At 70.0% G+C, this 56,060-nt stretch carries 49 protein-coding genes, 1 tRNA gene and 1 other RNA gene (1 of these 51 running past the window's edge); 28 read left to right on the top strand and 23 right to left on the bottom strand.

Going from position 1 to position 56,060, the window contains the following annotated elements; all coding sequences use genetic code 11:
* Window positions 1–669, top strand: the 3' portion of a protein-coding gene (locus tag ACFQ7C_RS16720) for a cation diffusion facilitator family transporter (protein ID WP_378903701.1). Its footprint begins 243 nt before the window's first position; 669 of the gene's 912 nt are visible here — the last part of the coding sequence; its start codon lies beyond the left edge, outside the window; the stop codon is at window positions 667–669.
* 7 nt (window positions 670–676) lie between these two features.
* Here the strand turns inward: ACFQ7C_RS16720 and ACFQ7C_RS16715 are convergent, their stop codons facing one another.
* On the bottom strand, window positions 677–3,268 hold the full coding sequence (locus tag ACFQ7C_RS16715) for an ATP-dependent DNA ligase (protein WP_378903698.1): 2,592 nt from the start codon (window positions 3,266–3,268) through the stop codon (window positions 677–679).
* Window positions 3,269–3,339: 71 nt separating this feature from the next.
* On the opposite strand from ACFQ7C_RS16715, the gene ACFQ7C_RS16710 reads away from it, so the two are divergent.
* Window positions 3,340–4,242 (top strand): Ku protein, encoded by a 903-nt coding sequence (locus ACFQ7C_RS16710; protein WP_378903695.1) that lies wholly within the window; start codon window positions 3,340–3,342, stop codon window positions 4,240–4,242.
* A 20-nt stretch (window positions 4,243–4,262) separates the two neighbouring features.
* On the opposite strand, the gene ACFQ7C_RS16705 is transcribed toward ACFQ7C_RS16710, so the two are convergent.
* From ACFQ7C_RS16705 to ACFQ7C_RS16690, 4 genes are all read right to left on the bottom strand, one after another.
* A complete protein-coding gene (locus tag ACFQ7C_RS16705) occupies window positions 4,263–5,027 on the bottom strand; it encodes a DedA family protein (protein ID WP_378903692.1) in 765 nt (254 codons plus the stop codon).
* Window positions 5,028–5,072: 45 nt separating this feature from the next.
* Window positions 5,073–5,154 (bottom strand) — tRNA-Leu (locus tag ACFQ7C_RS16700).
* Between the two features lie 70 nt (window positions 5,155–5,224).
* Entirely contained in the window at window positions 5,225–5,440 is a 216-nt protein-coding gene (locus ACFQ7C_RS16695) for a PLDc N-terminal domain-containing protein (protein WP_378903689.1), read from the bottom strand.
* Window positions 5,441–5,546: 106 nt separating this feature from the next.
* Complete coding sequence (locus tag ACFQ7C_RS16690; RefSeq protein WP_378903686.1) at window positions 5,547–8,168, bottom strand: metallophosphoesterase; 2,622 nt, start codon at window positions 8,166–8,168, stop codon at window positions 5,547–5,549.
* 180 nt (window positions 8,169–8,348) lie between these two features.
* Here ACFQ7C_RS16690 and ACFQ7C_RS16685 point away from each other — a divergent pair, with 180 nt between their 5' ends.
* Genes ACFQ7C_RS16685 through ACFQ7C_RS16655 form a run of 7 tightly spaced genes read left to right on the top strand, consistent with a single transcriptional unit; the run spans window position 8,349 to window position 12,835 of the window.
* Window positions 8,349–9,497, top strand: a complete 1,149-nt coding sequence (locus tag ACFQ7C_RS16685) for a CpaF family protein (RefSeq protein WP_378903683.1) — start codon at window positions 8,349–8,351, stop codon at window positions 9,495–9,497.
* Window positions 9,494–10,357: a type II secretion system F family protein gene (locus ACFQ7C_RS16680; protein WP_378903680.1), complete on the top strand. Its 864-nt coding sequence runs from the start codon at window positions 9,494–9,496 to the stop codon at window positions 10,355–10,357. Before ACFQ7C_RS16685 ends, ACFQ7C_RS16680 begins: the two co-directional genes overlap by 4 nt.
* Window positions 10,354–11,286: a type II secretion system F family protein gene (locus tag ACFQ7C_RS16675; RefSeq protein ID WP_378903677.1), complete on the top strand. Its 933-nt coding sequence runs from the start codon at window positions 10,354–10,356 to the stop codon at window positions 11,284–11,286. Before ACFQ7C_RS16680 ends, ACFQ7C_RS16675 begins: the two co-directional genes overlap by 4 nt.
* 18 nt (window positions 11,287–11,304) lie before the next feature.
* On the top strand, window positions 11,305–11,505 hold the full coding sequence (locus ACFQ7C_RS16670; RefSeq protein WP_378903674.1) for a hypothetical protein: 201 nt from the start codon (window positions 11,305–11,307) through the stop codon (window positions 11,503–11,505).
* Window positions 11,506–11,509: 4 nt separating this feature from the next.
* A complete protein-coding gene (locus tag ACFQ7C_RS16665; protein ID WP_378903671.1) occupies window positions 11,510–11,944 on the top strand; it encodes a TadE/TadG family type IV pilus assembly protein in 435 nt (144 codons plus the stop codon).
* On the top strand, window positions 11,919–12,389 hold the full coding sequence (locus ACFQ7C_RS16660; protein WP_378903668.1) for a TadE family protein: 471 nt from the start codon (window positions 11,919–11,921) through the stop codon (window positions 12,387–12,389). Before ACFQ7C_RS16665 ends, ACFQ7C_RS16660 begins: the two co-directional genes overlap by 26 nt.
* A complete protein-coding gene (locus ACFQ7C_RS16655) occupies window positions 12,386–12,835 on the top strand; it encodes a pilus assembly protein TadG-related protein (protein ID WP_378903665.1) in 450 nt (149 codons plus the stop codon). The genes ACFQ7C_RS16660 and ACFQ7C_RS16655 overlap by 4 nt, the downstream gene beginning before the upstream one ends.
* A gap of 25 nt (window positions 12,836–12,860) precedes the next feature.
* On the opposite strand, the gene ACFQ7C_RS16650 is transcribed toward ACFQ7C_RS16655, so the two are convergent.
* Window positions 12,861–13,463, bottom strand: a complete 603-nt coding sequence (locus ACFQ7C_RS16650) for a LuxR C-terminal-related transcriptional regulator (RefSeq protein WP_378903662.1) — start codon at window positions 13,461–13,463, stop codon at window positions 12,861–12,863.
* A 145-nt stretch (window positions 13,464–13,608) separates the two neighbouring features.
* Here ACFQ7C_RS16650 and ACFQ7C_RS16645 point away from each other — a divergent pair, with 145 nt between their 5' ends.
* Complete coding sequence (locus ACFQ7C_RS16645) at window positions 13,609–15,549, top strand: hemagglutinin (protein WP_378903659.1); 1,941 nt, start codon at window positions 13,609–13,611, stop codon at window positions 15,547–15,549.
* A gap of 298 nt (window positions 15,550–15,847) precedes the next feature.
* Complete coding sequence (locus ACFQ7C_RS16640) at window positions 15,848–16,672, top strand: serine protein kinase RIO (protein ID WP_378903656.1); 825 nt, start codon at window positions 15,848–15,850, stop codon at window positions 16,670–16,672.
* 10 nt (window positions 16,673–16,682) lie between these two features.
* Here ACFQ7C_RS16640 and ACFQ7C_RS16635 read toward each other — a convergent pair whose 3' ends face one another.
* The 3 genes from ACFQ7C_RS16635 to ACFQ7C_RS16625 form a co-directional block, all read right to left on the bottom strand.
* Window positions 16,683–17,756, bottom strand: a complete 1,074-nt coding sequence (locus ACFQ7C_RS16635) for a substrate-binding domain-containing protein (RefSeq protein WP_378903653.1) — start codon at window positions 17,754–17,756, stop codon at window positions 16,683–16,685.
* 107 nt (window positions 17,757–17,863) lie between these two features.
* Complete coding sequence (locus ACFQ7C_RS16630; protein WP_378903650.1) at window positions 17,864–20,971, bottom strand: NPCBM/NEW2 domain-containing protein; 3,108 nt, start codon at window positions 20,969–20,971, stop codon at window positions 17,864–17,866.
* 181 nt (window positions 20,972–21,152) lie between these two features.
* A complete protein-coding gene (locus ACFQ7C_RS16625) occupies window positions 21,153–25,010 on the bottom strand; it encodes a S8 family serine peptidase (protein ID WP_378903647.1) in 3,858 nt (1,285 codons plus the stop codon).
* A 123-nt stretch (window positions 25,011–25,133) separates the two neighbouring features.
* On the opposite strand from ACFQ7C_RS16625, the gene ACFQ7C_RS16620 reads away from it, so the two are divergent.
* Window positions 25,134–26,108, top strand: coding sequence for a transcriptional regulator TrmB (locus tag ACFQ7C_RS16620; RefSeq protein WP_378903644.1), 975 nt, complete (start codon window positions 25,134–25,136; stop codon window positions 26,106–26,108).
* Window positions 26,109–26,116: 8 nt separating this feature from the next.
* Here the strand turns inward: ACFQ7C_RS16620 and ACFQ7C_RS16615 are convergent, their stop codons facing one another.
* Entirely contained in the window at window positions 26,117–26,446 is a 330-nt protein-coding gene (locus tag ACFQ7C_RS16615) for a hypothetical protein (protein WP_378903641.1), read from the bottom strand.
* Window positions 26,443–27,762, bottom strand: coding sequence for an MFS transporter (locus ACFQ7C_RS16610; RefSeq protein ID WP_378903639.1), 1,320 nt, complete (start codon window positions 27,760–27,762; stop codon window positions 26,443–26,445). The genes ACFQ7C_RS16615 and ACFQ7C_RS16610 overlap by 4 nt, the downstream gene beginning before the upstream one ends.
* A 26-nt stretch (window positions 27,763–27,788) precedes the next feature.
* Between ACFQ7C_RS16610 and prfB the strand changes: the two genes are divergently transcribed.
* From prfB to smpB, 4 genes are all read left to right on the top strand, one after another.
* Window positions 27,789–28,901 (top strand): peptide chain release factor 2, encoded by a 1,113-nt coding sequence (gene prfB / locus ACFQ7C_RS16605; protein ID WP_378903636.1) that lies wholly within the window; start codon window positions 27,789–27,791, stop codon window positions 28,899–28,901.
* 79 nt (window positions 28,902–28,980) lie between these two features.
* Entirely contained in the window at window positions 28,981–30,129 is a 1,149-nt protein-coding gene (gene ftsE / locus ACFQ7C_RS16600) for a cell division ATP-binding protein FtsE (RefSeq protein ID WP_378903633.1), read from the top strand.
* Window positions 30,126–31,040, top strand: a complete 915-nt coding sequence (gene ftsX / locus ACFQ7C_RS16595; RefSeq protein WP_378903630.1) for a permease-like cell division protein FtsX — start codon at window positions 30,126–30,128, stop codon at window positions 31,038–31,040. Before ftsE ends, ftsX begins: the two co-directional genes overlap by 4 nt.
* 71 nt (window positions 31,041–31,111) lie before the next feature.
* Window positions 31,112–31,588, top strand: coding sequence for an SsrA-binding protein SmpB (smpB, locus tag ACFQ7C_RS16590; protein ID WP_045296901.1), 477 nt, complete (start codon window positions 31,112–31,114; stop codon window positions 31,586–31,588).
* A 9-nt stretch (window positions 31,589–31,597) separates the two neighbouring features.
* On the opposite strand, the gene ACFQ7C_RS16585 is transcribed toward smpB, so the two are convergent.
* The 4 genes from ACFQ7C_RS16585 to ACFQ7C_RS16570 form a co-directional block, all read right to left on the bottom strand.
* On the bottom strand, window positions 31,598–33,076 hold the full coding sequence (locus ACFQ7C_RS16585) for an MFS transporter (protein ID WP_378903626.1): 1,479 nt from the start codon (window positions 33,074–33,076) through the stop codon (window positions 31,598–31,600).
* 61 nt (window positions 33,077–33,137) lie between these two features.
* On the bottom strand, window positions 33,138–34,424 hold the full coding sequence (locus ACFQ7C_RS16580; RefSeq protein WP_378903623.1) for a M20/M25/M40 family metallo-hydrolase: 1,287 nt from the start codon (window positions 34,422–34,424) through the stop codon (window positions 33,138–33,140).
* Window positions 34,425–34,537: 113 nt separating this feature from the next.
* Window positions 34,538–35,212, bottom strand: coding sequence for an SIMPL domain-containing protein (locus tag ACFQ7C_RS16575; RefSeq protein WP_378903620.1), 675 nt, complete (start codon window positions 35,210–35,212; stop codon window positions 34,538–34,540).
* Between the two features lie 28 nt (window positions 35,213–35,240).
* The gene (locus ACFQ7C_RS16570; RefSeq protein WP_378903617.1) at window positions 35,241–36,053 is read right to left on the bottom strand and encodes a siderophore-interacting protein; all 813 of its coding nucleotides are present in this window, start codon (window positions 36,051–36,053) and stop codon (window positions 35,241–35,243) included.
* Window positions 36,054–36,192: 139 nt separating this feature from the next.
* On the opposite strand from ACFQ7C_RS16570, the gene ACFQ7C_RS16565 reads away from it, so the two are divergent.
* From ACFQ7C_RS16565 to ACFQ7C_RS16555, 3 genes are all read left to right on the top strand, one after another.
* A complete protein-coding gene (locus ACFQ7C_RS16565; RefSeq protein WP_378903614.1) occupies window positions 36,193–36,825 on the top strand; it encodes an SRPBCC family protein in 633 nt (210 codons plus the stop codon).
* Entirely contained in the window at window positions 36,822–38,300 is a 1,479-nt protein-coding gene (locus ACFQ7C_RS16560) for a phytoene desaturase family protein (RefSeq protein WP_378903611.1), read from the top strand. Before ACFQ7C_RS16565 ends, ACFQ7C_RS16560 begins: the two co-directional genes overlap by 4 nt.
* 147 nt (window positions 38,301–38,447) lie before the next feature.
* Window positions 38,448–39,398 carry an SDR family NAD(P)-dependent oxidoreductase gene (locus tag ACFQ7C_RS16555; protein WP_378903609.1) on the top strand — a complete coding sequence of 317 codons (951 nt, stop codon included), beginning with the start codon at window positions 38,448–38,450 and terminating at the stop codon, window positions 39,396–39,398.
* Window positions 39,399–39,417: 19 nt separating this feature from the next.
* Here ACFQ7C_RS16555 and ACFQ7C_RS16550 read toward each other — a convergent pair whose 3' ends face one another.
* The gene (locus ACFQ7C_RS16550; RefSeq protein WP_378903606.1) at window positions 39,418–39,924 is read right to left on the bottom strand and encodes a DUF2231 domain-containing protein; all 507 of its coding nucleotides are present in this window, start codon (window positions 39,922–39,924) and stop codon (window positions 39,418–39,420) included.
* Between the two features lie 257 nt (window positions 39,925–40,181).
* Between ACFQ7C_RS16550 and ssrA the strand changes: the two genes are divergently transcribed.
* Window positions 40,182–40,552: a transfer-messenger RNA gene (gene ssrA / locus ACFQ7C_RS16545) on the top strand.
* Window positions 40,553–40,695: 143 nt separating this feature from the next.
* Here the strand turns inward: ssrA and ACFQ7C_RS16540 are convergent.
* From ACFQ7C_RS16540 to ACFQ7C_RS16525, 4 genes are all read right to left on the bottom strand, one after another.
* The gene (locus ACFQ7C_RS16540) at window positions 40,696–42,387 is read right to left on the bottom strand and encodes a glycoside hydrolase family 13 protein (protein WP_378903603.1); all 1,692 of its coding nucleotides are present in this window, start codon (window positions 42,385–42,387) and stop codon (window positions 40,696–40,698) included.
* Window positions 42,388–42,444: 57 nt separating this feature from the next.
* Window positions 42,445–43,362 carry a carbohydrate ABC transporter permease gene (locus ACFQ7C_RS16535; protein WP_378903600.1) on the bottom strand — a complete coding sequence of 306 codons (918 nt, stop codon included), beginning with the start codon at window positions 43,360–43,362 and terminating at the stop codon, window positions 42,445–42,447.
* The gene (locus ACFQ7C_RS16530) at window positions 43,362–44,231 is read right to left on the bottom strand and encodes a carbohydrate ABC transporter permease (RefSeq protein WP_378903816.1); all 870 of its coding nucleotides are present in this window, start codon (window positions 44,229–44,231) and stop codon (window positions 43,362–43,364) included. The genes ACFQ7C_RS16535 and ACFQ7C_RS16530 overlap by 1 nt, the downstream gene beginning before the upstream one ends.
* A gap of 86 nt (window positions 44,232–44,317) precedes the next feature.
* Window positions 44,318–45,619 carry an ABC transporter substrate-binding protein gene (locus ACFQ7C_RS16525; protein ID WP_378903597.1) on the bottom strand — a complete coding sequence of 434 codons (1,302 nt, stop codon included), beginning with the start codon at window positions 45,617–45,619 and terminating at the stop codon, window positions 44,318–44,320.
* A gap of 85 nt (window positions 45,620–45,704) precedes the next feature.
* Here ACFQ7C_RS16525 and ACFQ7C_RS16520 point away from each other — a divergent pair, with 85 nt between their 5' ends.
* Window positions 45,705–46,919: an ROK family protein gene (locus tag ACFQ7C_RS16520; RefSeq protein ID WP_378903594.1), complete on the top strand. Its 1,215-nt coding sequence runs from the start codon at window positions 45,705–45,707 to the stop codon at window positions 46,917–46,919.
* 6 nt (window positions 46,920–46,925) lie between these two features.
* On the opposite strand, the gene ACFQ7C_RS16515 is transcribed toward ACFQ7C_RS16520, so the two are convergent.
* Window positions 46,926–48,272: a vanadium-dependent haloperoxidase gene (locus ACFQ7C_RS16515; RefSeq protein ID WP_378903591.1), complete on the bottom strand. Its 1,347-nt coding sequence runs from the start codon at window positions 48,270–48,272 to the stop codon at window positions 46,926–46,928.
* A 189-nt stretch (window positions 48,273–48,461) separates the two neighbouring features.
* Between ACFQ7C_RS16515 and ACFQ7C_RS16510 the strand changes: the two genes are divergently transcribed.
* Window positions 48,462–48,830 carry a VOC family protein gene (locus tag ACFQ7C_RS16510; protein ID WP_378903588.1) on the top strand — a complete coding sequence of 123 codons (369 nt, stop codon included), beginning with the start codon at window positions 48,462–48,464 and terminating at the stop codon, window positions 48,828–48,830.
* Window positions 48,831–48,895: 65 nt separating this feature from the next.
* Window positions 48,896–50,560 (top strand): ABC-F family ATP-binding cassette domain-containing protein, encoded by a 1,665-nt coding sequence (locus tag ACFQ7C_RS16505; RefSeq protein ID WP_378903585.1) that lies wholly within the window; start codon window positions 48,896–48,898, stop codon window positions 50,558–50,560.
* Between the two features lie 7 nt (window positions 50,561–50,567).
* Here ACFQ7C_RS16505 and ACFQ7C_RS16500 read toward each other — a convergent pair whose 3' ends face one another.
* Both ACFQ7C_RS16500 and ACFQ7C_RS16495 read right to left on the bottom strand, forming a co-directional pair.
* Window positions 50,568–50,918: a LysR family transcriptional regulator gene (locus ACFQ7C_RS16500; protein WP_378903582.1), complete on the bottom strand. Its 351-nt coding sequence runs from the start codon at window positions 50,916–50,918 to the stop codon at window positions 50,568–50,570.
* Between the two features lie 354 nt (window positions 50,919–51,272).
* Complete coding sequence (locus ACFQ7C_RS16495; RefSeq protein WP_378903579.1) at window positions 51,273–52,013, bottom strand: alpha/beta fold hydrolase; 741 nt, start codon at window positions 52,011–52,013, stop codon at window positions 51,273–51,275.
* Between the two features lie 146 nt (window positions 52,014–52,159).
* Here ACFQ7C_RS16495 and ACFQ7C_RS16490 point away from each other — a divergent pair, with 146 nt between their 5' ends.
* The 5 genes from ACFQ7C_RS16490 (at window position 52,160) to ACFQ7C_RS16470 (ending at window position 55,649) form a co-directional block, all read left to right on the top strand.
* On the top strand, window positions 52,160–52,567 hold the full coding sequence (locus ACFQ7C_RS16490) for a VOC family protein (protein WP_378903576.1): 408 nt from the start codon (window positions 52,160–52,162) through the stop codon (window positions 52,565–52,567).
* 102 nt (window positions 52,568–52,669) lie between these two features.
* Entirely contained in the window at window positions 52,670–53,464 is a 795-nt protein-coding gene (locus ACFQ7C_RS16485) for an SDR family oxidoreductase (RefSeq protein ID WP_378903573.1), read from the top strand.
* A 26-nt stretch (window positions 53,465–53,490) separates the two neighbouring features.
* Window positions 53,491–54,396, top strand: a complete 906-nt coding sequence (locus tag ACFQ7C_RS16480) for an RNA polymerase sigma-70 factor (RefSeq protein ID WP_378903570.1) — start codon at window positions 53,491–53,493, stop codon at window positions 54,394–54,396.
* Window positions 54,397–54,524: 128 nt separating this feature from the next.
* Window positions 54,525–54,806, top strand: coding sequence for a hypothetical protein (locus ACFQ7C_RS16475; protein ID WP_378903567.1), 282 nt, complete (start codon window positions 54,525–54,527; stop codon window positions 54,804–54,806).
* An 84-nt stretch (window positions 54,807–54,890) separates the two neighbouring features.
* On the top strand, window positions 54,891–55,649 hold the full coding sequence (locus tag ACFQ7C_RS16470) for an SDR family oxidoreductase (protein WP_378903564.1): 759 nt from the start codon (window positions 54,891–54,893) through the stop codon (window positions 55,647–55,649).
* Window positions 55,650–56,060 lie beyond the last annotated feature (411 nt).

Here is a 56,060-nt window from a genome sequence, read left to right as displayed (position 1 = left end):
CGTGCCGAGGTGTTCGGCGCCCTGATCAACGGGGTCATCCTGATCGTGCTCTCGGCATGGGTCGCGTTCGAGGGCATCTCGCGACTGCTGAGGCCCGGTGAGACCGAGGTCGCGGGCTCGCTCATGCTCGTGGTCGCCATCGTCGGACTCGTGGCCAACGGCGTGGCGATGTGGCTGCTCAGCTCCGCGCAGCGGCACAGCATCAACGTCCGCGGCGCCTACCTCGAGGTGCTCGGCGACCTCATCGGCTCGGCGGCAGTGATCATCGCCGCGATCGTCATCGTCACCACCGGCTGGTACCAGGCCGACGCCATCGCGTCGCTGTTCATCGCCGCGATGATCATCCCGCGGGCGATCGGCCTGCTGCGCGAGGTCGTGTCGGTGCTCGCGGAGTCGGCGCCCCAGGGCACGCACGTCCACGAGATCCGCGAGCACATCCTTGCCACGCCGGGAGTCGTCGACGTTCACGACGTGCACGTGTGGCAGCTCACGCGCGGGGCGCCGGTGTTCACCGCGCACGTCGTCGTCGACGACGCCGCTCTCACCGACGGGCGGGCCGCCGGCATCCTGAGCGGCCTGCAGACCTGCCTGTCCGAGCACTTCGACGTGGAGCACTCGACGTTCCAGCTCGAGCCCGCCGGACACGTCGAGCACGAGGCCCACGCCTAGCGCGGCGTCAGTCTTCGCGCCGCACCTCTGCGGGGGACTTGTCGGGACGCAGCCCTCGCCAGCGGGGGTGGCGCAGGATGCCGCCGGGGGTGAACTCGCCGTACTCGACCTCCGCGACCAGTTCGGGCTTCACCCACAGCGCGTCGCGCGCGTCGAGCGCCGGCACGCCCACCAGCGGATTCTCGTCGGTGCGCAGCGGCGTCAGCTTCTTCAGGAGCATCGCCAGCGTCGAGTCGCTGAACCCGCTGCCCACGCGGCCCGCGTACTGCAGGCCGCCGGCGCCGGGAATGCCGAGCAACAGCGACCCGAACGTGCCGCTGCGCCCGCCCTTGCCGGGACGGATGCCGGCGATCACGACCTCCTGCGTCTGCGTGATCTTGACCTTGAGCCACGACTCGGACCGCACCCCGCGCACATAGCGCGAGGCCGGATCCTTGACGACGATGCCCTCCAGGCGCAGTCGAGCACTCGTGTCGAGCGCCGCATCGACATCGTCGAAGACGGGCGGGACGGTGATCGAATCGACGGATGCTGCGGCCACCGCCTCCAGCACGTCGCGGCGTTCGCGCAGGGGCAGGCCGGCGAGGTCGTCGCCGTCGTGCGCGAGGATGTCGAACAGGTAGTAGCGCACGGGCGTCCTCCGCGCCACGCGGGCGATGTCGCCGGCGTGCTCGAGGTTCATGCGGGTCTGCAGGAGCGGGAAGCTCGGCCGCCCGTCGGGCTCGAGGGCGACGAGCTCGCCGTCGACGACGCACGGCTCGTCGCCGAAGCCGGCGTCGACCGCGGTCAGCTCGGGGTAGCGGTGGGTGACCTCGTTGCCGCTGCGTGCGAACAGACGCAGGCGTTCGCCGTTCCACGCTCCGATCGCGCGGATGCCGTCCCATTTCATCTCCACCCAGGCGGTTCCACCCTCACGATCGGCCCAGGTGACCGCGGCGAGGCGCGCCCGGGCCGGCGTCGCGCTCGTCGAGAGCATCGCACGCAGATCGGATGCGTCCGCTGTCACGGTGCGCGCACCGCCGGGGTCCTTCCTCTCCGTTGCGGGATCAGGAGAACTGGCGGAGACAGGACGATCTCCGGCGGATCTTCCTGCGTAGGCCCGATCTCCTGATCTCGCCGAGCCGACCCGACGTGAGCCGCGGGACGGGGCGTCTGCCTGCGGGCTGGGCTCGACGACGGAGCCGTCGGGCTGCGGCCGGCCTGCAGCATCCGTCTTCATGCGATGCAGCAGCCAGCTGGACTTCTCGCCCTCGCCCGCGGTGCGGATGAGCGCGAGGCGCACGCGGCCGAGCGGTCCGCCGGGGCGTCCCTCGAGGGTTGCGATGACCTCGTCGTCGCGCCACTTCTCCAGCTCGTAGCGGCCGTCGTCCCAGATGGTCACCGTGCCGCCGCCGTACTCGCCGGCGGGGATCGTGCCCTCGAAGGTGGCGTACTCCATCGGGTGGTCCTCGGTCATGATGGCGAGGTTGTTGCGCTTGTAGGAGTGGGGCACCCCGCGGGGCACCGCCCAGCTCACCAGGACGCCGTCGTGCTCGAGGCGGAAGTCCCAGTGCAGGGCTGTCGCGTGGTGCTCCTGGATGACGAACCTGGGCAGCTCCCCGTGGGGTGTGGCGCCGAGCGGGTTCTCCGGCACCGGCTCGGGGGTGCGCTCGGCGCTGCGCTTGGAGATGTAGGCCGACAGCGGGCCGGACGCGGCGTCACGACCGCCGGCGTGGAAGCCGAGCGCCGACATCGGGTCGCCGAGGGCCTCGACGCGGTCGAGCACCTCGGTGAACTCGAGATGGCGCAGCTCCGGATCGTCGAGCTCGTCCCACGTGCGCGGTGCGGCGACCGTCGGATGCGTGCGGCCACGCAGCGAGTAGGGGGCGATGGTGGTCTTCGATCCGTTGTTCTGACTCCAGTCGATGAGGACCTTGCCGTGCCGCTCGGCCTTCTTCATGCTGCTGACGACGAGGTCCCTGTGGTCGGCCTCGATCGCCCGGGCGAGCTCGTTCGCGAGTGCCGACGCCTGCTCGGTGGATTGGCCGGGCGGCAGCGCCGAGTAGAGGTGGATGCCTTTGCTTCCGCTCGTGACGGGGAAGGGCTCGAGACCCATGTCGAGCAGGATCTCGCGCGCCCAGCCCGCCACGACGGCGCACTCGGCGAGGCCCGCACCCGGACCGGGGTCGAGGTCGAGCACGAGCCGGTCGGCGGGACCCCGATCCCCCCGGGAGTCGAAGCGCCACTGGGGAACATGCAGCTCGAGGCTCGCGACCTGCGCGAGGTAGACGAGCGTGGGCACGTCGCCGACCAGGGGATACTCCTTCGTCCCGGTGGAGTGGGGGATCGGCATCCGTCTCACCCAGGAGGGCGCACCCCGTTCGAGGTCCTTCGCGAAGAAGACCATGCCGGGGTCGTCCTCGGTGCCGACGCCGTCGGGCCACCGCTTGCGGGTGACCGGGCGTCCGACCACATGGGGGATCAGCACCTCGGCGATGCGCGAGTAATAGTCGATGACCTCGCCCTTGGTGGTGCCGGTCTCGGGGTAGAGCACCTTCTCGAGGTTCGTGATGCGCAGGCGGCGCCCGCCGATGCGCACCAGCTGCTCGTCGCCCGCCATGGGCTCAGAGTATCGGCGACGCGTCGCGCAAGGGGTGGCCGCGTGTCGGCGCCCTGGTGTTCACTGGTGGGGTGAGAGCGATCTGGAAGGGTGCACTGACGTTCGGACTCGTCAACGTGCCGGTGAAGGTGTACTCGGCGACGGAAGACCACGACGTCTCGCTGCACCAGGTGCACAACAAGGACGGCGGGCGCATCCGCTATCAGCGGATCTGCGAGATCGACGGCGAGGTCGTGCCGTACTCCGACATCGACAAGGCGTACGACGACGGCGAGAAGACTGTGGTCCTGACCAAAGAGGACCTCGAGTCGCTCCCGGCGGAGCGCAGCCGAGAGATCGACGTCGTGGAGTTCGTGCCGAGCGAGCAGATCGATCTCCTGACGCTGGATCGCGCGTACTATCTCGAACCCGATTCTGCGTCTCCCAAGGCCTACGTGCTGCTGCGCAAGACCCTGGAGCAGACCGATCGCACGGCGATCGTACGGTTCTCGCTGCGGCAGAAGACCCGCCTGGCGGCACTGCGCGTGCGCGACGACGTGCTCGTCCTGCAGACCCTGCTGTGGTCCGACGAGGTGCGCGAAGCCGCGTTCCCTTCGCTGGACGAGTCGGTGCGCATCTCGGCGAAGGAGCTCGAGCTGTCGGCGTCGCTCGTCGAGAGCTTCTCGAGCGACTTCGATCCCGAGGAGTTCAAGGACGAGTACCAGGAGGAGCTGCGCACCCTCATCGAGGCGAAGCTCGAGAAGGGCGACGCGCTCGACACCTCCGAGACCTTCGGCGAGCAGGAGGAGGAAGAGGCGGGCGGCGAGGTCATCGACCTCATGGCGGCGCTGCGCGCGAGCGTCGAGAAGTCGCGCGCGGCCCGCGAAGGCGGCACGAAGGCGGCCTCAGGGAAGACGGATGCCGCCGCCCCGGCGAAGACCGAGGCCAAGGCATCCGCCAAGAAGCCCGCCGCGAAGAAGAAGAAGGCGTCCTGAGGGGCTGATCGCCCCGCGGCTCACGCCTTGGGGGCCTCGCCGTGCTCGGGGCCACGCTCGAACACCTCGGGGTCGAGCACGAGCGCCTCGGCCTCGGCATGGTCGGTGACGACGTCCTCGCCGGCCGCAGCGGCCTTCTTCGCCTTGCTGCGCTCGCGGAGATAGTGCCACAGCGTGACGAGCGCGGTGCCGCCGACGGCGACCAGCAGGATGAGGTCGATGTAGTTCTCGACGAACTCGGCGACAGGCGGGATGAAGCCCAGCAGATACCCGAACATCGTCAGCCCGAAGCCCCACAGCACGGCGCCGATGAAGTTGTAGAGGGTGTACTTCCACTTGTTCATGTGGCCGATGCCTGCGGCGACCGGTGCGAACGTGCGGACGATCGGCACGAAGCGGGCGAGGATGATGGTGAGCCCGCCGAAGCGCTCGAAGAACGCGTTCGTGCGTTCGACGTTCTTGACGCTGAACAGGCCCGATTCCTTCCGCTCGAAGACCGCGGGCCCGCCCTTGTGGCCGATGTAGTAGCCGACCTCACCGCCGACGAAGGCGGCGAGCCCGATCAGCAGCGAGACCGCCCAGATGTTGACGCCGAAGATGTTGCTGGTGTGCGTCAGCAGGCCGGAGATGACCAGGAGCGTGTCGCCCGGCAGCAGGAAGCCGACGAGCAGGCCCGTCTCGGCGAACACGATGAAGCACACGACGACGAGCGCCCACGGGCCCGCCCATTCGATGATGGCGGCCGGATCCAGCCAGGGGATCAGGGCTGTGGGAACTGCGTGCACGTTGGTCTTCCCGTCGTCAGTCGGCGGAGGATGCGAGAACTCGCGTGCGGAAGGTGGGACTTGAACCCACACGCCCGGAGGCACAGGAACCTAAATCCTGCGTGTCTGCCAATTTCACCACTCCCGCGAGTGGCTCTCAGTCTACTGAGGCGACTGGGGGTCGGCTGTGGGGCTGACCCCCGGAGCGGCGCTCAGACCTACCGGCGGATCCCGAACAGGAAGTAGCTCGCCGGACCGATCCAGTTCACGAGGATCGCGGGGATCCACGCGACCTTGGGGCCGCGGACCTCGTCGGCGTCGCGGTGGGCGAGGTCCCAGAACGCGAGGAATGCGAACGCGACCTGCACGATGCCGAGCACGCCGAGGCCCGCCTTCGCCGCGGGGGTCATCTCCGTCTTCGTCGTGGGGGTCATCGTCGTCCTTTCGTCGCCGGATCCCATCCTGCCGCGAGCACGGCTCGTTCGCATCCCTCGCGTCGGCGCGATGCGGTGCCGGATCGCCGCGAGAGGGGCCGGACGGTCACGGCTGGCGCATCGCCTCCAGTGTCGCCACGAATGAGACTCCCGGCGTGCTGCGGTAGTTCAGGTGCGTGGACGCCGAGATGACGTTGTCACCGGCTCGCAGCAGCGAGGCGGGCACCTGGATCACCAGCGGGCTGGATATCGCGGTGGTCAGGCTCGGCGCGGCCGTCGCATACGTCGTCGCCGAAACGGCTCCTGTCGGCATGCGCAGACGCCCGACCTCGGTTCCGTTCACGTAGACGACGACTCCGTCGTCGCCACGCACCGTGAGCGTGATCGCCGAGTGCGTCGCCGGGTCGGCGACCGTGAAGCCGGTGCGGAAGATCATGCTCAGTGGGCGCTGGGTGGTCGGCGGGGGCACGTCGACGACGGTCGTCACGCCGGCGCCGAACCCCAGCGGGGCGGCGCCCTGACCCCACGATGCCGCATCGAACGTGGTCGAGGTCCACCCAGTCGGCCAGGCCCCGGTCTGGTACCGGAACCGCCACGACGCGTTCGCCGCGACGAGGGTGACAGGCACCGGCTCCGGCGCCGGCGGAGTGGTCACGGTGGCGGTCGCAGCAGGCGAGCGGGACCCGTCGGGGCCGATCGCTGTCACCGAATACGTCAGCGAGGACCCGGCCGGCGCCGTGGTGTCGGTCACACTGCCCGAGGCTCCGGTCCCCTGCAGGGTCGGGCCGCCGGTGCGGGTGACCTCGACTCCCGCGACGTCGCCTCCCGGGCCGGGCGACCATGAGACGACGACGGACCGCGGACCGGTCGCGGTCGCGGTGACGACGGGCGCGCCGGGTGCAGGGGGTGCCGAGGGAAGCTGCACCGTGGCAGCGGCCGCGGTCGACCGGCCCCCCGGCCCGACGGCGACGACGCTGTACGCCACGGATGCGCCGGGGGCCAGACCGGTGTCCACATACGACCCCGAGGCACCCGACGCCGTGACAGCCGCGCCGCCGTCCCGCGAGATCTCGACGCCCGTCGTCGTGCCTCCCCCGCCGGCCGACCAGTCGACGCGTGCGGAGGTGGGGGAGAGGGGCGCGGCCGAGACGGTGGGAGCGGCAGGCGGGTCGACGGGCTCGGATCCGGTGCGGCGCGCGGTCATGACGAGGTCGAAGCTGCTGTCGGCCGTGCCGCGGTAGTTGACGTGAGCGGATGCCGCGATCGTGTTGGCACCCTCGCGCAGCAGAGAAGGCGGCACCGTGAACACCGTCGGTGACGCGGTCGCCGCGCTCGTGCTCCGCACCCCGCTGGCGTACGTCGAACTCGTCGGGTTGGTCGACTGCAGCGATGCCGTACCCACGAGCGTGCCGTTCACCCACACGGCGACGCCGTCGTCCGCGCGTGTCGTGATCTGCACCTGCGCCAGCTCGTCCACATCGGCGAGCTGGACCGTCTGACGGAAGATCATCGAGCGCGCCCGCAGGGTCGTCGGCGGACCCAGGTCGATGTTCGTGGTCACGCCCGCTCCCCACCCCAGCGGCGCACGCCCTGCCGGCCACGCGGCGTCGTCGAACCCGACCGTATTCCACCCGCTCGGCCAGCTGTCGACGGAGTTGCGCCACTTCCACGTCGAGCCTCCGTTGACGAGCACCTCGTCCCGCCCGGCGGTGAGGTCGACGGGAAGCGTGAAGCGGCTGCCGGCATCCGTCTCGTACTGAGCGAGCGTCGGGGAGTAGGTGTAGGCGTCGACGGTGCCCGCGGCGGGGTCGAATGTGTAGTACCTCAGCCAGCCGTTCCCGCCGTTCGCCCGGCTCTGGTAGTTCGACAGGATCTGATGGACCGGACGACCGCAGTCGTTGGCGTCGACGCGCCGGGCCTCGCCGATGTCGCCGTCGTGCCAGTGCCCGTTGACGACCATGAAGATCGAGCAGTTCTTCGTGACGAACTCGTTCCACAGCGTGACCGCCGAGGTGGGCGTGACGTCGGTGCGGATGACGTGGGTGGCACGGGTCCCGCCGGTGTTGATGAAGCCGTGCGTCGCGAGGATCACCTTGCGATCCGGGTAGGCGTCGAGCACCTTCTGCGCCCAGCGCATCGAGTAGCCCGGCGACTCGAACTCGAGGTTCAGGATCAGCAGGTCGACGCCGCCGACGGTGAGCAGGCTGAAGTTGTCCTTGTTCCTGCGGTCGATCTCATCCGGTCCGAACAGATTCTGTCCGAGGTAGCCGCCGTACGAGACCGTCGGCGAGTTCCAGGACGCGCCGGCGTACCTCGACGGCGGGAAGTAGGTGTCGAACGTGCTGGACTGACCCGTCGTGATGTCCAGGTCGTGGTTGCCGGGCAGCACGGAGTTCGGGACGCCGGCGTCGTCGAGGGTCTTCATGTACCGGCTCGCGCGCGCCCAGTGAACCACGTTGGGCCACGACTCGACGAGGTCGCCGACCTGGATGACGAACTTCGTGTTCAGCGAGGTGCGGGAGTCGACGATCCACTGGGTCTGCGCGCCCATGGTCGCCTCATAGGTCGACGACGCCGTGTAGCCCTGCGTGTCGGGCAGCACGACGATCGTGAACGTCTCATCGACCGCCGTCGCCGCGGGAGCCCCGAGCAGGCTCCCCGCGACGACCGCGAGCGCAGCCGCCGATGCGGTCAGCAGGCGCCGAGTCGATTCGGGTCTCATCCCCATGCGTGCCACCAGACTTCTTCGTCTGCCGAATCAGTACACCCGAATCGTGGCCTCCGCAAGGGGTCGGCAGTTCGCCGGGCCGCGCCGTCCGACGCGGGGTGGCCACGGAGAACGGTGGCGGCGCACGCCTGCTGTGGATAACTTTCGGCTGGCTCGGCGCACAATTGCGAGGATGCTCGTGTGACCTCTCCCGCCGCACCTGTCCCGACCGTGGTGGCCGAGCGCGTACGGGAGCGGCTGCGCGCCGAGCGTTCGGATCCGACCCGCGATCCCGAGTTCGCGGCGCAGATCGCCCGTGCCGAGGTGCGCCGCCACAACGACTTCGCGCTGGCGCGCGGCCTCGCGCCCGTCGACGACGAGACCGCGTGCGTGCGTGAGGTGCTCGCCGCGGTGACCGGCTTCGGACCGCTGCAGGGCTACCTCGATGATCCGACGGTCGAGGAAGTCTGGATCAATGCCCCCGACCGCATCTTCGTGGCCCGCGGCGGCGTTCCCGAGCGGACGCCGCTCATGCTCACCGACACTGCGGTGCGCGATCTGGTGGAGCGGATGCTGCAGTCCAGCGGCCGTCGGGTCGACCTCAGTCAGCCGTTCGTGGACGCGTCGCTGCCCGACGGCTCCCGGCTTCACGTCGTCATCCCCGACATCACGCGCCGCCACTGGGCGGTGAACATCCGCAAGTTCCTGCCGGCGTACCGGGACCTCGGGCGGCTCGTCGCCGCGGGCGCGCTCGCACCGGAGGCCGCCACGATGCTGCGCGACGCGATGGTCGCCGGGCAGTCGGTGCTGGTCTCCGGGGCGACGCACGCGGGCAAGACCACCTTGCTGGGCGCACTCGTCGCGGCGTGCCCGCCGGAGCACCGGATCGTGACGGTCGAGGAGACGTTCGAACTCGCCGTCGCGGCTCCCGATCTCGTCGCCCTCCAGGGGCGTCAGCCGAGCCTCGAAGGAACGGGCGAGGTGACGCTGCGTCGCCTCGTGAAGGAGGCGCTGCGCATGCGCCCCGATCGCCTGGTCGTCGGCGAGGTGCGCGACGCGGAGGCGCTCGACCTGCTGCTCGCCCTGAACACCGGCGTGCCCGGGGCCGCAACGATCCACGCCAACTCGGCCCGCGAGGCGCTCCGCAAGCTCGCCGCGCTGCCGCTGCTGGCCGGGCGCAACATCGACTCGAGCTTCGTGCAGCCCGCGGTGGCGGCATCCGTCCATCTCGTCGCGCATTGCGAGCGCGACGCGAGCGGTGCTCGGCGCGTCGTCGAGATCGTCGAGCCGACCGGAGTCTCGGGCGGCGTGATCACGGCGCACACCCTCTACCGGGCGGCGGGGGCATGACGTTCGTGTGGGGCGCGGTGCTCGCCGCAGGTCTCCTGTTGACGCTGTCGCCGTGGCTGTGGCCGGCGGGGGCGCGATCCGCCCACTCCGGCACGGCTCGGCGCGGGCGGATCGCGCGACTCCTCGAGGATGCGGGGGTGGCGCGTGTGTCGGTCGTGTCGGTCGTCGTGGTCGCCGCAGTGTGCGCCGCGGTAGCCGCTGCCGTCGCGTGGCTCATCGCACCCGTCGCGGCGCTCACCCTTGTCGCAGCGACCGCCGCGGCGCTGGCGCCGTTCGCCTGGCTCAGGGCGCGCCGCTCGAAGCTGCTGCGCACCCGGCGCGGACTCTGGCCCGACGTCTGCGACCTGCTCATCGCGTCGGTGCGGGCCGGGATGTCGCTGCCCGACGCCGTCGCCGGCCTCGCCGACTCGGCGCCGGCGGAGCTGCGGCCCTCGTTCGCAGTGTTCGCCCGCGACATCGCGGCGTCGGGGCACTTCGACTCGAGCATCCAGCGCCTCAAGACGAACCTGGCCGATCCGGTCGCCGACCGCATTGTCGAGACGCTACGGATGGCGCGGCAGGTCGGAGGCACCGAGCTGACGACGGTGCTGCGCGCTCTCGCCGCGTCCGTGCGCGCAGACGCCGCGCTGCGGGCCGAGGTCGAATCGCGTCAGTCGTGGATCCGTGGGGCGGCGGTGCTCGGCGTCATCGCGCCCTGGGTGATCCTCGCGATGCTCGCCATGCGTCCGGAGGGAGCCAGCGCGTACGGCAGCCCCGGCGGCATCGCGCTCATCCTCGTCGGAGCCGCCGTCTCGCTCGTCGCGTACCGGCTCATGATCCGGCTCGGCCGTCTCCCGGAACCGCGGCGGTGGTTCGGATGATCGGTTTCGCGATGGGTGATGTCGCGTATGCCGTGGTCTTGGGAACGGCGCTCGGTGTGGGCGTGTGCCTGCTGATCTCGCTGGCGCCCCGGTGGGGTGCACCGAGCCTGGCGAGGCGGATCGCCCCCTACATCCGCGATGTGACGGACGCTCGCGGCCTCGAGATCGCCTCGCCGGCAGGCGGAGGCTCGGCGTTCGGGTGGTCGGGGTTCGCCCAGCGGCGCCTCTCGCGGCTCGCCGGCGGCGATGCGCTGCTCAGCCGGCGGCTGCACCGGGCGGCCTGGACGATCGACGCCGCGAGGTTCCGCGGGCGGCAGCTCGCGTGGGGGATCGCGGGACTCGCCGTCGGCGGCGGCGTGGTCGTCGTCCTGGTGCTCGCGGGCCGAGGATCGCCCGTGCTCGGACTGCTGCCGCCGGTCGCCGCGGTCGCGGCGGCGCTCGCCTACGACGTATGGCTCACGCGCGCCGCGCGGGCGCGGGCCGCGCGCATCGAGGACGAGCTGCCCACGGTGCTCGAGTTCCTGGCGCTGTGCCTGTCGGCGGGCGAAGGAATCCTGGATTCGCTGCGTCGCGTCAGCGACGTCGGTGCGGGAGAGCTCACGGCGGAGCTGCGGGGCGTCGTGGTCGCCGTCGGCACCGGGTCCCCGCTGTCGGAGTCGCTCACACGCCTGGCCGCGGGTCTCGAGATCCCGGCTCTCACCCGCGCGATCGACCAGCTCGTGGCGGCGATCGAGCGCGGTGCCCCACTCGCGCACGTGCTGCAGGCGCAGGCGATCGACGCCCGCGAAGACGCCAAGCGCACGCTCATCGAGCGTGCCGGCCGGAAGGAGATCTACATGCTCTTCCCTCTGGTCTTCCTGATCCTGCCGCTCAGCGTGCTGTTCGCGGTGTTCCCGGGGATCTTCATGCTTCGACTCGGACTCGGCTGACGGCCGTAAGGAGAAATGATGAAAGCACGGATGCTGCGCCTCACCGCTCGCGTTCACACGGCGGTGCGCGACCTCGCCGACGACGAGCGGGGCGACGTGCCCGGATGGGTGCTGATCACGCTCATGACCGCAGGACTCGTCGTGCTGATCTGGGCGCTGGCCGGGCCCGCCCTCGCCGGGCTCTTCGAGCAGGCGATCAGCCGCGTATCCGGGCTCTGACGTCATGCGCGTCGCCTGGGCCCGCGTCGTGTCGGGTGCGCGCGCCCGGCTCGCCGCGGACCTCAGTGACGACGTTGGCGCCAGCCCGGTCGAGTTCGTCCTCGTGGGCACGCTGCTCACCGTCCTCACCCTCGGCGTGCTGCAGTTCGGTCTCGCGGTGTACGTCCGCAACGTCCTCCACGACGCGGCCGTCGAGGGTGCGTATCACGCGGCGCTCGCCGACACCACGCTCGCCGACGGCGCCCAGCGCACGCGCGACATCGTCGGGCGCACGATCGGGGCCGAGTACGCCGCCGACGTCACGGTGCGGGAGACCGCGTCGCTCGGCCAGCAGACCGTCGAGGTCCGCGTCGAGTCGACCCTGCCGCTCGTCGGCCTGCTCGGTGCGCCGCGCGGGTTGGAGGTGACGGCGCATGCGCCCGTCGAATCCTTCGACTGACGCCGCCACGGCGGACCCGCTCGGCGACACCGGCTCGGCGGCACTCGAGTTCATCCTCGTCGGCCTCCTCCTTCTGGTGCCGCTCGTCTACCTGGTCGTCGCGCTCGGCCTCATCCAGGGTCAGAGCCTTGGTGCGGAAGCCGCGGCACGACATATCGCGCGCGCTGTGTCGACGGCGAGTGACGTCGACGACGCGCGCACCCGGGCTGACGCTGTGCTCGCGGCGGTCTCGGACGAGTACGGCCTCGACGACGTCGACCTGTCGATCGACTGCACGCCCTCCGGCGCCGCGTGCCCACGTGCCGGCGCGACGCTCCATGTCCGTGTTCGCACGGCGGTCACGCTGCCGCTCGTGCCCCCTGTGCTCGATCTCGACCGCATCGCCGCGATTCCCATCGAGTCGACGTCCGCGCACAAGGTCTCACGGTTCTGGAGCGAGCGGTGATCGCGCGGTTGCGCCGCGTCGTCGCCGCGCGCACCGGCGGCGACCCCGACGACACCGGCAGCGTGCTCATCCTCACCCTCGGCTACGCGGTGCTCGCGATCGCGGTGATCCTCGTGTGCACGGCCGCGACGAGCCTCTACCTCGCGCAGAAGCAGCTCGATGCGGTGGCGGATGCCGCGGCCCTCGCTGCGGCGGACGGCTTCGACCTCGACGTGGTCGGCGGCGAGCCCGTCGCCACTCTGACCGACTCCGGCGTGCGGCGCGAAGCGGAGGCGATGATGGCGGCCCTCGGTCCCGACGCCCGTCTCGTCTCCGCCACGACCCCCGATGGGGTCTCGGCGCGGGTGACCGTCGCCGGGCAGTGGCATCCGCCCATCGTCACTGTGTTCGTGCCCGACGGCGTCGCCCTCGAGGCCACGGCGACGAGTCGCACCGCACTGCGGTGACTCCCGGCGCGGCCGCGGACTGCGGTTACGCGTCAGTGGCCGCGGCGCGGGCTGCGAGCGCGACCGCCTCCATGCGCGAGTGCACGCCGAGCTTGCCGAGCAGGTTCTGCATGTGGGCGCCGACGGTCTTGATGCTGATGCCCATCGCGGTCGCCACCTGCTTCTGCGTCATCCCCTCCGTGGTGAGGGCGAGCACCTGGCGCTCGCGCGGAGTGAGAGACGAGAGGCGCCGGAGGTCGACCGTGGCACTGCGTGAAGGCCGCGTCCGCTCGATGAGCCTTCGCACCCGCGCGAGGAACTCCTCGGTGTCCATGGACTCCGCCGCGTAATCGTCGGCGCCGACGAGCAGCCCCGCGACGACATCGGCGGGCGTCGTCCGGTCCGCCGACACGAGCACCGCGGGCATGTCGGCGCCGTAGCGATCTCGGAGTTCTCTCAGGAAGCCGCACCCGCCGTCCTCCACCTCGAGGATGGCGACATCGGGCGGCACGCCGTTCAGTGCGGCGGCAGCATCCGTCGCTCTCGCGAATGCCATCGAGCGCAACCCCAGTCGCCCCAGCAGTGTCACGTACTCGGCCCTCACGTGGTCACCGGCGACCACCAGGGCATATGTCTCTTCCGTGCTCACGATTCCTCCCCGAACCGCGCGCCTCCCGCTGGGACGGACGACCTAGGGAGTTCCCCGGAATCCCCATCCGCATTTCACCCGATGGTCGCGTCCCCACGCGGTTCATAGCCTAGGGCCAGTAATGGCCTGGGGAAAGGGGAGGACCATGTCTCAGGGGAAACCGCGGCGCTCGCTCGCCGCGGGAGTCACGGGCTGTCTGGTGGCAGCCCTCGTTCTGGGGGGAGCGTCCGCAGCCACCGCGGCGGACGGCCCGTGGGTGATCGACGGGGTCGTCGTGCCCGATGTCACGGATCCGGCGATGGAGTCGATCGAGGATGAGTTCGGCAACATCAAGGAGCTCGGCCCACTCAACTCCAGCTCGACGAAGATCGCCGTCATCCACAACGACGCACTGCCGACGCTCGATCTCACCAACCCGAACGCCCAGGTCGATCTGCGTCGCGCGTGGGTCGACGCCGAGAAGGACGCGGCGGGCGACGACTGGCTCTACTTCGCGTGGGAGCGCGATTCGGCCAACGGCAGCGGGTTCATCGCCTTCGAGTTCATGCAGAACGACCCGCCGGCGGGATGCGCCTACGAGACCGCGACCGACCCTCAGCTGATCGCGAACTGCAATCCGTGGGCGAATCGTCAGGGCGGATCTGCGGGCCCGCCGGTCGTGCCCGGTGACTTCATGATCCTCTGGGACCAGCAAGGCGGCAGCACCGCGCTGTCGCTGCGTATCTGGAGCGGAACGGCGCCGAATCTGACGCTCGGAGCCGCGATCCCGCTCAACGCGACGGTGTCGCAGGCCGCGTACAGCCCGGACAGGTTCAAGGGCGAAGCGGCCATCAACCTGACTGACACCGTGTTCGGAGGGGTGCAGCAGTGCCTCACGATCGCGAACGTGATCCCGAGCACGGTGACGGGCAACTCCGACACGGCCGACTACAAGGACACCATCCTGGCACCGGCGCCCGAGTTCGGCAGCTGTGAATCGACGACCGAAACCACGCCGAAGACCGCCGCCGGCGCAACCATCCCGGGTTCGGGGATCTCGATCGGCACCGGCGTCGTGGGAGTCAAGGACGCCGCTGTCGTGGACATCACCGGGGGGACGACCGCCGTGGGCGGCTCGGTGCAGTTCCACCTCTGCAAGGTGGATGCGCCCGGACTGTGCACGGAGGGTGGGACCGACGTCGGATCGACGAACGTCACCGGCGCGACCTATCCGGCGACGGTCGAATCGCCGACCGCGTGGGTGACGGCCGCCGGTCGCTACTGCTGGAGGGCGGAGTACACGCCGGTCGAAGGCAGTGGAGTCACGGGTTCGAGTGATTCACGGGTGACCGAGTGCTTCACCGTCAATCCGGTTGAGCCGACGCTCACGACCCAGGCCAGCGCGGGCGTCGTGCTCGGCGGCACGGTCAAGGACACGGCGACACTCGGCGGGACGACCGCCCAGCCGCTCAACCCGGTGATCCGCACCGGGGCCCAGCCGGCGCCGGGTGCGCCCGCGGGTGGCACGATCACGCTCTCCCTGTACGGACCGAGCACCACGGGCTGCGGCCCGCTTGTGCAGACGACGAGCGCAGTGAACGTGAGCGGCAACGGCGCGTACGAGTCTCCGACGGTCACGCCGACCGCCGCGGGCACGTACCACTGGGTCGCGACGTACAGCGGCAGCTCGCCGAACACCCTCGGCAAGACCCACAACGCCACCTGCACCGACGGCAACGAGGACGTGGTCGTCAGCACGGTGCAGGCGCGGATGTCGACCGCGCAGCGGTGGTATCCGAACGACTCGGCGACGATCACGGCTTCGGCCGGTGGTCCGCTCGCCGGCACGGTGACGTTCACGCTCTATCCGTCGATCGACTGCACGGGGACCCCGGTGTTCCCGGCAGTGAACCAGGGTGTCTCGGGTGCGTCGCCGCAGACGGTCGGGACCAACAACACCACCGTCGCCGTCACCACCGGCGGTCCCTTCTCCTGGAAGGTCAGCTACGACAGCACCAACCCGGCGCAGGACGACATCCTCCCGAGTTGCCACGAGACGTCGTCGCTGACGATCACGAACGGAGGGACGGTCCCACCACTGCCATGACCGGGAGGTGAAGCCCGCCGCAGAGACCGGTCCCGCCGCCGCAGGCGGGACCGATCGGCAGCTGACGAAGCGGCGACGGAACCCGTGCCCGTCGCCGCTTCGCCGCGCCTGCGGGACGGAGGGCTGGATGCTGCATCCCGCGGTCCGTTACAGTGGTGCCGGATCGGTGCCACCGCACCTCGACCGGAAAGGAGGAGAACCATGACCGTCTTCGTCATGTCCCACGTCCCTTCGCTTTCCTCCGAGGTCGCCCGCACGCACTGAGATCGGCGGCCTCCCTTCCTGGAGTGTCCTGCCGATGTCATCCGAACGCCTCGACGCGTCCGCATCCGTTCTCTCGCCGGAGCTCGAGCCCGGTCCCGATCAGCGCTGGTCCACGTGGCCGGCCTCCCCACCCACTCAGCGCGGCCCGTTGCCGCACCCGGCATGGGTCGTCACCGCGTCGGGCGCGTTCGACACCGAACTCGGTGTCGTCAAGACCGGCAAGGAGGCCGACGTCCACCTGATCGAGCGCGCGGTGCCCGGCGCCGCCGGCGTCCTCCTCGCGGCCAAGCGCTACCGCAACTCGCACCACAGCGACTTCCACCGCTCGGGCAGCTACGAGGAGGGGCGCACCATGCGCAACACCCGCGACGCCCGCGCGGTGAATCGCAAGTCCGCATACGGACGCTCGGTGGCCGCGGGCCATTGGGCGGTGAGCGAGTTCGACGCGCTCTGCCGTGCGTGGAATGCGGGGGTTCCTGTGCCGTATCCCGTGCAGGTGAGCGACACCGAGGTGCTCATGGAGTTCGTCGGCGACGGACGCGTCGCCTCGCCGCGCCTGGCGCAGAGCCGGCGGCACGGCGAGGAGCTCCGGGACGCCTTCGAGCAGGTGGTCGGCATCCTCGAGGCGTTCGCGCACGCGGGCTTCGCGCACGGGGATCTCTCCCCGTACAACCTGCTCGACCACGACGGCCGCATCGTCGTCATCGATCTGCCTCAGATCGTGGACGTCGCCGCGAACCCGCAGGGGCTCGACTTCCTCTACCGCGACGTGGTCAACGCGTCGACGTGGTTCCGCAGGCGAGGCTTCGACAACGACCCCGAAGACGTGTTCGCCCACCTCGTCGCCATGCTCTGGTGACCGGCCGCGGTCAGGTCGACTCGCGCACGTTGATCGTCGGCGTCAGCTGCTGCACCTGCTGCGCGGGCGCATGTTCGCGCTGCTCGAGCCGCATGAGGCACGTCTCGAGGGCGCGGCGCCCGACGGCGAGCTTGGGTGGCGCGATCGCGGTGAGCGGCACGCTCGCGAACGACGCGATCTCGTCGTCGTACGCGACGATCGCGAAGTCCTCCGGCACGCGCAGCCCGCGGCCCTCGGCGATGCCGAGCAGGCCGACGGCGAGGTCGTCGGGCAGCACGATGGCGGAGCGGATGCCGGCGGCCAGGCAGTCGTCGAGGAAGGCGCGCAGCACATCAGAGGTCGAGCCGTCTCCCCAGCGCGGGGAAGGCGCGGTGGCGACAGGCGCGTCGATCATGCCGTGCCGACGGGTCGCGCGCGCGTGCCCGAGCGCGACCCACGGCGCCGTCGCGGTCTCGCGGAGAAGCAGACCCACGCCCCGATGCCCGCGCTCGGCCAGATGGTCGACGGCGAGCTCCGCGCCGAAACCATGGTCGGAGCGCACCGAGTCGACGCGCAGCGCGGTCGGCACGCCTTCCGGCGACCGCTCCACGAGGACGACCGGGGTACGGATCCCGGCGATGGTGTCCCAGGTCGCCGTGTCCTCGATGCCGGGACGGGCGGTGACGAGCATGATGGCGTCGACGTTCGCGGCGTCGAGTCTGGAGAGCTGGTGGATCTCTTCGCGCGGGTCGTAGTTGGTCGTGCCGAGCACGATCCGCATGCCCGCACCACGCGCCGCCTCGCCTACCCCGCGGATCACGGGAGGGAAGTAGTACGCGGCGTCCGGCACGATGAGCCCGATCGTCGCCACCGGCCGGGACGACGTCCCGATGCCGCGGCTGCCTGTGACCGGTGCATCCGCCGTCTCCGGGAGGACAGCCCCGCCGTGCACGCGACGGATGAGCCCCCGCTCGGCGAGCACGGCCAGGTCCCGCCGGATCGTCATGCCGCTGAGGCCCGATCGGCCGGCGAAGTCGGCGACCTCGATGCGCCCCCGCAGCACGATCTCGCGCAGGATGCGCTCGCGGCGCTGCTCGGCGATCATCGGCTCACCCTAGCCCTTCGATGTCGATGTGGGAGCGACCCTTTGCCGCATCGTGCGCCTGCGGGGGGGGCGGTGCGCTGAGCACCGCCCCCGCGGGACGCCGCCGGTCAGCGGCAGTCGATTCCTGCATACGGCACGGTCGTCGTGGTGCGGGCGCCGTCTCCGGTCGTTGCGACGACGGTCACCTCGCCGTCGGCGAGGGAGCCGCGGACTTTGAACGACGAGCGCGTGTCCTTGCCCGGGTTGAGCGTGAGCTTCACGTCGTCGCCGAGCACGGTCTCCACCGCCACAGCGATGGGGGTCCCGTGCTCGTTCGCCACCGTCACGTGCACCCACGCGTTCGGGCCGCGGCACTCGGTCGCCACCTGCGTCGCGGTCGGCACCGCGCTGCCCGCGAGCTCGACGGCGAACAGGCTCAGACCTTCGCCGGTCACCGGACTTCCCTGGGGAAGGGTGATGCTCGCCACCGGCTTACCCGACAGTGGGATCCGCTGCGCGAACACGGATGCCGGCGCCGTCACCGTCGAGACCGTGCCGCCGAGGTAGGGCTTCGAGCGCTGGAGGTACGACGAGGCGCCGCCGAGCAGCACCGCGTCGGCAGCATCCGTCGACGCGTCGCTCCACAGCGGCAGCGCGAGCTCCACCTGCTGGGTCGTGCCGTCCTCGTAACGCACCGTCGCGGTGCCCGCGGTCGCGGTGCCCGAGGAGAAGCCGGCGACGATGAGCTCGTCGCCTTCGCCCTCGAGCGACACCTGCTGGCCGGCGACCTTGATCGCGTCGGGGGTGCCGACCGCCGTCGGGTGCCAGTCGAGCTCCGAGCCGAACGCCGTGGGCTTGTCGCCCACCGCGAGTCCCGCGGCGGCCAGCGCCTCGGCGGAGAACACGCGGAAGTCCGCGGTGACCGCCCCGTTGCGCGGGTTCGCGGCGGAGGCCACCGCGGTCTGGTTCACGAGCGCGTCGAACGGCAGCGGTGCCACCTCGACCCCCGGCCCCTGATAGGCGCCGATGTTCGGCGTCGCGGCGATCGGATTCCCGAAGAAGTCGCGATCGCCGGCGTCCGGGATCGGCGCGCCCGCGCCGATGAGCGGCGAGCCGACGGCGAGCTGGTAGCCGGGGAGCGCGCGCGTGAGCTGCCCGCTTCCGGCCGCGATGAGCTGCGGGTCGCCGACGACCGCGCCTGTCTCGGTCGCCACGGGCTGGATGCCGCCGAAGTACGCGTTGTTCGCATACACCGCATTCGCCGTCTTGAACGTGCCTCCCTGCGAGATGAAGATGTTGTTCTTCACCTGCCGCGGCGCGGTCATGTCGTCTTCGAACGGCCTGTTCAGGCACGAGAACGTGTTGTTGTAGATGAGGTGCAGGCCCGGTCCGCCACTCGCGCCGCCCAGGCGGCAGTCGTCCTGCGAGACGTTGTAGCGCAGGATGGCGTTGGCGGTCGTGGAGGCCGTGCCGCAGCCGGAGATGCAGTCGAGGTAGAACCCGCCGGCGTTGCCGTACGAGTAGTTGTACTGGAAGGTGCAGCTGCCCTTGATCTTCATGTCGCAGTCCCACGCGGTGGAGTCGTAGGTGGATGCCACGCTGTTGCCCACCACGTTGTACTGGAACAGCGGGTCGACCGAGTTGTACGGCCACATGCCTGCGAAGTTGCCCTTGAGGAACGGGTACTCGCCGTGTCCCAGGTCGATCGCAGAGTTGTACTCGATCACCGGCTTCTCCGAGTTGTGGATCACGATGCCGTCGCCGCCCACCGCGCGGATGTCGTTGCGGGCGACGTACACGTCGGTGTTGTAGTGCTTGGTCGTGTCGGGCGCCGAGAGCTTGATGCCGCCGGCGGCGGTGTCGTTCACGACGTTGTCGGTGATGGTGATGCCGTCGAACCAGCCGATGCCGTCGCCGAGCACCGAGATGCCCGCTGAGCGCGAGAACGCGTTGCCGAGGCTGGTCTTGTCGGACCAGCCGGCGACCTTCTCGACGTGATTGTGCGTCAGCACCACCCCGCTGCGCTTCGAGCCGTCGTTGATCTCGTACAGGATGCCGACGCGGCGCTGGTCGGGCGTGCCCGGGTTGATCACCCGCATGCCGTCGATGGTCCAGTTGCTGACATTGAGGAGATGGATGCCCGCGAGCCGGCCGTCGCCGTTGATCGTGGCGGATGCGTCGCCGTCTCCATAGGGGGAGACGGTGATCGGGGCGGTGCCGAGGCCGGACCCGGTCGGGGCGAAGGTGCCGACGCACTCGGCGCCGCGCTTGAACCGCACCGACTCACCGGGCTGGAAAGGCTGCACCGCCGCGAGCTGCGCGAGCGAGGCGAACGGCGCCGCCTCGGAACCGTCGCCGGGGTCGGTCGCCGAGCAGTCCACGAAGTAGGCGGCGTCGGAGACCTCGACCACATGTGCGGCGAGCTCGCCCTGCGCGATCGCGCCGAACAGGGACTCGGCTCGCGCCGTGATCGCGTACTCACCCGCAGCCGTGCCGGCGGGGACGACGAACGACGCGGACGCGCGTCCGGCGTCGTCGGCGTTGGCGACGACCTCGGTGCCGGCGAAGCCGACGGTGACGGGCACGCGGGGGGAGGCGCCGTCGACGGCGACGGTGACCGGGGTGCCGGGGGCGAGCAGCGAGAGGTCCACGTCGTCCGGCGTGATGGTCAGCGGCTGTGCCAGGTATCCGTCCGTGCAGTTGAGGCGCAGGTCGGCCCAGTCGGCGTGGTCGTTGCCGTTGCCCTCGGGGCCCGGCTCGGCGATGAGCTCGACGGTGCTCGCACCGCTCAGGTCGAGGTTGAGGCGGCCCGCGGGGTCGGTGCCCTTCCGCTCCATGCGGAACTTCTCGGCGCCGTCGACCTTCACCACGAAGTCGACGCGGCCCTTGCCCGACTGACTGTCGTCGATGCCGACGTACCCGAGCAGCTGCGTGCACTGCCGGCCGAGGTCGTAGACGATACGCGAGGGTGCGTGCGTGCCGAGCCCCTTCGGGTACTTCGTGCCGCGGATCGACTGGATCGATCTGTCCGCATCGGGCACCGCGCGGGCGCCGTTGTTGTAGTCGCGCTCGACCGGACCCCAGCCGTTGTCGGCCGAGACCCAGTCCAGGTCGCTGGCGTGGTGCACGGCGCCGGCGAGTCCGTCTGCAGCGACGGCAGCGGGGGCCTGAAGACCCCCGAGACAGAACGCGCCGACGGTCGCTGCGACGAGCACCTTCATCCGCTTGGTGGGCAAGATTCCTCCTCGAATCACACAGTCCGCCGCCGGAGTGACGGGGGACCGCGAGTCATCGTTTCAGCCCCTGTTCGAATCGGCGATCGAAATGAACACATCTGAACATCGCGAGCCCGCGTCGCCCCTCGAGCGAACGCCGGCGACCCCGGCGCGAATGCGCCGGGGTCGCTGGAGTAAGGGGTTAGCGGACGCCCTTGGCCGGGGTGGCCTCGAACGCCTTCTCGATCTCCTGCGTGAAGGTGTTGCCCGCGGCGTCCTTCGCCGTGACGCGGAGGTCGACCCAGCCGCCCTTGTCGGACACCGGGATCTCAGCCGCGTAGCCGCTGACCCATGCGCGCGACACCGCGAAGATGTACCCGTCGCCCTCGACCGCGCCGGTGGGGGCATCCGTCTTCGCGCTCTTCAGCGTGACGGGCGCCCAGTCGCCGCCCGCGGTGCGGGCCTCGAGCGTCGCGTCGGTGATCGCTGCGGCCGGAGCGGTGCCGGCGACGTGGCCCAGTTCGAGACCGAGTGAGATCGGCGAGCCCTTGCGGCGGCCTTCGCCGACGCGGTTCTCGTCGTTCACGTCGACGTCGTAGTACGCCTGGATCAGCGGGAGGAGCCGGTAGTCCCAGTCGCCGAGCTTGCCCGATGCGCGGAACGTCCAGTCGCTGACCGTCTTCGTCGATCCGGCGAGATGCGAGCCGTCATGCGTCGCGGTGCTGACCACGCGCCAGTCGTGCTCGCCGTCGGGCAGATCGTAGACGTTCGCGCCCTGGTGCTCCTTCTGAGCGATGAGCTGTCCGTCGAGGTAGATGTCGGTCAGCTGCTGCACGGTGGACGGCTCCATCCAGGTGTCGAACGTACCGGTGTGCTCGCCGTCACCGCCGTCCGCCCAGCTCGGGATGTTGATCTGGGCGTAGTCCGACGCGAGGTAGGGCACCCAGAATCCCGTGCCGACGTAGGGCCGCACGACGCCGCCGTAGTAGTCGGCCTCGGTGCGCTCGCCGCGTTCGTAGGTGCGCTTGATGTCGCGCATCTCCCAGCCGACCGAGGTGATGAACGCACCCTGGTACCAGCGCAGGCCGTCCGTGTTCACCCACTCCTCGCGCTCGATGCCCCGTTGCGTGCGCAGCGGGAACCCGCTGCCGTACTCCGCACCGGGCACGAAGTCGTACCGGAACTCGCCGATCTCCTCCGCCTGCCCGATGTACCGCGTGTCGATGCGGGCGAGATCCTTGGCGCTGTGCCGGTAGGCCATGTCGGCCGGGATCTCGCCGTCGCCGAAGTGGGCGATGTCGTAGGTCACCTCGGAGATCGGCTCGCCGACGGCCGAGAGCGTGACCTTCTTGTGGCCGCCGAGCTGCTTCAGCAGCTCACGACCTTCGACACCGCTGACCGCCGCGACCGGGATGGAGACGTTGGTCGTGTAGTCCTCCGACCCGACCCATTCGCTCAGCTCGCCGTCGCCGTCGTTGACGACGATCAGCAGCTTCGCTCCCGCGGCGGCCGCGTTCGCGGCGCGAGCGGATGCTGAGACCTCCGCCGACCGGGTGACCACGGCGATCTTGTCCTTGACTGCCGCAGCGGCGAACTCCTCGACGCTGCCCTTGCCGGCGTCCACGGCGGGCGCCGTGAACGAGCCGTCGAGGAACGTCGAGCCGATCTGCACGATGAGGTCGAGGGGAGTCTTGCCCGCCGATACCGTCAGCATCGGCGTCTGAAGGCGCCAGCGCGTCGCCCACGAGAAGTCGGCGTCGTCGACCTTCATGGGCTGCGCCCACATCTCGTCGGTCCACACCGGCATCATCGCGCTGGCCGCGAAGTCGTCGACGGTCACGTCCATGCGACGGAAGACCTGATCGAGCCCCGTCTTTCGGCCGACGTCGACCGTGACCTGCTCGGCAGTGCGCGCGTCGAGCGCGACCGTGCGGTTCTGGTCGAGCTCGAGCGTCGGCTCGCCGACGAGGACGCTTGCGACGGTGTCGGGCGTGCGGTTCAGCTCCATGAACGACATCACCGTGTAGTCGCCCTTCATGAGGCGCAGCGTGGTCTCGCCCTCGACCAGCACCGGCTCGGCCCACTGGGTCGCCGGATCCCACAGCATCGCGTACGTCGTCGTCGGGTTGCCGTCGAAGTCCGTCGCCGTGAGCGTGAGGTCGTACCGCTCGGCCTCGGCGATCGTGCCGAGCGCGGTGCGGGTGACGGGCTCGCCGTCGACGGACGCGACGAGCATGCCCGACAGCTGCGTGCCGGCCGGGACCTTGGCGGGATCCACCGTCAGCGTGACGGAGCGGCTCTCGCCCGCGGGGATCGTCAACGAGTCGACGTCCATGGTGAGCGCGTCGAACGCGATGCCCGCCGACAGCGGCCCCGGCTCCCCACCGCCGGCGCCCGGGGTGGTGTCGCCGAGATTCGCGGTGATGGCGACGGTGATCTCGGCGTCCGTGCGGTTCGTGTACTCGACCGTGCGTTCGACCGGAGTCGGCGTCTCACCCCACATCAGCATGCCGAAGTCGCCCGAGCCGGCGGCGATCACGGGCGCGTCCAGCGCGGCTCCCACATTCACGACGCCCGTACCGCCCTGGTAGGCGGTGTACCCGACATCGGTCGTGGTGCTCGTGATCGCGGCCTTGAGCTGGTCCCTGGTGTATCCGGGGTTCGCGCTCAGCAGGAGGGCGGCCTCGCCCGCGACGTGCGGCGTCGCCATCGACGTGCCGCTCATGGCGATGTAGGCGCCGTCGCCGCCGCTGTCGGCCGAGCGCGCCGCGGTCACGTCGTTGCCGGGGCCGGTGACGTCGGGCTTGAGCGCGCCCGAGCGTGCGAGCGGACCCTGGCTCGTGAACCATGACAGCGCGCCCGTGGGGTCGTCCACGGAGCCGACGGTGAGCGCCTGCTCGGCCGAGCCGGGCGCACCGATGGTCTCAGGTGCGCCGGCGTTGCCGGCCGCGACGACGAAGAGGGATCCGGTCTGCTTCGAGATCTGGTTGAGCGACTGGGCCATGAGGTCCTTGCCGTCGGAGGCCTGGGTAGAGCCGAGGCTCATCGAGACGATCGGGGCGTTCTGGCCCGCCCACTCCATCGCGTCGATGATCCACGAGTCCTGGCCGTAGCCGTCGGCGCCGAGCACCTTGCCCACGAGCAGCTGCGCGCCGTCGGCGACTCCACGGTGAGTGCCTCCGCTGGCCGCGCCGGTGCCCGCGATCGTCGAGGCGACGTGCGTGCCGTGGCCGTTCGGGTCGCTGTCGACCTCCTCGCCGGGCACGAAGCTCTTCGAGCCCGGGAGCACGTGGCCCTGCAGGTCGGGGTGGGTGTCGTCGTAGCCGGTGTCGAGCACGGCGACGGTGACGCCCTCGCCGGTGTAGCCCTCGGCCCACGCCGCGGGAGCGTCGATGTAGGGAACGCTCGAGTCGAGCGTCGCGCGCACCTTCCCGTCGAGGTGGATCGCCTCGACGCCCCCACCGAGCGAGGGCGTGGCCGAGAAGCTGCGGGCGCTCGGGGCGGTGAGCGCCTCCCACGCGGATGCCGCTTCGCTGTGTCCGAGGGTGGCCGCTGCGCCGCCGATGCTCTCGAGCGGTGTCTGCACCTCGAGGCCCGGGACCGGCGTCGAGAAGGTCCGTGCGGCCGAGCCGCCCTGCTCGACGATGACGGGCGTGGCGTCGACGGTGGCGTCGTCGTAGCCGTACTCGATGAGCAGCGACACGTTGAACAGGTCCGCGTCGAGCGCACCCGACGCGAGGTACGGCAGTGCCGCGTCGGGAACGACGTGCAGATCGCCCGCCGCCTCGTACGTGCGAGCTCCGGCACCGTCGACAGCGGTGTCGATCGAGACGGCGTGGGTTCCGTCGCTCAGGTCGGTGACGGTGACCCGGTCGCCCGTGATCAGGGTGACGGAGTGGGAGCTGCCGGCGACCGCCCGTGAGGTGGGGGAGCCGTCTGGGGCGGAGGTGGCGGCCGCCGGCAGGGTGGTGAGGCCGATGCCTGCGATGCCGATCGCGAGGCCGCTTGTGGCGGCGACGATCGGACGGAGGCGAGGGCCGAAGGGCAGGGGTCGTGACATAGCGCGAGCCTCTCGGTGTGGGGATCCGTGTAACCCCCACCTTCCTGTGCCGAGTGCATAAAGTGGATGGCGGAGAAATGCCATGGCCTGCATCCGCCAAGGTCGGCGGGTGACGATGAAGACGTGGAGAAGATCGCCGTGCTCGATGCGCTCGGTCTCGATGAGGCCCACACCGCGGTGTACCGGTGCGTTCTGCAGCAGCCCTCGGCGTCGACCGCCGAGATCGCGTCCGCGCTCAGCATGTCGCTGCCGCGCACGCGCCCGATCGTCGCCGAGCTCGAGCGTCTCGGGCTGCTCGCGCGCCAGGCGGCGCGGAGCGACCGGTTCGTGGCGTCCCCGCCGTCGATCTCCCTGCGTCCGCTGCTGCTCGAGCGTGAGCGGGGGCTCACCCGCGCGCACGAGGCGCTCGTCGAGCTGAGCGATCTGTACCGGCGTTCCGCCGAGCAGCGGAGCGTCGCGGACGTCGTGGACGTCGTCATCGGCGACGACGCCGTGCGCCAGCGCGTCGCGCAGCTGCAGGCCGCCTCCGTCGAGCAGGTGCGCGTGCTCGTCCTGCACGAGGTCGCGCTGCTGAGCGGCGAGGAGAACATCGAGGAGGATCGCGCGCTCGCCCGCGGCGTGCGCTACCGCGTGATCGTCGAGAACGCGGTGCTCGAACGCCCGGGCTTCCTCGCCGCGGCACGCGAGATGGCCCAGATCGGTGAGGAGATCCGGGTGCTGCCGACCCTGCCCACGCGCATGTTCATCGCCGACGACCAGATGGCGCTCGTTCCGATGCACTCGCAGGCCGAGGACGAGGGTTTCGGCGCTCTGCTCATTCATCCCAGCGGCCTGCTCGACCTGGTCACCTCGATCTTCGAGGAGTACTGGCGCGCTGCGACAGAGTTCCTCCCGATCGCCGCCGTGCCCACGGTCGAAGACGTCGACAGCGATCTGCTCCGCCTGCTGCTCTTGGGAGTGACGGATGCTGCGGCCGCCGCGCAGCTCGGCATCTCACTGCGCACCGTCCAGCGTCGGGTGGCGGAGCTCATGGACACGGCCGGGGTGACGACCCGCATGCAGCTGGGCGCGGAGGCCGTGCGCCGCCACTGGGTGTGACCCGTCGGCTACCAGCCGTACGCGTTGAACCATTCGCGGCGACGGCGGGTCTCAGCATCCGTCTCGCCCTCGTCCGCGGTGTCATGCGCCGCCAGCCGGCCGTCTTCCAGCGCGATGAACCGGAGGCACACGGGGCACAGCGCTCGGCCGTCGGGGAAGCCGCCGGTGAGCGTCGCCGCGGGCTCGGCCGGCTCGCCGGAGCCTGGGCAGTGCGCGGGATCGGCGCCGGCATCGGTCCACATGATCGTGCGGTGGCGGTGGAGGCCGGGGTGCCCCAGCGGGCGCGTGCAGCGCCGCCCGTCGTTGCGACTGCGGCAGAACCGCACGACGTCGCTCATGGGTGGACCCGCGGCACGTGGCGCGGAACCCACCGCACGAAGGCGAGCGCGCCGACGAGGCCGATCGCGCCCATGAACCCGGTCGCGACGGAGAGGGAGGCGACAGCGGCGATGCCCGACACGAGGAGCGGTGCGACCGCCCCGCCGGCGTCGGTGAGCGTGCGCCACGACCCGAGGAACGGCGCCGGGTCGGCCTTCGGCGCGACGTCGGCGCCGAGGGTGAGGAGGATGCCGCTCGAGAGTCCGTTGCCCACGCCCAGCACGGCGGCGAACATCGCGAACCACATCGCCGCCTGCGGCAGGTCGTGCGTGAACGCGAGCGCGACGAAGCCTGCGCCCATCAGGATCATGGCGGGCAGGGCCGCCCACAGCCGGCCGAACCGGTCCATCACCTGCCCGCTCGCGTAGAAGAGGGCGAAGTCGATGGCGCCGGAGATGCCGACCACGAGCGCGATCGTCTGCGCATCCAGGCCGATCGACACGCCCCACAGCGGGAGCACGACCTGGCGAGCGGAACGGACGGCGGAGAGGGATGCTGCGGCCAGGCCGAGCGTCGACAGCACCCGGCGGTGCCGCCACATCGTGCGGATCACGCCGGTGCCCGGGCCCGAGCCGCCTTCGGCGCGCGGGACACGTCGGAGCGGGATCGAGCCGGTGACCGCCTCGCCGGTGTCCTCGGTGTCGACCGCGTCCTCGTCCGGTTCCGTGCGCGCCGGAGCGAACAGCCGCCGCTCGGGGTCGGGACCGAGGAGCACGAGCAGCACCGTGGCCACGAGGCATCCGCCGAAGAACCAGATCGTGGCGTGCTCGTCGCCGAACAGTGCCAGAAGGCCGGCCGCGACGAACGGTCCGACGAACATCCCGAGGCGGAACGTGCCACCCAGCAGCGACAGTGCGCGGGCGCGGAACGACAGCGGCACGCGCGTCGTCATGAACGAGTGGCGCGCGAGGCCGAAGGCGGCGGCGCAGAAGCCGATGAGGAACACCGCGATCGCGAAGATGCCCAGCGACGGCGCGAGCGCCATGCCGACCACACCGGCGAGCGAGATGAGTCCCGCGATCGCCATCGTGAGGCGCTCGCCGATGCGGGCGACCGCCCAGCCGGCCGGGATGTTGCCGCAGAGCTGGCCGACGACGAGCGCCGAGGCGACGAGCGCGGCGGTGGCGACATCCGCTCCGAGCTGCGCGGCGATGACGGGGATCAGCGGGATGACGGCGCCCTCTCCGAGCGCGAACAGCACGGTGGGTCCGTAGACCATCGGGCCGAACCGCCACAGCACGTCGCGAGCGGTGGGGGAGTCGGCGTGATCGGTCATCGCGTTCCACGTTAGTCTGGAGTGTCATGCTCGACTTCGATCCCTCCGCCGACATCCAGGCCCTGCGTTCCACGTTCGCCGACATCAAGGCCGTGGTCGACGTCGAGGCACTCAACGCCGACATCGCCCGCCTGAGCGAGGAGGCCGGCGCTCCCAATCTGTGGGATGACGTCGAGAAGGCGCAGAAGGTCACCAGCGCCCTCAGCCACCGTCAGGCCGAGCTCAAGCGCATCACCGACGTCGAGCAGCGTCTCGACGATCTCGATGTGCTCGTCGAGCTCGCCAACGAGATGGACGATGAGGACTCCGCCGAGGAGGCGCGTCGCGAGATCGCGGAGCTCGAGGATATCGTCAGCCAGCTCGAGGTGCAGACGCTCCTCGACGGCGAGTACGACGAACGTTCCGCCGTCGTGACGATCCGCTCCGGCGCGGGCGGCGACGACGCGACCGACTTCGCCGAGATGCTTCTCCGCATGTACCTGCGCTGGGCCGAGCGCCACAAGTACCCGGTGAAGGTCATGGACACCTCCTACGCGGAGGGCGCCGGCATCAAGTCGGCGACGTTCGAGATCGACGCCCCCTACGCCTACGGCACACTCTCCGTCGAGGCCGGCACGCACCGACTCGCGCGCATCAGCCCGTTCGGCTCGGCCGACAAGCGCCAGACGTCGTTCGCGGCGGTCGAGGTCATCCCGGTGATGGAGGAGGCCGTCGAGGTCGACATCCCCGAGAACGACCTGCGCGTCGACGTGTTCCGCTCGTCCGGCCCGGGAGGCCAGTCGGTCAACACGACCGATTCGGCCGTGCGCCTCACGCACATCCCGACCGGCATCGTCGTGTCGATGCAGAACGAGAAGTCGCAGATCCAGAACCGCGCAGCCGCGATGCGCGTGCTCCAGACCCGCCTCCTCCTGCTCAAGCGCGAGGAAGAGGCGGCGAAGAAGAAGGAGCTCGCCGGAACGATCACCGCGAGCTGGGGCGACCAGATGCGCTCGTACTTCCTCTACGGCCAGCAGCTCGTCAAGGATCTCCGCACCGGCCACGAGGTGGGCAACCCCGCGATCGTCTTCGACGGCGACCTCGACGGCTTCATCTCTGCAGGCATCCGCTGGCGCAAGCGCAAGGACGACGACGACTGACCTCAGCCGGCGAACCGATGCGCAAACGTTGAGTGTCGCTGGACCGCGCCCGAGGGCATCCGCATAGGCTCGTTAGGCCATGATCCGGTTCGAGAACGTCACGAAGCGCTTTCGCGGCACTTCCAAGCCCGCCCTGAGCGATGTCGATTTCGAGGTGCTGCGCGGGGAGTTCGTCTTCCTCGTCGGCGCGTCGGGATCCGGCAAGTCCTCCTGCCTTCGCCTCATCCTCCGCGAGGAGACACCGTCCGAAGGGCGCGTCGTCGTCCTCGGCCGCGACCTGCGCACGCTGTCGAACCGCAAGGTGCCGTACTTCCGGCGGCACGTCGGGGCGGTGTTCCAGGACTTCCGGCTGCTGCCGACCAAGACCGTGTTCCAGAACGTCGCCTTTACGCTGCAGGTGATCGGGTCGTCCCGCGGCTTCATCCAGCAGGCGGTGCCCGAAGTGCTCGCCCTCGTCGGCCTGGCCGGCAAGGAGAAGAGATTCCCGCATGAGCTCTCCGGCGGTGAGCAGCAGCGCGTCGCGATCGCCCGGGCGCTCGCCAACCGGCCCCAGATCCTGCTGGCCGACGAGCCGACCGGAAACCTGGACCCTGCGACATCCATCGACATCATGCAGCTGCTCGCGCGCATCAATGCGGGCGGCACGACCGTCGTGATGGCCACGCATGAGGCCGGTTTCGTCGACCAGATGCAGCGCCGCGTCATCGAGCTGGTCCACGGCGAGATCGTCCGCGACGAGCGTCACGGCGGCTACGGCGATCGGTCGAGCCTGCCGAGCCTCGCCCCCGAGCCTGAGCGCGGCGCCGCGGCGGTCGCGGCCCTCACCGCGGTGCTCGAGGTGCAGCGCGAGGCCGCCATCGCGGCTGCTGCGGGCCTCGACCCGACCGCGGTGGACGACGACGACGAGCTCGCCGGCACCGACGCGGATGCTGCCCCTGCGGCTTCTTCCCCGGCCGCGGGGGTCGCGGCTGCCGCGGCAGCGGCCGCCGCAGCCGTCGCCGTCACCGCCGCCGAGGCCCAGCAGGCTGAGGGGCTCGCGCGGGCGCTCGATGAGCCCGTCGCGGAGGATCCGGCGCCGGTCGAGGCATCCACGCCCGCGAAGCCCACGCACACGCAGCCCATCCCGCTCGTCGACGCCGTCGAGCTGCAGGTGGAGGAGCTCGGTCTCGCCGACCGGCTCGGCCTCGGCGCCACCGATCCCGACGACGAAGTGGGGCCCACCTCATGAGGTTCGGACTCATCATGTCGGAGGCGTTCACCGGCCTCCGGCGCAACGTCTCGATGGTGGTCTCGGTGGTGCTGGTCACGTTCGTGTCGCTCACGTTCGTCGGTGCGGCGATCCTCATGCAGATGCAGATCGGCACGATGCGCGACTTCTGGGTCGAGCGCGCGCAGGTCGCCGTGTACATGTGCACGAGCATCTCGACGCCCGCCACCTGCTCGAGCGGTGAGGCGACGCCCGAGCAGGTCGAGGAGGTGCGCGCGAAGCTCGAGGGCAGCGCGTTGGCACCGCTCATCCGAGAGCTGACGTTCCTCGACCATCAGCAGGCGTACGACGAGCTGCTCCAGATCGCCGGCGAGGAGAACGCGAGCGTCATCACGCCGGAGCAGGTGAACGAGACCTTCCGCATCACGCTGGTCGATCCGGAGCAGTCGGACGTCATCATCGAGGCGTTCAGCGGCACGCAGGGAGTCGAACTCGTCAACGATCAGATGCAGTATCTCGATCCGCTGTTCTCGGCCCTCACGATCGCGACGTACATCGCGGTCGGCATCGCGGCGCTGATGCTCATCGCAGCGGTGCTGCTGATCGCGACCACGATCCGGCTCTCCGCTTTCGCGCGACGGCGCGAACTCGGGATCATGCGCCTGGTCGGGGCATCCAACCGCTTCATCCAGACACCCTTCATCGTCGAGGGCGTGTTCGCGGCGCTGCTCGGCTCGCTGCTCGCGAGCGCCGCGGTGCTCGCCGGTGTGCACTTCGGCGTCAACAGCTACCTGCGCAATCGCGTCGACTTCGTGACCACCTGGGTCGGCATGGCCGATGCGTGGCTCGTGGTGCCGGTGCTGATCCTCGTCGGGGTGGTCCTCGCAGCACTGTCGGCGAGCTTCGCGATCCGCAGGTGGCTGCGCGCGTGATCGTCGACCCCACAGCAGGGGTAGACTGACAGGCTGCCGTCCGGCGTGGGCGGCGACAGCGAGGAGACATCATGCCCAGGGAACGCGGGGAGAAGGTCGTGGCGACCAATCGTCGCGCGCGACACGAGTACGCGATCGAGAAGACGTACGAGGCCGGACTCGTGCTGACCGGTACCGAGGTGAAGTCGCTGCGCGAAGGCCGTGCGAACCTCTCGGACGGCTACGCGTACATCGACAACGGCGAGGCATACCTGGACGCGGTGCACATCCCTGAGTATTCGCAGGGCCACTGGACGAACCACTCGTCGAAGCGCACGCGCAAGCTGCTCCTCCACAAGGAGGAGATCGTCAAGCTCTCGCACGCCATCTCGGCCGGCGGGTACACGCTGATCCCCTTGAAGCTCTACTTCTCGGACGGCCGCGCCAAGGTCGAGATCGCCGTCGCCAAGGGCAAGCGCGAGTTCGAGAAGCGTCAGACGATCCGCGAGCGTGAAGACAAGCGCGAGGCCGAGCGCGCCATGCGCTCCCGCAACCGCCTCGGCGAGTGACGCCGAGCCCTACGGCACCAGCGGCTCCGCAGTCTCCGTCGCGCCGTGCGCGGCCCGGTCGCTGAACGCCGTCTTCGGGACGAAGCACAGCAGCACCGCGGCGGCCAGCGCCGTCACCCCGCACACCACCCACACGGTGACGTAGCCCGAGAACGATCCGGCGGTCCCCTCGGCCGCGGCGCCGGTCGCGCCGTGAAGCAGGGCGATGCCGAACACGCACGACGCGATGGCGCCGCCGACGGTCTTGACCGAGTTCGTGAGGCCGGTCGCGACACCCGTCTGGGTGGGAGGAGAGGCGGATGCTGCAGCCGCGGGCAGCGCCGCGACCAGGGCTCCGGAGCCGAGGCCGACGACGACCATGTTCACGATGACCTGCGTATAGGAGTCGTGAAACGGCAGGAACATCAGGAACCCGACGCCGACGAGTGTCGCCGCGCCGATCAGGGTGAGCCGCGGGGCGGTGAGCCGCGCGACGAGCGGGAACAGCAGGGCACCCGTGATCATCGCGATGAGGTAGACGCCGATGATGAGCGACGTCTGGAAGCCGGTCGTACCCAGGCCGTACCCGTACACCGACGGATCGGTGCGGGCGAAGGTCGACAACGGCGCCTGCGCGCCGAGCACGCTGACCCCGAACAGGCCGGCGGTGAGGAACACCGGGCCGAGGGCGGGGGAGCGGAACATGCGCACGTCGATGAGCGGATCGTCGTGGCGCAGCTCCCAGAGCACGAACGGCACGACGAGCAGCACGCCGAGCAGCGTGACGAGCCATGCCGTCAGGTCGGCGGGGCCGTTGAGCCGCAGGAGGCTCAGGCCGCCGGTGAAGGCGACGAGCGCGAGCGAGATGAGCACCAGGCCGACGTTGTCGAGGCGGCCGCCGGTGGGCTCGGGCGACTCCTTCACACCGAACAGGATCACGAAGAAGCATGCGACGACGAGCAGCGCCGGCACGAGCAGCACGATCCACAGCGGCAGGCTGTCGATGAGCATGCCGCCGACGAGCGCGCCCGCGATGGCTCCGGTCTCGAGGGCCGCCACGAGGAAGCCGGCCGCGCGCGCGGTGATCGTCGCCCGGCCCTCCATGCGCCGCGACCGCGACCAGATCAGGGCGATCTCGAGCGGCAGCCAGACGACGTAGAAGCCCTGGATGGCCCACGCCGCGAGGAAGACCCCGAACGAGTCGGTGAACGGCAGGACGAGGGATGCCGCAGCGGTGATCGCCGTCGAGATCACCAGCATCCGTTTGTGCCCGACCATGTCGCCGAGCTTCGCGAAGGCCGGAACGACGAGCGCCGACAGCATGAGCTGCGTGCCCTCGAGCCAGTTGACGTCGGCGTCGTGCACGCCGAGGTGACGGGCGATGTCGGTGAGCATGGGCGTGTAGAAGCCCTGGATCACGCCGCTCGTGAACTCGACGAACGCGAGGAAGCCGACGACTCCCGCGAGCGCGCCGATGGTGACGCGTGAGGACATGGCGCTGCGCGTCATCCGTGCTCCTTCGATCGGGCCCCAGTCCCGGTCCTCGAGCAGGTCGGAGGACGGGTGCGAATCACTCTAAGCGCTGCAGCAGGGTGCGATGGAACAGCTCGCCCCTCTCGAGCGCCGCGACCTCGACGCGCTCGTCGACGCCGTGGATCGACGCACGCTGCGCCCTGCTCATCGCGAGCGGTGCGAAGCGGTAGACCGCGGGCGAGAAGCGGTGGAAGTGCCGCGAGTCGGTGGCCGCCATCATCACGTAGGGCACCGTCGCGGCGTCGGGATGCGACGCCCTCACCGCGTCGGCGATCGCGGCGAACTGCGCGTTCTCGGTCGACGACTCCGGCGATGGCCCGTCGCCCTCGAGCACTTCGACTCTCACGTGCCGGTCGGCGACGCGCCTGCGCACGCGCTTCACCGTGCTCTCGACCGATTCGCCGAGCGCGATGCGCAGATTGAGGGTCGCCGACGCCTGCGAGGGCAGCACGTTCGCGGCGGTGCCGCCGGATTGCATTGTGGCGGCGACGGTCGTCCGCACCAGGGCGGCCGGCTCGCCGCCCATCGCGGTGAAGACGCGTGCCGTGAGCCAGGGCGCCCTCGACAGCAGGCGATACAGTGCGCGAGGGATGCCGCCGGTCCGCGCCGCGAAGAGCTCGAGCATGCGCGAGACCGCTGCCGGCGTCCGGGCGGGGAAGGTCCCGGGAGACAGACGCTCGACCGCGCGTGCGATGCGCCGGACAGCGGTGCGTGCCGGGGGAGCGGAGGCGTGCCCGCCCTCGCCGCGCGCGCTGAGCCGGAGCGTCAGCACGCCTTTCTCGCCGACGCCGACCATCGCCGCACTGCCGCGGACGAACGGCAGCGGCGCATCGACGACCGCCCCGCCCTCGTCGAGCACGAGCCAAGGCTCGATCCCGCGATCCCTGAGCGTCTCGGCGATCACGCGGGCCGCACCCCCGAAGGTCTCTTCGTCACCGCCGAAGGACAGATACACGTCGCGCGCGGGCGTGAACCCCGCAGTGAGCAGGTTCTCGACGGCGTCCATCACCACCACCAGCGGCCCCTTGTCGTCGAGCGCGCCGCGGCCGTACACCCAGCCGCCCTCGATCCGCCCTTCGAACGGCGGGTGGGTCCACGCGTCGTTCTCGTCGACGGGCACCACGTCGAAGTGCGCCATGAGCACCGTCGGCTGCGCGGAGACGCGCCCGCGCCACCGGTACAGGATCCCCAGCTCGCCGATCCGCTCGCGCTCGAGGTGCTCGTGGACGAGCGGGTAGAGCTCGACGAGAAGGTCGGCGAAGTCGTCGAACGGACCCTGCCCGCGCTCGGCACGCTCGGCCGAGACGGTGGGCAGCTGGATCATGCGGGACAGCCGGTCGGCGATGCCAGCGCGGGGCCCGCCGTCGGCGCCGCGTTCGGGGCGTTTCGTCTCGCTCGTTCCTCGCTCGCTCAACGAACGGGGGGCGGGGGCACCGCTCATCGGGCGGCGAACCGGGCCTCGACGGCTGCCGAGATCACGATCTCCTCGGGTTGCAGCTGCACGGCAGGCCCACCGCCGGCGTCCGCGGCGAACGACGCCTTCGCCATCAGCATGCGCGGCGCGGGAGCCGCTTCCGGGACGCTCGGCTGCGTCAGCAGCCCCACGTCCGCGAGCTCGACCGCCGTCACGTTCCCCAGTCCGAGCGCTCCGGCATAAGCGGTCGCGCGGGCAACGGCCACGCCGACAGCGTGCGTCGCGACATCGCGCTCCACCGCGGCCTTCGTCTCAGGCGTGAGCTTCCACTCGATCCAGCCCAGCTGCACCCCGTCGCGCTCGGCGACCTCGCCCGCCCACCACGACAGCACGGCGAAGTCGGTGAACGTGACGGAGAAGTCGACGGTGGCGTAGTGCACGGGCGCGAGGCGCTTGCCCTCGTTGTTCCACGGGCGCTCCGACCACACCGATACGCGCTGGCTCGTCCACTCGGTGACGGTGCCCGCGGACTTCCGCGAGGCGAGGTCGTCGCGCACCGGCTCGGTGAGCGCCGCCATGCGCTCGACGACGGCGCCGCGCTCGGGTCCCTCTGCGCGGATGGTCAGATGCGCGATCGCGCGCTCGGGGGCGATGCGGGTCTCGTGCTCCCCGCGGACGGTGATGACGACGTCGCTCATGCTCAGACCCTAACCCGTCACCCGGGTGTCAATCCGGGAAGATCTGCCCCACCGGCAGCCGCTTCTCGGCCTGGAACACATCCTCCGTGCGCCCGTTCGCCCAGTAGGCCGAAAGCGACAGGTCCGCACGCGAGACGCCGAGCTCGAGCAGCAGCGGCCGCAGCGACTTCATCGCGCCGCGCTCGCCGTGCGCGAAGACCTGCACGCGGCCGGCCGGCCAGGCCGCAGCATCCACCGCCGCAACGAGCCGGGTGCCCGGCGCATCGTGGTCCTCGTCGACCCATTCCACGACGGCGCCCGACGGCACCTCCACCCGGTGGGCCGGCGACCGCGTCTCGACGATCGTCGTCACTGAAGCCCCGGTCGGCAGCGCTTCGAGCGCCGACCAGATCGCCGGGATCGCCGACTCGTCGCCGATCAGCACATGGTGGTCCGCGGTGGGATCGGGGGAGTAGCCGCCGCCGGGCGACGACATCGTGAGCCGGTCGCCGGGCTTCGCGTTCGCGGCCCACGGGCCTGCGACCCCGGTGTCGCCGTGGACGACGAAATCGATGTCGATCGTGCGGGCCGCAGCATCCACTCGCCGGATCGTGTACGTGCGAATCGTCGGCAGCTCGTCGAACGACAGTGTTTCGCGCAGTGCGGCGAGGTCATAGGGCGGCTCGAGCGTGCTGCCGGCGGGCGGGAAGTACAGCTTCGCGTACTTGTCGGTCTCGGGCCGGTCGGCGAAGTCGGCGAACTCGTCGCCTCCCAGCGTCACCCGCACGAGGTCCGGCGAGAGCCACGTGCTTCCGATCACGAACAGGGTGGTCTGCGGGCGCGGCTGTCGAGGTGAGGTCACCCTTACATGCTAGGCAACGGATGCTGCGACCCCACCCACCTTCTGCCACACGGGTCTGCGCGGCGCAAGCCCGTCGAGCGCCTCCCATCGCGCTCGTATGGTCGTGATCGTTGGGAATCGACCAAGGAGGGACGAACCGATGTCGCGCAACGTGAGGGTGCTGCACTGCACGCCCGAGGACGTCTTCGAGGTGCTGGGCGACGGCTGGCTCTACCCATCGTGGGTGGTCGGGGCTTCGCGCATGCGCGAAGTCGACGAGACCTGGCCGATGGCCGGTGCCGAGCTGCATCACTCCTTCGGTGTCTGGCCCGCGCTCATCAACGACAAGACGGTGGTCGAGCAATTCGTGACGGGCACGATGATGGTCATGCGGGCGCGGGGTTGGCCGATCGGCGAGGCTCGTGTGACCATCGACGTCAAACCTCGCGGAGACGAGTGCGTCGTACGCATCCAGGAGGAGGCGGTCGCCGGTCCGGGACGGTTCGTGCCCACCGCGCTGATGGACATCGCGCTCCACTGGCGCAACGACGAGACGCTCCATCGCCTCGCGTACCTGGCTGAGGGCATGGCTGCTCGCCGCACCGCTCTGACGACGGCCGAGCAGGAGATGGCCGCGTCGGGTGAGACGCAGCAGTCCGTTGCAGCGCCCGCCGACGATGCGCACGAGCCTGACGAACCGGGGGAGAGCGAGTCGCCGCCGCCCGTGGCCTCGAGCGATGAGGGTGACGCGGAGCAACCGGCGACGCCGCAGGGCGGGGCGCCGCAGACGTGAACGAGAGGCCCCGGCGCGGCGCCACCGAGTTCGATGCCGTGGTCGTGGGGTCCGGTCCCAACGGTCTCGCCGCCGCGGTCACGCTCGCCCGCGCTGGCCTTCGCGTGCGGGTCTACGAACGCGCCGGCCGGCCCGGCGGCGGAGCGGCCACGCGAGAGCTGACGCTGCCGGGTTTTCAGCACGACGTCTGCTCGGCCGTGCACCCGATGGCGTTCGAATCGCGATTCTTCCGTGAGTTCGGACTCCGACAGCGTGTCGAGTTCGTCACCCCCGAGGTCTCGTTCGCGCATCCCCTCCACGAGCGTCATGCCGGCATCGCCTACCGCGATCTCGCCCGAACCGCCGACGCGCTCGGCCCCGATGCCCTCGCCTACCGACGCCTGCTCCGACCGCTCGTCGAGCACTCCAGCCAGGTGGCGGATTTCACCGGGTCTCCGCTGGTGCGCGTGCCCGCGGACCTGCCCACCGCCGTCGCGTTCGGGCTGCGCGCCGTCGAGCAGGGGACCCGCGCCTGGAACGCTCGCTTCCGGGAAGACACGGCCCCCGCCATGTTCACCGGGGTGGCCGCGCACACGATCCTCGCCCAGCCGAGCATCTCCGCCGCCGGCGCCGGGCTGGCGCTCGCCGCCTATGCGCATGCGCGCGGCTGGCCGATTCCTCTCGGCGGCAGCCAGGCCATCATCGACGCGATGGTCGACGACCTGCGCCGGCACGGCGGTGATCTCATCGTCGACCACGAGGTCACCTCGCTCGCAGAGCTGCCCGCCGCCACGGTCACCCTGCTCGACGTCACGCCGAAGGCGCTCATCCGCATCACCGGCGCCGCGATGCCCGACCGCTACCGCCGCAGGATGCAGCGGTTCCGCTACGGCGACGGCGTCGCGAAGGTGGACTTCGCACTGAGCGAGCCGGTGCCGTGGACGCACCCCGAGCTCCGCCGCGCCGGCACCGTGCACGTCGGAGGGACTCGGGCGGAGGTGGCGGATGCGGAGAACCAGGTCAACCGCGGCCGCCTGCCCGAGAACCCCTACGTGCTGGTGTCGCAGCCGTCGCTGTTCGACCCCTCGCGGGCGCCGCAGGGCAAGCACACACTGTGGACGTACACCCACGTGCCCGCGGGCAGCGCCGTCGATCGGCGCGAGGCGGTCATCCGCCAGATCGAGCGCTTCGCGCCGGGCTTCCGCGACACGATCCTCGCGACCAGCTCCCGCACCGCCCGCGAGGTGGAGCGTCACAACCCGAACTACCCGGGCGGCGACATCGCCGCCGGTGCGCCGAGCCTCTGGCAGCTGTTCAGCAGACCGGTCCTGAGCCCCGACCCATGGCGTACGCCGATTCCGGGCGTCTACCTCGCCGGAGCGTCGGCCGCACCCGGCCCGGGTGTCACAGGCCTGCCCGGATGGTTCGCCGCCCTCAGTGCCTTGCGACACGGCTTCGGCAGCCGCGCGCTGCCCGACCTCTCTCCGCGTGGTTGACACGGATCGGCATCGTGCGTCGGGGTGAGGCGAGCCCGGTCCGGCTGTGTCAAGGGGAGTCGTCGATGGACGGATGCCGCCTACTGTCACCGATATGGAGCACCACGACGTGAGTCCCGCCGCCGGCCGATCAGCGAGGTCCGCGCCGTGAGCCCGGCGCAGCGCCCCGAGGTGGTGGTGATCACCGGAGCCTCGAGCGGGATCGGCCGCGAGACCGCCCGCGCGTACGCGCATCGCGGTGCACGTCTCGTGCTGGCCTCGCGCAGCCGTGCGGCGCTCGAGACCGTTGCGGGTGAGTGCCGCGCACTGGGCGCGCGGACCCTCGTCGTTCCCACGGACGTCTCCCGCGAGACGGAGGTCGAGGCGTTGGCCGCGGCGGCCGTCGCCCAGTACGGACGCATCGACGTCTGGGTCGGCAACGCCGGTGTCTTCGCATACGGGAGTTTCGAGGAGTTGCCGGCCGGCGTCTTCCGTCAGGTCGTCGAGACGAACCTCATGGGCCAGATCCATGGGGCTCGCGCCGCATTGCCGTATTTCCGGCGTCAGGGGAAAGGCGCACTGGTCCTCGTCGGTTCGCTGTACTCGCGGGTCGGGTCACCCGCTGTCTCCCCGTACGTCACCGGCAAGTTCGGGCTTCTCGGCTTCGCGGAGTGCCTGCGCCAGGAATTGCGGGGGAGCGGCATACGAGTCCGCATCGTGCTGCCAGCCACGATCGACACCCCGATCTACGGGCACGCCGCCAACGTCACGGGACGACGTGTGCGGCCGCTGCCGCCGACGGCCGCTCCGGCGCGCGTGGCCAGGGCGATCGTGCGCTCCCCGGGACGCCGTCGCTTCGCCGCACCCGTCGGCCGCATGCAGATGTGGGTGATTCCGGTGCATGATCTCGCACCGGGCCTCTACGACCGGATCGCGTCCGTGCTGATGCACCGCGTCGAACTCCACGGCGCCGGGCCCGTGACCCTCGGCACGGTCCTCGAACCGTCGGGCGCGGCGGACCAGACGACCGGCGGATGGCGGTCGAACGGACTCCGTCTCCTCCTCGGCGGGGCGGTCGCGGCGACGCTCGCGGCGCTGGTGGCCGCCCGGCACCGCTAGATGCCGGGGCGGGAAGAGCTCAGCGGAAGCCCTCCGTCTGTGTGCGCTCGTCGGCGACGCGCACCCCGTAGCGATAGGCGAGCTTGCCGCCGAGCCAGCCCGACACCCCCAGGGCGGCCAGTCCCAGGATCGTGAGGACGAACCCGACGACGCTGACCTGGTCTTCGGCTGCCGACAACCGCGCGAGCAGGTTGACGACGAACAGCACCACCACGCCGAGGTTGATCGCCATGTGGATGGTCGCCGTCCGACGGGCCAGGGTGCTGCGGCCGAGCTGCAGGTAGTCGAGGAATCCCCAGATCGCCGCCAGCACGGCGCCGACGAGGCCGATGACGATGAGGATCCACGCCGCGTGGACGTAAGGCTCGGGGTCTTCAGCGAGGAAGCCGATGACGTCGAAGACGAAGCTCGCCACCCAGGCGCCGATCGGGATCGTCACCAGGATGGGGTGGAAGGGGTGCCCGTAGGGCCCGGCGACCGCCGATCGGGGCTGCTTCGCGCGCTGCTGCGGGGTGCTCTGCGACATGGGGATCTCACTCCTCGACGTGGTGGCTCCAGCCGACCATCGCGCGCCGCGTCTGACACGGGCCTTGACAGGAGAGGAGGCAGGTGCCCCGGCGAGGCCCCTCCACTCCGCGTCGTGCAGATCCGGGGCCCCCGGGAATGGCGGGGACGCAGCATCCGTTGTATTCTGTTGTGCTCGGATGCTTCGGTGCCCGAGTCTTGGCAACTCCACAGTGTGACAGCGGCCCTTCGCAAGAAGGACACCTCGAACGAGGCCACGGGGATGATCGGTTTCGACATCGCCTGTGAATCTGCGAGAAGCGGGCCGAGGATGCAGGGTTATCTCGTGAACGCTCCCTGCAAACCAATAACTGCCGAAAAGAAGCAGTCCGACTTCGCCCTCGCTGCCTGAGCAGCGAGCCCGAGTCCGTCAATCCGTGACTGATCCCGTCACGGGTATTGGCGTCATCTAGGGATCTTGCTGCGTGACGTCGCCTGAGCGTCACGCGGGACTCTTCTCAGGATGGGCTTGTCGACTTAGGTGTCTGTGACAAAGGTCGGAGCCGAGTAGAACGCTCGCACAGACTGCGCCCGGAGAATCCGCAGTATCCCAGCGATGGACGGGGGTTCGATTCCCCCCATCTCCACTGCCGTTGTCACAGGAGAGTGCCCGAGACCCGCGGAATCACCGCGGGTCTCGGGCGCTTTTCGTTTGTTCGGCGAGCGCGGTACCACGTGGGTCACGCGGTGACGGCGGTCGCCCGGATGCTGTCCTGCGCTGCAGGCGCCGCGATCAGGCCCCCGAGATCCAGACGGTGGTCTCGCCGGGAAGCTCGCGCCCCTCGAAGTGATGGCTCGAGAGCGACGTCGCGCCGCCGTCGGGCAGCTCGAACGGAGCCTCGCCGAAGTTGGTGAACACCGTCCACCCGTTCGGGCGGCGGAATCCCAGGACGTCGTCACGTCCGGTCTCGATCCACTCGAGCGTCTCGCCCGTCTGAAGGAGCCGGCGCAGCGCCAGCGCCTGACGGTACAGCGCCAGCGTCGAGGCCGGATCCCCGTCCTCGACCGACACCGCGAAATCCGCGAACCACGACGGCTGCGGCAGGTGCGCGCCGCCATCGCCGAAGCCGAACGACGTGCCCGAGGCCGACCACGGCAGGGGGACGCGGCATCCGTCTCGACCGATGTCCTCACCGGGGCTGCGGAAGAACGTCGGGTCCTGGCGGTCGGCGTCGGGGATCGAGGCCACTTCGTGCAGGCCGAGCTCCTCGCCCTGATACACGTACGCCGAACCGGGCAGACCCAGCACGAACAGCGAAGCGGCCCGTGCGCGGCGCAGACCGCGCTCGCGGTCGAGCGACGGCGAGGTTCCTCCCGACAGCAGCCACTCGTTGCCGTGCTTGCGCGTCGGCCGTCCCTTCTCGTCGCGCTCGGCGTCGGGAAGCCCATAGCGCGTGGCGTGGCGCACCACGTCGTGGTTCGACAGCACCCAGGTCGTCGACGAGCCCGACTTCTCGGCGAGCGCGAGGTTCGCGCCGACGATGCGGCGGAACTGGGCGGCGTCGAAGTCCGCCTCGAGCAGATCGAAGTTGAACGCCTGTCCCAGGCTCTCGGCGCGCGCGTAGAGCGGGATGCGCGACGGCTCGACCCACGCCTCGGCGACCGCGGTGCGCGGCGGGTCGTACGAGTCGAACACCTCGCGCCACTCCGCGTACACCTCGTGCACGTCGTCGCGATCGATCATCGGGTGGTTGCCGTCACGGGGCATCGTGTCGAGCTCGGCCTGTGAGGGGAGCGGGTCGACGAAGTCCTTCGTGAGCATGTGCGCGACGTCGATCCGGAAGCCGTCCACGCCGCGGTCCGACCAGAAGCGCAGCGTCTTCACGAAGTCGGCGCGCACCTCGGGGTTCGACCAGTCGAGGTCGGGCTGCTCCACCGCGAAGTTGTGGAAGTACCACTGCCCGTCGGCGACGCGCTCCCACGCCGATCCGCCGAACACCGACACCCAGTCGGCCGGCGGCTCGGACCCGTCCGGTCCCGATCCGTCGCGGAAGATGTACCGCGCGCGAGCAGCCGATCCGCGGCCGGCGGCGAGCGCTTCTTGGAACCACGCGTGCTGATCCGACGTGTGGTTCGGCACGATGTCGACGACGACCTTGATCCCTGCGGCATGCAGCGCCGTCAGCAGCTCGTCGAAGTCGTCGAGTGTGCCGAGGCGCGGGTCGACGTCGCGGTAGTCGGCGACGTCATAGCCGCCGTCGGCGAGCGCCGACGGGTAGAACGGGCTCAGCCAGACCGCGTCGACACCGAGCTCCTTCAGGTACGGCACGCGCGAGGTGATGCCCTTGATGTCGCCGATGCCGTCGCCGTCGGCATCGGCGAAGCTCCGCGGATACACCTGGTACACCACCGCCTGCCGCCACCAGGCGGGCGATTCGAGGTCGTTGAGCTGGGAGGTCAGGGGTGCGGAGTGCACAGTCGTCACGGGGACGCGTTTCCTTTCGAGGTGGTTGTTGCGGGGGAGGAATGGGATGCCGCGGCCTCAGCCCTTCACGGCTCCCTGGGTGACGCCTTCCACGACCCATCGCTGGGTGAAGAGGTAGACGACGATCGCGGGCGCCATCGCCATCAGGTACGAGGCGAACGACACGTTGTAGTTGTTGCTGAACTGCGTCTGGAAGATGTTCTGCACCACCGGCAGCGTCTGCAGCGCCGGGTCGGAGATGATGAGGGACGGCATCATGAAGTCGTTCCACGATGCCAGGAAGGCGAAGATGCCGACAGTGGCGCTCATCGGTGCGAGGAGCGGGAAGATGAGCCGCCAGAACGTCTGGTTGGTGCTCGCGCCGTCGATCCGTGCGCTCTCCTCGAGCTCATGCGGAATCGACCGCAGGAAGGCGGTGAACAGCAGGATGCTGAAGCTCAGCCCGAACATGATCTTCAGGATGATCACGCCGGCCGGATTGTCGAGTCCCGTCAAGCCGGTCAGCTGGATCTGCGGCAGCGCCACCACCGGGAACGGCAGGAACAGCGCCGCGAGCAGGTAGTAGAACGAGTAGCGGAAGAGCTTGTGGTCCCAGTTGCGGGAGATGGCGAAGGCTGCGAGCGCCGCCAGCACGATGGTGCCGGCCACGGTGAACACGGTGATCAGCAGCGAGACCGTGAACGCCCGCGGGAAGTTGGTCAGTTCCCACGCCGCGGTGAATCCCTCGATGCTCCACGGCGTCGGCCAGGTGAAGGCGTTGCCGTCCACGGCCTGCGACTGCGTCTTGAACGCCATCGTGACGGTGACGTACAGCGGTACCAGCACGGTGAGCGCGCAGAGGGCGAGCACGATCGTGCCGGGCCAGTTGACGCGCTCCATCGCGAAGCGCGAACGGGTGGGCTTGCCGGCGGTATCACCGGCGAGCACGCGCTCGGCGGTCATGTCTTCGATGGCGAGGGCGGGCTGCGTGGTCATCAGAACACGTTCCTTCCGCGAGTGAAACGGAGTTGGAGCAGGGCGAGCGCGATCAGGATGACGAAGAAGATCGTCGCGTTCGCCATCTGGTACGCGTAGTCGCCGCCGGAGAAGCCGGTGAAGATCGTCATGGCGATGCTGCGCGTCGCCGTTCCGGGCCCCCCGTTCGTGAGGCCGACGATGATGTCGTAGGCGTTGAGGTAGTCCTTGAAGCCGATGATCACGTTGATCACGACGTAGCCCGCGACGAGCGGCAGCGTGATGCGGAACAGCTGCTGCAGCTTGCCGGCGCCGTCGATGTCGGCCGCCTCATAGACCTCGCCGGGGATCGACAGGAGTCCGGCGATGTAGATGAGGAGGGTTCCGGGGATCGCCTGCCACGCGGTGACCATCGCGATCGCGACCCACGCCAAGTCGGGGTTGGCAAGGATGCTCTCGCTCATCCAGTCGATGCCCCACAGCTGCCCCAGCGCGGGCACGGAGTTGGAGAACAGGAAGTTGAAGACGTAGGCGATGATGATGCCCGAGATCACCATGGGGATGACGAAGATGGTTCGCAGTCCCGTCTTCAGGCGCACCCGGGATACGAGCCCCACCGCCAGCAGGAACGCGAGGATGTTCACCACGATCACCACGACGAAGGCCAGCCAGAACGTGAACAGGTAGCTCTGCAGGATCGCCGGGTCGGTGAAGACGGCGATGTAGTTGATCAGCCCGACGAACTCCCAGTCGCCGAAGCCGATGGAGTTGGTGAAGCTGAAGAAGATGCCGATGATCGCGGGGATCGTGATCGCCAGCGTGAACAGGATCAGCGCGGGCAGGAGGAAGAGGTAGTAGACCCCCTCCACCTTCCGGCGCGTGCGCGGCATCGTCGCCGCACCGGCGCGCCGGCCCGATCTCGGCACCGTGACGGTGGCCGTGGTGGTTGCCATAAGTGCGTTCCCTTCGTGTCGCGCTATTGGCGCAGCGCCAGCCGGGCCCAGTCGGCATCGAGTCTCGCGAGCGTGCGCTCGGGGTCCTCGCCGGTGACGATGCCCTGCATGTAGTTGTCGGTGGGGATGGTGAGCGGGATCGCCTTCGAGGCGCCCTGGTAGAACTTCGCCTCGTCGTAGTACTCCTTCATGCCGAGAATGCGCTCGTCGGTCACGGGAGCCGAGTCGGTCGTGGTGCCGTAGCCCAGGAACGCGGCGTTGTACTCGTCCATCACGTCCTTCTGGAAGAGGTAGCTCAAGAAGTCGCGCGCCCCCTCCTTCTGGTCGGACGCCTCGGGGATCCACGCCGCGAGGTCGATGTTGACCCGCACCTTGTTGTCGTCGGGGTCGTCGGTCATCGGCAGCGGGAACGTGCCGAGGTCGAGGTCGGGGTTCGTCTTGTCGATCTCGCCGAACGCCCACGGCCCCTGCAGGTACATCGCCCCTTCTTCTTGGGCGAAGGCGAGGTTGCCGTCGCCGTAGCCCCGGCTCGCAGCATCCTCGTTCGTGTAATTGCTCGTCAGCTCGACCATCTGGTCGACCGGGTCGGACATCGTCTTCTGGAACGACACCTCGGAATCGGGGCCGACCTCGGTGCCGAGGGCGTTCATCTCCTCGTAGAACGACGCCACGTCGACCTCGCCGCCGACCGAGTAGTCGAACCAGCCCTGGCCGACCGTCCACGGGTCCTTGAAAGTGGCGTAGAACGGGGTGATGCCCGCGGCCTTGAGCGTCTCGCAGACCTCGATGAGCTCGTCCCACGTGGTGGGCACCTCGACACCCTGATCCTCGAAGATCTGCTTGTTGTAGATGACGGATGCCGCCATCACCGAGTACGGCAGCACGCTGGTGCGTCCGGGGTAGGTGGCGTACTGGTCGACGAGATCCTGCACCTCGGGGAGGATGCGGTCGGCCTCGGGCATGTCGCTCAGGTCGCTGAGGGCCCCGCGCTCCATGAAGCGCGCCATCTCCATGTTGTAGTTGAGAAGTCCGAGGTCGGGCGGGTTTCCGCGCAGGAAGCCGGCCTGCAGGTTCGACGAGGTGTCGAAGACGACCTCGACCTCGTCCTGGGCGGCGTTGTACTCGTCGATGAGATCTCGGAAATAGGGGATGGCCTCTGGTTTGCTGAGGTGGAATCTCACCTCGGCGGGCCCGGAGGAAGCGCCGGCGCACGCGACCAGCGCGCTTCCGGCGATCGCGAGGGCGGCGGCCGCTGCGCTCGCGCGGCGGACGGTGACGGATGCTGCAGGCACGACGTTGTCCTTCTCCGTGGGTTGTGGGGACACGTTGCTTCGGATAGTAGATTTACAACCCAAATCAACTTGTTGTCGACCATAATGCAGGAGGAACCAGAAACAGGCAAGGGGCTTGATGTCACAACCGCTTCTCACTGCGACAGCCCTGCGCCGAGCGAGCCTCGACGCGGTGCTGCAGTTCGCCTGGGACGCCGACGCCTTCACCGCGTCGGACGTGATCGAGAACGTCGGACTCACTCGGTCGACGGCCATCGATGTGGTCGACGAGCTCGTGGAACGGGGGCTGCTGGCAGAACTGCCGAATGCTCGAGCCGCGGGGGAGTACCAGAAGGGCCGGCCGGCGCGGCGCTTCTCCTTTCGCGCCGACACCGGATGCGTGATCGGGGTGGACGCCGGACGCGGGCACCTCACCGCGACGGTCGCGGATCTGCATGGCGAGACTCGGGCGGTGGGACATCTCGCGGTGGACGCGTCGCAGGATTCCCCCGAAGACCGGCGTCGCGACGCCGCACGCGTGGTCGATGATGCGCTGCGAGCGGCCGGACTCACGCGCGCCGACGTCACTGCGCTGTGCGTCGGGGTTCCGGCGCCGGTGGACCGCAACGGCTCGTCGCCCCCGCACCGCGACGGCTTCTGGCGTCGCATGAACCCCTCGTTCGGCGACCTGTTCGGCGAATGGGCGCCGATCGTCCAGATCGAGAACGACGCGTCGCTCGCGGCGGTGGCAGAGCGTACCGTGGGCGCGGCGATCGGGTGCGACGACTTCGTGACCTTGCTCGCCGGAGAGCGTCTCGGCGCGGGAGTCTGGGTCGACGGAAGGCCGCTGAGTGGGGCGCATGGCGGGGCCGCCGAGATGGTCGCGTTCGATCACGTCAGGGGCGTGGAGGGCGCGTGGGGACTCGGCTACCGGGCGGCTGAACTCGCGCGCCGTTCGCTGGCGAAGGGATCCCTCCCGGCATCGAGTGCACTGCGCCGGCTCGATGCCGCCGAGATCGATGGGAAGGCGGTGCTGACGCTCGCCTCGGAGGGTGACGCGGGCGCGCTCGGCATCGCGCGGGAGGTGGGGGAGACGCTGGCGGTCATCGCCGGTGTGCTCGGCAGTCTTTTCGACTCCCGCCGCATCGTCGTGTCGGGGGCCGTCGCCGCCGGCGCTGCGCCGCTCATCGCCGCGGCCGTCGACGCGCTGCCGCGGGAGCTGGACCTGCCGGTACCCGAGATCGTCGCCTCCGAGCTGGGTGCCGACATCGTGTCGGTCGGGGCCGTACGGGCCGCCGTGGAGGCGGCCCGCGGGGGAGTGCTGGATCTGCCGGGGTTCGCCGGCTCGCGATGAGTCCCGTCAGCGGCCCACCGGCTGGAAGTAGTGGGCGGCCCCGTACTGAGCCACGTTGACGCCGAGCCTCTGCCCCTCGACATCCGGGTGCCGGAAGTGCAGGCCGGCCCAGATGCGGGCGTCGATCAGCTCCGACAACGGCTGCGAGAACGTCTGGAACGTACGCTCCCTCGGTTCGCCCGCCGCGAGCAGACCGGACGTGCTCGTCATATGGAAGCCGCCCGGAACGACGTCGCCGAAGAACATCCGCAGAACCGCGGCGTGGGCGCCATCGAGGCAGTTGTGCCCAGATGGGTGGTCCGGGTACGGCGCCGTGATCAGCGCGACCCATCCCGCGTCGGCCGCTGTCGCTTCGTTGCCGTCCTCGCCGGCGCGCAGGATCGCGTTCCACGGGCGCCAGAAGTCGTAGTAGTACTTGTCGCTCCAGCAGGTGATCGCCGCGTCCGCTCCGCTCAGGTTCTGCAGCGCGAGCAGCCGCGCGGCGTCAGCCCCGCTGAGGTCGTTCTGCGTGATGAGCTGCCGGGCGACGTCGTTCCAGGCGAGGATCGGCGGCCACTGCCACCACTTGGCGATATACGTCTGCTCCGGCGTCCGGGTGGATCCCGTGGCTCGGCCGAGGCTCAGCACCTGGTTGTACTCGGCCGCATATTCGGGGCTGTCGAGCGCCAGCGGTGGTGCCGAGCGGAACTGTGCAGCGCTCTCGACCAGGAACGGCTCGACGCCGCCCACCCACGGAGTCGGGTCCAGGATCTCCTGACCCGCCGCGTTGAGCAGCGGCGACCAGTGTCCTGGGCGGGGGTCGCGGACCCATTGCGACGGACCGAAGCGTCCATCGTCCGCGCGGGCCTGCAGCATCGCCTCAGCGGCGGCGTGGCCGGCGGCGATGCCCTGCCTCTTGAACGAGTCGTCGGCGATCGCATCGAGCGACGTCATGTACTGCGTCGACAGCGACGCGAGCAGAGTCGTCCTGGCCGGGAATGCGGCGATCTCCGGCGCGGTGGACACGAGTGCCGTCAGCACCTCGTAGGCGGCCGTGGCGACAGCGGCATCCACCGAAGCCTTCGTTCCGAACCGCTGCTTCAGCAGGTAGGGCTCGTACTTCTTCGGCCCGATCGCGTTGACCGCGTCGTAGACGGCACCCTGCGTGATGCCCATGTTGATCTGGTACGCGGGCGGTGCCCCGCCGTTCGGCCCGGGTATGGCGACGAGTGTGTTCGCCGCCACCTCGTTCCAATGGACGACGGACGTCGCGTCCGTCTCCGTCGGCGGTGCGGCTGAGGCACCGGCGGCTCCGAGCGAGACCGACGCGATGAGCGCGGCCGCAACGATGGCGAGGGTTCGACGAGTGTTCATGACCAACCTCACAAGTGGGGAGCTGAGGTGAAGGCTCGGGTAGCCTGCCTCACTGTCCCACCGCATCGCGCCGCCGTCGATTGGGGATAGCCCTTAGGGAGAACCGGCGAGGAACGTTGCGGACAGCATCTGTCCTGATCCGGCGGCATGATCGTCCTGACGGCCTGAGGCCAGAAGGAGGACGAGTCGATGTCCGGAGTCGTGTGGTTCGACATCCCCGTTGCAGACATGACGCGAGCGATCGCGTTCTACGAGGCGCTCACAGCAGAGCAGCTCATCCGGCTTCCGGTCGGGCCGGGCAAGGAGACCGCGATCTTCGCCGCGGCGGACGGGGGTGCTGCGGGGTGCCTGTTCGCCGCACCGGAAGACGAGCCCTCGCACTTCGGATCGCGCGTCTACTTCGACGCGAGTCCCTCGATCGAGGTGTGGCTGGCGCGGGTCGAGCCGGCCGGTGGGCGCATCCTCGTGCCGAAGACCGAGATCACCGGCGGCCGCGGCGTCTACGCCTACATCGAGGACAGCGAGGGCAACAGGATCGGTCTCAACTCCCCGGCGTGAGCCGGCAGGGCGGCACCGCCTCACACCGGTCGGCCCCCGCGTGCGGGCGCTGAGAGGATGGTCTGATGACCGCAACACTCGTGGCGCGCGGCGTGGCCGGCGGATACGGCCACCGCACGTTGTTCGACGCGCTCGATCTGACTGTCGCTCCGGGCGATGTCGTCGGCGTCGTCGGTGCCAACGGCGCCGGCAAGTCGACGCTGCTGCGCCTGCTCGCCGGGATCGGCGAGCCGCAAGCGGGCACGGTCTCGCTCTCGCCGGCCGATGCGTTCGTCGGCTGGCTGCCCCAGGAGCACGAACGGGTGGAGGGTGAGTCGGTCGCCGGGTACATCGCGCGTCGAACGGGATGCGCGCGGGCGACTGCGGACATGGATGCCGCAGCCGCCGCACTCGGCGATCCGGCGCTCGCACCTCTCGGCGTCGATCCGGCCGAAGCGTACTCGACCGCTCTCGAGCGCTGGCTGGCGAGCGGGGCCGCCGACCTCGAGGAGCGGATGCCCGCCGTGCTCGCGGACCTGGGGCTCGACCTGGGCGGCGTGCCTGCCGAAGAGGCCAGGATGACCGCGCTGTCCGGTGGCCAGGCCGCCCGCGTCGGGCTGGCGGCCCTCCTGCTCTCGCGGTTCGACATCGTGCTGCTCGACGAGCCCACCAACGACCTCGATCTCGACGGCCTCGAGCGGCTCGAAGCCTTCGTGCGCGGCATCCGTGGCGGTGTCGTGCTGGTCAGCCACGATCGCGAGTTCCTCGCGCGGTGCGTGACCAGGGTGCTCGAACTCGACCTCGCGCAGCATTCGAACCGTGTCTACGGCGGGGGCTACGACGCCTACCTCGACGAGCGCGCGACGCTTCGCCGCCATGCGCGGGAGAGGTACGACGAGTTCGCGGAGAAAAAGGCCGACCTCGTGGCGCGGGCGCGCACGCAGCGGGAATGGTCGAGCCAGGGTGTGCGCAACGCGATGAAGAAGTCGCCCGACAACGACAAGATCCGGCGCAGAGCCAACACCGAGTCGAGCGAGAAGCAGGCGCAGAAGGTCAGGCAGATGGAGAGCCGCATCGCGCGGCTGGAGGAGGTCGAGGAGCCGCGGAAGGAGTGGCAGCTCGAGTTCACGATCGGCGCAGCGCCTCGGTCGAGCACCGTTGTCTCGACCTTGAGCTCCGCTGTGTTCGAGCAGGGCTCCTTCACGCTCGGACCCGTGTCGCTGCAGGTGAACGCGGGGGAGCGGATCGGCATCACCGGACACAACGGCGCCGGCAAATCCACGCTCCTGCGGGCGCTGCTCGGCAGGCAGGCACCCGACGCGGGGACGGCGAGCGTCGGGGCGAACGTCGAGATCGGCGAGATCGACCAGGCCCGGTCACTGCTGGTGGGGTCCCAGCCGCTCGCCGGCGCGTTCGGCGAGCTCGTCCCCGAGATGGAGTCCGGCGAGGTGCGAACCCTCCTCGCCAAGTTCGGGCTGAAGGCGGACCATGTGAGTCGACCGGTCGACGAGCTCTCGCCGGGCGAGCGCACGAGGGCCGCCCTGGCGCTCCTGCAGGCCCGCGGAGTCAACGTGCTCGTGCTCGACGAGCCCACCAACCACCTCGATCTGCCCGCGATCGAACAGCTCGAACAAGCCCTCGATTCCTATCGCGGGACTCTGCTGCTGGTGACCCACGACCGGCGGATGCTGGACGCCGTGCAGCTCGACCGCCACTGGCGCGTCGACGCGGGGCGCATCACCGAGCTGTAGTCGCCCGTCAGCGCCCCTGACGCTTCTTGTACGGCTTGGGCTGGCCTTTCACGATGGGCGCGCGGCCCTTGCCTTTGGACGCCTTCGCCTTGCCGCCTGCGGGAGCCTTCGGCTTCGGGGTGGGTGCCGGGGCCTCGGCGATCCGCGTCCTGGCCTCATCGAGCAGCAGCACGCCGGCCGGAGTCAGCGACCAGCTCGGCTTGCTGCGGGTGAAGAGCGGATGCCCGACCTCGGTCTCGAGCTTGTCGATCGTCGAGGAGAGCGATGCCAGCGGGACGCCGAGCGCATCGGCCGCGCGCGGAACATGCAGTCCGTGATCGACGACGGCCACGAACCGCTCGAGCTGAGTGATGTTCACGGACAGCCTTCCCTCGCCTGGAACGACTCAATTCTGCCCCACACGACCGAACGGCGTGAGGGAGGCTAAGGAGTACCCGCGCCGTCGCCGGGCGGATCTGCAACGTCGGAGACGGCTTCCGCGAACGCGTGCGGCGCTTCGGCGGGCAGGTGTCACCGGCATTCGGAATCTGTCGATGAAGGATGCCGGCTGCCGCGGTGTCCTGGATCAGGGTATCCGTTCACCGACACCAGCCCGCCGACGCGCCGGCGGCGACGGTGTGAAGCGGGTGGTGAAGTGGGAGGGCATGGGCAGTCCTTCGGTGGGAGGCGGCGCCCCGGGGAGCGGGCCATCGTCCGGGGCGCCGCCGGTCTGTCACGCAGCGACTTCCTGCGCTGCCACGTAGGCCTTCCCGGCTTCGGCGATGGTCGCCGCCACCGCTGCGGGCTGCGACACGGGGATCGCGTGCGAGGCGCCGGCGACCTCGTGGGTGCCGCGCGAACCGGCACGCTCGGCGCCGGCGCGGTGCACGGCGACCGGGATGTTGAGGTCCTGGTCACCGAAGACGTGCCACGAGGGGATGTCGCGCCAGGCCGGGCGGGCGGTCGACAGGCCCTCGGAGAGCGCGGCCTGGGTGACCGGGCGCTGTGTGGCGGCCATGAGCGCCGCGACCTCGGGGGAGACGTCAGCGGCGAACTGGTGGTGGAACAGCTCGGGCCGGATCGCGAACTCGTCGCCCCCGGTCGACACCGGGTAGGCCGCGAGCGCCTCGCCGAGGGTTCCGCCCGGGGCGCTGTTCGACAGTTCGAACGCGCTCTGTCCGGTCTCGGGAACGAACGCGGCGACGTAGACGAGGCCCACGACCGCGTCGTTGCCGGCGGCGGCCTCGGTGATCACGAGTCCCCCGTAGGAGTGGCCGACGAGGACGACGGGACCCTCGATCGATCCGAGCACGTCGCGGACGTACGCGGCATCGCCGGCGAGGCTCCGCAGCGGGTTCGCCACCGCGACGGCGCGCACGCCGTGCTGCTGCAGCTGGGCGATGACTCCGTTCCACGAGGACGACTCGGCGAAGGCGCCGTGGACGAGGACGACGGTGGGCTGGGGAGCGGTCATGGCGAGTTCCTTTCGATGGGTGGGTCTTGCCGTGCTGTGAGCTAGGACCGGGTGGGCGCCGGAGTTGTGACACGTGATGATTCAGCCGGTGAGCTGCGGCGGCGCGTCAGAGGGCCGGCCGACGTGCGATCCGGGAGACTTGCCGGATGCCTCTCCTCGATCACCTCGGCATCACCGTCGAGGACCTGCCCCGGGCGGTCGCACAGTTCGACCCCGTGCTCACCGCGCTCGGGATGGAGCGCACCGACGGTGACACCGGGGTGGCGTGGTACGTCGACGACGAGACGGAGCTGATCCTCTTCCCCGCGCGGGAGGCGGGAACCGGGCCGCACCGGCACGGCACCGTCGGCTGGCAGCATCTCGCGTTCACGATGGATTCCCGCGACGAGGTCGACCGGCTCCACGCCATCGCGCTCGCCGCGGGGTGGACCGCGGTGCGCGAGCCCAAGCCGTACACGCGGTTCAACGAGCGCTACTACGCGTCCTTCGTCGAGGACGACAACGGCATCCGCATCGAGTTCATGCACAATCCTCCGAAGCCGGTGTCGGACTAGTTCTCACCGAGTTTCGGCCGACCTGTCACAGATCGCCGGTCGATCCGGTCTCAGCTGGAAACGTGCGCGTTCCCGCGCGCGACGAAGCGGAGAGGGTTCGACATGAGGATCGCAGTCATCGGGGGAACGGGTCTGATCGGCTCGAGAGTCGTCACTTCGCTCGAGGCCACCGGGCACGACGTCGTCGTCGTCGCTCGCGCGGTCGGCGTGAACTCCTTCACCGGCGAAGGGCTCGAGCCGGCACTGGAAGGAGTCGAGACCATCGTCGACGTCTCGAACTCTTCGTACATCGACGAGGCCGGCGCCCGCGAGTTCTTCTACGGATCGACGCTGAACCTCCTCACCTATGCCGCCGCCGCCGGGGTCGGGCACCATGTCGTGCTGTCCGTCGTCGGCACCGACCGGCTGGCCCGCTCCGAGGGCGGCTACTTCCAGGCCAAAGCCGAGCAGGAACGCCTGCTGACGGCATCCGGCCGTCCGTACTCGATCGTGCACGCCACGCAGTTCTTCGAATTCATCCGGAGCATCACGGATGCCGCGACCCGCAGCGGCGTCGCACACGTCGCGGATGCCCTCATCCAGCCTATGGCGGCCGACGACGTGGCCGCCGCGGTCGCCCGAGCCGCCCTGGCGCGACCCACCGGCGGGATCACGGAGCACGCAGGACCCGAAGTGTTCGAGCTCGGCTACCTCGCTCAGCGCGAGCTCCGCTTCCGTCGCGACGAGCGCGAGGTCGTCGCCGACCCGCTCGCGACCTACTTCGGCGCGCAGCTCGACCGGTTCGAGCTGCTGCCGGGTGCCGGCGCGATCATCGCGCCGACACGGTTCCACGACTGGCAGATCATGCCCCGTGAGGGCGACGACGCACTGCTGCCGTCCGTCGTGGGCGTACGCTGAGCGCGGCGAGGGAAGAGGCGGCGGCAATGGACGAGGGCACGGAACGCGTGCACGATCCTGACGACATCGCGCTTGCGGTCGCCGTCTTCGACGAGCACCGGCGTCGCATCTTCGGGATCGCGTATCGCATGCTCGGCACCGTGACCGATGCCGAGGACATCGTGCAGGAGACCTGGATCCGCTGGCAGAATGCCGACCGCGCCGACATTCGGGAGCCCGGCGCATTCCTCGCGACGGTCGCGACGAGGCTGTCGATCAACGCCACGCAGTCGGCGCACGCGCGGCGCGAGACCTACATCGGACCGTGGCTGCCCGAGCCGGTCAACACCGACGCCGACCCCGCCCTCGGCGCCGAGCGCGGCGAGGCCCTGCAGTACGCGATCCTGCTCATGCTCGAGAAGCTCACGCCGACCGAGCGCGCCGCGTACATCCTGCGCGAAGCGCTCGACTACCCGTATGAGCGGATCGCCGGCATCGTCGGCGCCAGCGTCGCGGGCGCCCGCCAGCTCGTCAGCCGTGCTCGCAGGCACCTGGAGTCGGCGCGCAGAGCGGAGGTGGCGGCCGCCGAGCAGCGCCGCCTCCTCGAGGCATTCCTCGTCGCGGCGCAGAAGGGCGACGTGAACGATCTCGAGCGGCTCTTCGCAGAGGACGTCGTCAGCTACACCGACGGCAACGGGGTCAAGCTCGCCGCGCGCATCCCCGTGGCCGGCCGAAGTCGGGTCGCCAAGTTCGTGGCCGCGTTCTCGGGCCATTTCTGGATCGGCAAGGAGATCGACTGGGTCGAGGTCAACGGCCGGCCCGCTGCCACCCTCTCCGAGGGCGGGGAGGTCACGACGCTCGTCACGATCACGGCGGCGGAAGACGGCATCCGTCGCCTCCTCTGGGTCATGAGCCCCGACAAGCTCGGGCACGTCGCCCGGGTCGGGGCGTGACCAGGCGGCCAGGCGCGTGGTTGCACCGCTCTGCGCGGAGCTCGACATCGAGCGCCGCGCAGCACGAGCGCGTCGTGCGCGCGCTCGTCGCAACCGCGGAGGCGCGGGACTCACGTGCACTGGAACGGATGCTGCACCCCGGCGTCGTCCTCACGGTCGACGGCGGCGGAGTCGTGGCGGCGCCGGTCGGCGCCGTCGAGGGGGCGTCGGAGGTCGGCGAGTACATGACCGCGGTGCTGCTCGACGCGGCAGCGTCGCTCCGTGTGGAGTCGGTGAACGGCGTTCCGGGGATCGTCGTGTGCCGGGAGGGACGGGTCACCGGAGTGCTCAGCATCCGTGTCCGTCGTCGCGTGATTCTGGAGGCATGGCTCGTCATGAATCCGGCGAAGCTGACGCAGTGGAACTGCTGAGCCCGCGCGTGTCACAGATCTGGGGGTCGTTCGGTCATAGCTGGTGAGCGCCGCCCCACGCGCTCCCTGAACGAAAGGCACATCATGGCAAAGATCGTCGTCATCGGCGGCTCCGGGCTCATCGGCTCGAAGGTCGTCGCGAAGCTCACCGAGCACGGACACGAGGCCGTTGCGGCCTCCCCGAACTCGGGCGTCAACACCATCACCGGTGAGGGGCTCGCTGAGGTGCTGCAGGGCGCGGACGTCGTGGTCGACGTGTCGAACTCGCCGTCATTCGCTCCGGCGGATGTGATGGAGTTCTTCACGACGTCCACGCGGAACCTGATCGCCGGTGCGCGTGAAGCGGGCGTCGGGCACTACGTCGCGCTGACCGTGGTGGGCACGAACCGCCCGAACGCGATCTCGTACTTCGCTGCCAAGACCGCGCAGGAGGAGCTGATCCGCGACTCCGGCCTCCCGTACTCGATCCTGCACGCGACGCAGTTCTTCGAATTCATCAGCGGTATCGCGGGGGTGTCCGGGAACGGCGACGCGATCCACCTGCCGGGCAACCTCGTGCAGCCGATCGCCGCAGAGGACGTCGCGACCGCCGTGGCGCGAACGGCCGCAGGGGAGCCGCTGAACGCGGACATCGAGATCGCGGGCCCCGAAGTCATGGGGCTGGACGAGATGGTGCGGCGCGGCCTCACCTTCCGCGGGGACGCCCGTGAGGTCGTGACCGACCCCGAGGCGCCGTACTTCGGCGCGCGCATGGAGGAACGCACGCTCATGCCGGTGGGTGGTGCACAGGTGTTCGAGACGACGCTGGAGGAGTGGCTGCCGGCGAACCCGCCGCGCGGCTGACCGACATGGCGAAGGCCTGGGTGCGTTCGTGCGCCCGGGCCTTCGTCGCTGGTCCGGGGTTCGCGCCCGCGGTGGGGATCGCGAAGCGGCAAGGCCATCGGGGCGCTGCCGGCGTCGCCGCACTGACGCGGTCTCCCACACGGCGCGTTTCAGGCTCTCCTCCCCAGGTGGCCGTGCATCCTGAGGGTTCGAGGTTATCCACAGAATAAGGGTTGACCTGGGGTTTTGGGAGGGTGTGGATGTCGGAGGCCGTCGACAGGATGGGGTCATGAACTTCCCGCTCGCCGATCTCCGGGGCGTCGCTGATCTGCTCGGTGAGACGCTCGGTGCGGCGCTGGGGGGTGGGGCGCAGCGGGGGCTGTCGCACGGTGAGCTGGTCGACGCGTTGAGGGTGGTGGAGCGGTTGGGGCG

The sequence above is a fragment of the Microbacterium sp. NPDC056569 genome (assembly GCF_042793475.1).
In the GTDB taxonomy this organism is placed as follows: Bacteria; Actinomycetota; Actinomycetes; order Actinomycetales; family Microbacteriaceae; genus Microbacterium.
The sequence above is the reverse complement of the archived record's forward strand: the minus strand, read 5'-3'. Positions and strand labels throughout refer to the sequence as shown.

Excerpts from the sequence above, each read along its gene's own strand:
- ACFQ7C_RS16550 (WP_378903606.1), bottom strand. The coding sequence starts at position 39,924 with ATGTCGCAGAGCACCCCGCAGCAGCGCGCGAAGCAGCCCCGATCGGCG.
- ACFQ7C_RS16575 (WP_378903620.1), bottom strand. The coding sequence starts at position 35,212 with ATGAGCGACGTCGTCATCACCGTCCGCGGGGAGCACGAGACCCGCATC.
- ACFQ7C_RS16535 (WP_378903600.1), bottom strand. The coding sequence starts at position 43,362 with ATGACCACGCAGCCCGCCCTCGCCATCGAAGACATGACCGCCGAGCGC.
- ACFQ7C_RS16675 (WP_378903677.1), top strand. The coding sequence starts at position 10,354 with ATGATCGGTTTCGCGATGGGTGATGTCGCGTATGCCGTGGTCTTGGGA.
- ACFQ7C_RS16610 (WP_378903639.1), bottom strand. The coding sequence starts at position 27,762 with ATGACCGATCACGCCGACTCCCCCACCGCTCGCGACGTGCTGTGGCGG.
- ACFQ7C_RS16565 (WP_378903614.1), top strand. The coding sequence starts at position 36,193 with ATGTCGCGCAACGTGAGGGTGCTGCACTGCACGCCCGAGGACGTCTTC.
- ACFQ7C_RS16490 (WP_378903576.1), top strand. The coding sequence starts at position 52,160 with ATGCCTCTCCTCGATCACCTCGGCATCACCGTCGAGGACCTGCCCCGG.
- ACFQ7C_RS16530 (WP_378903816.1), bottom strand. The coding sequence starts at position 44,231 with ATGCCGCGCACGCGCCGGAAGGTGGAGGGGGTCTACTACCTCTTCCTC.
- ACFQ7C_RS16665 (WP_378903671.1), top strand. The coding sequence starts at position 11,510 with ATGCGCGTCGCCTGGGCCCGCGTCGTGTCGGGTGCGCGCGCCCGGCTC.
- ACFQ7C_RS16510 (WP_378903588.1), top strand. The coding sequence starts at position 48,462 with ATGTCCGGAGTCGTGTGGTTCGACATCCCCGTTGCAGACATGACGCGA.
- ACFQ7C_RS16670 (WP_378903674.1), top strand. The coding sequence starts at position 11,305 with ATGAAAGCACGGATGCTGCGCCTCACCGCTCGCGTTCACACGGCGGTG.
- ftsX (WP_378903630.1), top strand. The coding sequence starts at position 30,126 with ATGAGGTTCGGACTCATCATGTCGGAGGCGTTCACCGGCCTCCGGCGC.
- ACFQ7C_RS16645 (WP_378903659.1), top strand. The coding sequence starts at position 13,609 with ATGTCTCAGGGGAAACCGCGGCGCTCGCTCGCCGCGGGAGTCACGGGC.
- ACFQ7C_RS16480 (WP_378903570.1), top strand. The coding sequence starts at position 53,491 with ATGGACGAGGGCACGGAACGCGTGCACGATCCTGACGACATCGCGCTT.
- ACFQ7C_RS16580 (WP_378903623.1), bottom strand. The coding sequence starts at position 34,424 with ATGATCCAGCTGCCCACCGTCTCGGCCGAGCGTGCCGAGCGCGGGCAG.
- ACFQ7C_RS16515 (WP_378903591.1), bottom strand. The coding sequence starts at position 48,272 with ATGAACACTCGTCGAACCCTCGCCATCGTTGCGGCCGCGCTCATCGCG.
- ACFQ7C_RS16485 (WP_378903573.1), top strand. The coding sequence starts at position 52,670 with ATGAGGATCGCAGTCATCGGGGGAACGGGTCTGATCGGCTCGAGAGTC.
- ACFQ7C_RS16635 (WP_378903653.1), bottom strand. The coding sequence starts at position 17,756 with ATGATCGCCGAGCAGCGCCGCGAGCGCATCCTGCGCGAGATCGTGCTG.
- ACFQ7C_RS16585 (WP_378903626.1), bottom strand. The coding sequence starts at position 33,076 with ATGACGCGCAGCGCCATGTCCTCACGCGTCACCATCGGCGCGCTCGCG.
- ACFQ7C_RS16695 (WP_378903689.1), bottom strand. The coding sequence starts at position 5,440 with ATGACCCCCACGACGAAGACGGAGATGACCCCCGCGGCGAAGGCGGGC.
- ACFQ7C_RS16715 (WP_378903698.1), bottom strand. The coding sequence starts at position 3,268 with ATGGCGGGCGACGAGCAGCTGGTGCGCATCGGCGGGCGCCGCCTGCGC.
- ACFQ7C_RS16660 (WP_378903668.1), top strand. The coding sequence starts at position 11,919 with ATGCGCCCGTCGAATCCTTCGACTGACGCCGCCACGGCGGACCCGCTC.
- ACFQ7C_RS16470 (WP_378903564.1), top strand. The coding sequence starts at position 54,891 with ATGGCAAAGATCGTCGTCATCGGCGGCTCCGGGCTCATCGGCTCGAAG.
- ACFQ7C_RS16615 (WP_378903641.1), bottom strand. The coding sequence starts at position 26,446 with ATGAGCGACGTCGTGCGGTTCTGCCGCAGTCGCAACGACGGGCGGCGC.
- ACFQ7C_RS16680 (WP_378903680.1), top strand. The coding sequence starts at position 9,494 with ATGACGTTCGTGTGGGGCGCGGTGCTCGCCGCAGGTCTCCTGTTGACG.
- smpB (WP_045296901.1), top strand. The coding sequence starts at position 31,112 with ATGCCCAGGGAACGCGGGGAGAAGGTCGTGGCGACCAATCGTCGCGCG.
- ACFQ7C_RS16690 (WP_378903686.1), bottom strand. The coding sequence starts at position 8,168 with ATGGGGATGAGACCCGAATCGACTCGGCGCCTGCTGACCGCATCGGCG.
- ACFQ7C_RS16640 (WP_378903656.1), top strand. The coding sequence starts at position 15,848 with ATGTCATCCGAACGCCTCGACGCGTCCGCATCCGTTCTCTCGCCGGAG.
- ACFQ7C_RS16505 (WP_378903585.1), top strand. The coding sequence starts at position 48,896 with ATGACCGCAACACTCGTGGCGCGCGGCGTGGCCGGCGGATACGGCCAC.
- ACFQ7C_RS16520 (WP_378903594.1), top strand. The coding sequence starts at position 45,705 with ATGTCACAACCGCTTCTCACTGCGACAGCCCTGCGCCGAGCGAGCCTC.
- prfB (WP_378903636.1), top strand. The coding sequence starts at position 27,789 with ATGCTCGACTTCGATCCCTCCGCCGACATCCAGGCCCTGCGTTCCACG.
- ACFQ7C_RS16625 (WP_378903647.1), bottom strand. The coding sequence starts at position 25,010 with ATGTCACGACCCCTGCCCTTCGGCCCTCGCCTCCGTCCGATCGTCGCC.
- ACFQ7C_RS16475 (WP_378903567.1), top strand. The coding sequence starts at position 54,525 with ATGCTGCACCCCGGCGTCGTCCTCACGGTCGACGGCGGCGGAGTCGTG.
- ftsE (WP_378903633.1), top strand. The coding sequence starts at position 28,981 with ATGATCCGGTTCGAGAACGTCACGAAGCGCTTTCGCGGCACTTCCAAG.
- ACFQ7C_RS16495 (WP_378903579.1), bottom strand. The coding sequence starts at position 52,013 with ATGACCGCTCCCCAGCCCACCGTCGTCCTCGTCCACGGCGCCTTCGCC.